The sequence below is a fragment of the Bradyrhizobium sp. SYSU BS000235 genome, from assembly GCF_049747295.1.
Taxonomy (GTDB): Bacteria; Pseudomonadota; Alphaproteobacteria; order Rhizobiales; family Xanthobacteraceae; genus Afipia.
In genome coordinates, this window is record NZ_JBMHJM010000001.1 from 3,633,217 (window position 1) to 3,690,887 (window position 57,671).

The 57,671-nt window shown below is 58.5% G+C and carries 52 protein-coding genes (2 of these 52 only partly in view); 28 read left to right on the forward strand and 24 right to left on the reverse strand.

Annotated elements, in window-relative coordinates:
* On the reverse strand, positions 1 to 554 hold the 5' portion of the coding sequence (locus ACP0KA_RS16940; RefSeq protein WP_424629898.1) for a GntR family transcriptional regulator. It extends 271 nt beyond the left edge of the window; only the first 554 of its 825 coding nucleotides appear in the window; its start codon is at positions 552 to 554; its stop codon lies beyond the left edge, outside the window.
* A 43-nt stretch (positions 555 to 597) separates the two neighbouring features.
* Here ACP0KA_RS16940 and ACP0KA_RS16945 point away from each other — a divergent pair, with 43 nt between their 5' ends.
* The 6 genes from ACP0KA_RS16945 (at position 598) to ACP0KA_RS16970 (ending at position 8,446) form a co-directional block, all read left to right on the forward strand.
* Positions 598 to 1,449 carry an alpha/beta fold hydrolase gene (locus ACP0KA_RS16945; RefSeq protein WP_424629899.1) on the forward strand — a complete coding sequence of 284 codons (852 nt, stop codon included), beginning with the start codon at positions 598 to 600 and terminating at the stop codon, positions 1,447 to 1,449.
* Positions 1,450 to 1,498: 49 nt separating this feature from the next.
* Entirely contained in the window at positions 1,499 to 2,275 is a 777-nt protein-coding gene (locus tag ACP0KA_RS16950) for an SDR family oxidoreductase (RefSeq protein WP_424629900.1), read from the forward strand.
* Positions 2,276 to 2,362: 87 nt separating this feature from the next.
* Positions 2,363 to 3,526, forward strand: a complete 1,164-nt coding sequence (locus tag ACP0KA_RS16955; protein WP_424629901.1) for an alpha-hydroxy acid oxidase — start codon at positions 2,363 to 2,365, stop codon at positions 3,524 to 3,526.
* A 9-nt stretch (positions 3,527 to 3,535) separates the two neighbouring features.
* Positions 3,536 to 4,507 carry a 2-hydroxyacid dehydrogenase gene (locus tag ACP0KA_RS16960; RefSeq protein WP_424629902.1) on the forward strand — a complete coding sequence of 324 codons (972 nt, stop codon included), beginning with the start codon at positions 3,536 to 3,538 and terminating at the stop codon, positions 4,505 to 4,507.
* An 86-nt stretch (positions 4,508 to 4,593) separates the two neighbouring features.
* On the forward strand, positions 4,594 to 5,796 hold the full coding sequence (locus ACP0KA_RS16965; protein WP_424629903.1) for an ABC transporter substrate-binding protein: 1,203 nt from the start codon (positions 4,594 to 4,596) through the stop codon (positions 5,794 to 5,796).
* 202 nt (positions 5,797 to 5,998) lie between these two features.
* The gene (locus ACP0KA_RS16970) at positions 5,999 to 8,446 is read left to right on the forward strand and encodes a bifunctional diguanylate cyclase/phosphodiesterase (protein ID WP_424629904.1); all 2,448 of its coding nucleotides are present in this window, start codon (positions 5,999 to 6,001) and stop codon (positions 8,444 to 8,446) included.
* Between the two features lie 26 nt (positions 8,447 to 8,472).
* On the opposite strand, the gene ACP0KA_RS16975 is transcribed toward ACP0KA_RS16970, so the two are convergent.
* The 6 genes from ACP0KA_RS16975 to ACP0KA_RS17000 all read right to left on the reverse strand — a co-directional run bounded on the left by ACP0KA_RS16975 (position 8,473) and on the right by ACP0KA_RS17000 (position 14,451).
* Positions 8,473 to 9,828, reverse strand: a complete 1,356-nt coding sequence (locus ACP0KA_RS16975; protein ID WP_424629905.1) for an NAD(P)H-dependent oxidoreductase — start codon at positions 9,826 to 9,828, stop codon at positions 8,473 to 8,475.
* Positions 9,829 to 9,915: 87 nt separating this feature from the next.
* Positions 9,916 to 10,620 (reverse strand): ABC transporter ATP-binding protein, encoded by a 705-nt coding sequence (locus ACP0KA_RS16980; protein WP_424631638.1) that lies wholly within the window; start codon positions 10,618 to 10,620, stop codon positions 9,916 to 9,918.
* Between the two features lie 8 nt (positions 10,621 to 10,628).
* A complete protein-coding gene (locus tag ACP0KA_RS16985; RefSeq protein ID WP_424629906.1) occupies positions 10,629 to 11,366 on the reverse strand; it encodes an ABC transporter ATP-binding protein in 738 nt (245 codons plus the stop codon).
* On the reverse strand, positions 11,363 to 12,334 hold the full coding sequence (locus tag ACP0KA_RS16990; RefSeq protein WP_424629907.1) for a branched-chain amino acid ABC transporter permease: 972 nt from the start codon (positions 12,332 to 12,334) through the stop codon (positions 11,363 to 11,365). Before ACP0KA_RS16990 ends, ACP0KA_RS16985 begins: the two co-directional genes overlap by 4 nt.
* Positions 12,331 to 13,191, reverse strand: coding sequence for a branched-chain amino acid ABC transporter permease (locus tag ACP0KA_RS16995; protein ID WP_424629908.1), 861 nt, complete (start codon positions 13,189 to 13,191; stop codon positions 12,331 to 12,333). The genes ACP0KA_RS16990 and ACP0KA_RS16995 overlap by 4 nt, the downstream gene beginning before the upstream one ends.
* Before the next feature lie 18 nt (positions 13,192 to 13,209).
* Entirely contained in the window at positions 13,210 to 14,451 is a 1,242-nt protein-coding gene (locus ACP0KA_RS17000) for an ABC transporter substrate-binding protein (RefSeq protein ID WP_424629909.1), read from the reverse strand.
* 103 nt (positions 14,452 to 14,554) lie between these two features.
* Between ACP0KA_RS17000 and ACP0KA_RS17005 the strand changes: the two genes are divergently transcribed.
* From ACP0KA_RS17005 to ACP0KA_RS17020, 4 genes are read left to right on the forward strand one after another with little or no spacing between them, the layout of a single operon-like run.
* Positions 14,555 to 15,286 carry a GntR family transcriptional regulator gene (locus ACP0KA_RS17005; protein WP_424629910.1) on the forward strand — a complete coding sequence of 244 codons (732 nt, stop codon included), beginning with the start codon at positions 14,555 to 14,557 and terminating at the stop codon, positions 15,284 to 15,286.
* On the forward strand, positions 15,252 to 15,647 hold the full coding sequence (locus ACP0KA_RS17010) for a carboxymuconolactone decarboxylase family protein (protein ID WP_424629911.1): 396 nt from the start codon (positions 15,252 to 15,254) through the stop codon (positions 15,645 to 15,647). Before ACP0KA_RS17005 ends, ACP0KA_RS17010 begins: the two co-directional genes overlap by 35 nt.
* Complete coding sequence (locus tag ACP0KA_RS17015) at positions 15,640 to 16,539, forward strand: NAD(P)-dependent oxidoreductase (protein ID WP_424629912.1); 900 nt, start codon at positions 15,640 to 15,642, stop codon at positions 16,537 to 16,539. Before ACP0KA_RS17010 ends, ACP0KA_RS17015 begins: the two co-directional genes overlap by 8 nt.
* Positions 16,540 to 16,552: 13 nt before the next feature.
* Positions 16,553 to 17,782, forward strand: coding sequence for an alpha/beta fold hydrolase (locus tag ACP0KA_RS17020; RefSeq protein WP_424629913.1), 1,230 nt, complete (start codon positions 16,553 to 16,555; stop codon positions 17,780 to 17,782).
* 15 nt (positions 17,783 to 17,797) lie between these two features.
* Here ACP0KA_RS17020 and ACP0KA_RS17025 read toward each other — a convergent pair whose 3' ends face one another.
* Genes ACP0KA_RS17025 through ACP0KA_RS17040 form a run of 4 tightly spaced genes read right to left on the reverse strand, consistent with a single transcriptional unit; the run spans position 17,798 to position 21,495 of the window.
* Positions 17,798 to 18,208, reverse strand: coding sequence for a hypothetical protein (locus ACP0KA_RS17025; protein ID WP_424629914.1), 411 nt, complete (start codon positions 18,206 to 18,208; stop codon positions 17,798 to 17,800).
* 1 nt (position 18,209) lies between these two features.
* A complete protein-coding gene (locus tag ACP0KA_RS17030; RefSeq protein WP_424629915.1) occupies positions 18,210 to 19,421 on the reverse strand; it encodes a glycosyltransferase family 4 protein in 1,212 nt (403 codons plus the stop codon).
* An 8-nt stretch (positions 19,422 to 19,429) separates the two neighbouring features.
* Positions 19,430 to 20,704 carry a glycosyltransferase gene (locus ACP0KA_RS17035; protein ID WP_424629916.1) on the reverse strand — a complete coding sequence of 425 codons (1,275 nt, stop codon included), beginning with the start codon at positions 20,702 to 20,704 and terminating at the stop codon, positions 19,430 to 19,432.
* Complete coding sequence (locus ACP0KA_RS17040) at positions 20,701 to 21,495, reverse strand: WecB/TagA/CpsF family glycosyltransferase (protein ID WP_424629917.1); 795 nt, start codon at positions 21,493 to 21,495, stop codon at positions 20,701 to 20,703. The genes ACP0KA_RS17035 and ACP0KA_RS17040 overlap by 4 nt, the downstream gene beginning before the upstream one ends.
* Before the next feature lie 194 nt (positions 21,496 to 21,689).
* On the opposite strand from ACP0KA_RS17040, the gene ACP0KA_RS17045 reads away from it, so the two are divergent.
* Positions 21,690 to 22,790, forward strand: coding sequence for an endo-1,4-beta-xylanase (locus ACP0KA_RS17045; RefSeq protein ID WP_424629918.1), 1,101 nt, complete (start codon positions 21,690 to 21,692; stop codon positions 22,788 to 22,790).
* Here ACP0KA_RS17045 and ACP0KA_RS17050 read toward each other — a convergent pair.
* From ACP0KA_RS17050 to ACP0KA_RS17090, 9 genes are all read right to left on the reverse strand, one after another.
* Positions 22,787 to 24,223: a lipopolysaccharide biosynthesis protein gene (locus ACP0KA_RS17050; protein ID WP_424629919.1), complete on the reverse strand. Its 1,437-nt coding sequence runs from the start codon at positions 24,221 to 24,223 to the stop codon at positions 22,787 to 22,789. The two genes, ACP0KA_RS17045 and ACP0KA_RS17050, sit on opposite strands and share 4 nt — an antisense overlap.
* A 2-nt stretch (positions 24,224 to 24,225) precedes the next feature.
* Positions 24,226 to 25,287: an acyltransferase family protein gene (locus ACP0KA_RS17055; RefSeq protein WP_424629920.1), complete on the reverse strand. Its 1,062-nt coding sequence runs from the start codon at positions 25,285 to 25,287 to the stop codon at positions 24,226 to 24,228.
* A complete protein-coding gene (locus ACP0KA_RS17060) occupies positions 25,284 to 26,402 on the reverse strand; it encodes an acyltransferase family protein (protein WP_424629921.1) in 1,119 nt (372 codons plus the stop codon). Before ACP0KA_RS17060 ends, ACP0KA_RS17055 begins: the two co-directional genes overlap by 4 nt.
* Positions 26,403 to 26,481: 79 nt before the next feature.
* The gene (locus tag ACP0KA_RS17065) at positions 26,482 to 27,594 is read right to left on the reverse strand and encodes a glycosyltransferase (protein ID WP_424629922.1); all 1,113 of its coding nucleotides are present in this window, start codon (positions 27,592 to 27,594) and stop codon (positions 26,482 to 26,484) included.
* Between the two features lie 12 nt (positions 27,595 to 27,606).
* A complete protein-coding gene (locus ACP0KA_RS17070) occupies positions 27,607 to 29,025 on the reverse strand; it encodes a VpsF family polysaccharide biosynthesis protein (RefSeq protein WP_424629923.1) in 1,419 nt (472 codons plus the stop codon).
* Entirely contained in the window at positions 29,022 to 31,349 is a 2,328-nt protein-coding gene (locus ACP0KA_RS17075) for a Wzz/FepE/Etk N-terminal domain-containing protein (RefSeq protein WP_424629924.1), read from the reverse strand. Before ACP0KA_RS17075 ends, ACP0KA_RS17070 begins: the two co-directional genes overlap by 4 nt.
* Complete coding sequence (locus tag ACP0KA_RS17080; RefSeq protein ID WP_424629925.1) at positions 31,330 to 32,418, reverse strand: outer membrane beta-barrel protein; 1,089 nt, start codon at positions 32,416 to 32,418, stop codon at positions 31,330 to 31,332. Before ACP0KA_RS17080 ends, ACP0KA_RS17075 begins: the two co-directional genes overlap by 20 nt.
* 643 nt (positions 32,419 to 33,061) lie before the next feature.
* Positions 33,062 to 33,649: a polysaccharide biosynthesis/export family protein gene (locus ACP0KA_RS17085; RefSeq protein WP_424629926.1), complete on the reverse strand. Its 588-nt coding sequence runs from the start codon at positions 33,647 to 33,649 to the stop codon at positions 33,062 to 33,064.
* Positions 33,650 to 33,819: 170 nt separating this feature from the next.
* Entirely contained in the window at positions 33,820 to 34,554 is a 735-nt protein-coding gene (locus tag ACP0KA_RS17090; RefSeq protein ID WP_424629927.1) for a metallophosphoesterase, read from the reverse strand.
* An 836-nt stretch (positions 34,555 to 35,390) separates the two neighbouring features.
* On the opposite strand from ACP0KA_RS17090, the gene ACP0KA_RS17095 reads away from it, so the two are divergent.
* Together ACP0KA_RS17095 and ACP0KA_RS17100 are read left to right on the forward strand one after the other, a co-directional pair.
* Positions 35,391 to 36,143: a sugar transferase gene (locus ACP0KA_RS17095; protein ID WP_424629928.1), complete on the forward strand. Its 753-nt coding sequence runs from the start codon at positions 35,391 to 35,393 to the stop codon at positions 36,141 to 36,143.
* Between the two features lie 121 nt (positions 36,144 to 36,264).
* A complete protein-coding gene (locus ACP0KA_RS17100; protein ID WP_424629929.1) occupies positions 36,265 to 37,056 on the forward strand; it encodes an FkbM family methyltransferase in 792 nt (263 codons plus the stop codon).
* 63 nt (positions 37,057 to 37,119) lie between these two features.
* On the opposite strand, the gene ACP0KA_RS17105 is transcribed toward ACP0KA_RS17100, so the two are convergent.
* Positions 37,120 to 38,061 (reverse strand): acetamidase/formamidase family protein, encoded by a 942-nt coding sequence (locus ACP0KA_RS17105; RefSeq protein ID WP_424629930.1) that lies wholly within the window; start codon positions 38,059 to 38,061, stop codon positions 37,120 to 37,122.
* Positions 38,062 to 38,177: 116 nt separating this feature from the next.
* The gene (locus tag ACP0KA_RS17110; RefSeq protein ID WP_424629931.1) at positions 38,178 to 38,999 is read right to left on the reverse strand and encodes a tetratricopeptide repeat protein; all 822 of its coding nucleotides are present in this window, start codon (positions 38,997 to 38,999) and stop codon (positions 38,178 to 38,180) included.
* Positions 39,000 to 39,299: 300 nt separating this feature from the next.
* On the opposite strand from ACP0KA_RS17110, the gene ACP0KA_RS17115 reads away from it, so the two are divergent.
* The 8 genes from ACP0KA_RS17115 (at position 39,300) to ACP0KA_RS17150 (ending at position 48,527) form a co-directional block, all read left to right on the forward strand.
* Entirely contained in the window at positions 39,300 to 40,364 is a 1,065-nt protein-coding gene (locus ACP0KA_RS17115) for an ABC transporter substrate-binding protein (RefSeq protein WP_424629932.1), read from the forward strand.
* Positions 40,361 to 41,149, forward strand: coding sequence for an ABC transporter ATP-binding protein (locus tag ACP0KA_RS17120; RefSeq protein WP_424629933.1), 789 nt, complete (start codon positions 40,361 to 40,363; stop codon positions 41,147 to 41,149). The genes ACP0KA_RS17115 and ACP0KA_RS17120 overlap by 4 nt, the downstream gene beginning before the upstream one ends.
* Positions 41,139 to 41,957, forward strand: coding sequence for an ABC transporter permease (locus tag ACP0KA_RS17125; RefSeq protein WP_424629934.1), 819 nt, complete (start codon positions 41,139 to 41,141; stop codon positions 41,955 to 41,957). The genes ACP0KA_RS17120 and ACP0KA_RS17125 overlap by 11 nt, the downstream gene beginning before the upstream one ends.
* A gap of 27 nt (positions 41,958 to 41,984) precedes the next feature.
* A complete protein-coding gene (locus ACP0KA_RS17130) occupies positions 41,985 to 42,770 on the forward strand; it encodes an enoyl-CoA hydratase/isomerase family protein (RefSeq protein WP_424629935.1) in 786 nt (261 codons plus the stop codon).
* Entirely contained in the window at positions 42,770 to 44,884 is a 2,115-nt protein-coding gene (locus ACP0KA_RS17135; RefSeq protein WP_424629936.1) for an acetate--CoA ligase family protein, read from the forward strand. Before ACP0KA_RS17130 ends, ACP0KA_RS17135 begins: the two co-directional genes overlap by 1 nt.
* Positions 44,885 to 44,978: 94 nt before the next feature.
* A complete protein-coding gene (locus tag ACP0KA_RS17140; RefSeq protein ID WP_424629937.1) occupies positions 44,979 to 45,713 on the forward strand; it encodes a GntR family transcriptional regulator in 735 nt (244 codons plus the stop codon).
* 8 nt (positions 45,714 to 45,721) lie between these two features.
* Positions 45,722 to 47,419, forward strand: coding sequence for a thiamine pyrophosphate-requiring protein (locus tag ACP0KA_RS17145; RefSeq protein WP_424629938.1), 1,698 nt, complete (start codon positions 45,722 to 45,724; stop codon positions 47,417 to 47,419).
* Positions 47,420 to 47,453: 34 nt separating this feature from the next.
* Positions 47,454 to 48,527, forward strand: a complete 1,074-nt coding sequence (locus ACP0KA_RS17150) for an ABC transporter substrate-binding protein (protein WP_424629939.1) — start codon at positions 47,454 to 47,456, stop codon at positions 48,525 to 48,527.
* Between the two features lie 67 nt (positions 48,528 to 48,594).
* Here ACP0KA_RS17150 and ACP0KA_RS17155 read toward each other — a convergent pair whose 3' ends face one another.
* On the reverse strand, positions 48,595 to 49,545 hold the full coding sequence (locus ACP0KA_RS17155; protein WP_424629940.1) for a cation diffusion facilitator family transporter: 951 nt from the start codon (positions 49,543 to 49,545) through the stop codon (positions 48,595 to 48,597).
* Between the two features lie 239 nt (positions 49,546 to 49,784).
* Here ACP0KA_RS17155 and ACP0KA_RS17160 point away from each other — a divergent pair, with 239 nt between their 5' ends.
* The 7 genes from ACP0KA_RS17160 (at position 49,785) to ACP0KA_RS17190 (ending at position 56,975) form a co-directional block, all read left to right on the forward strand.
* Positions 49,785 to 51,833 (forward strand): methyl-accepting chemotaxis protein, encoded by a 2,049-nt coding sequence (locus ACP0KA_RS17160; RefSeq protein WP_424629941.1) that lies wholly within the window; start codon positions 49,785 to 49,787, stop codon positions 51,831 to 51,833.
* Between the two features lie 161 nt (positions 51,834 to 51,994).
* Positions 51,995 to 52,894 (forward strand): NAD(P)-dependent oxidoreductase, encoded by a 900-nt coding sequence (locus tag ACP0KA_RS17165; RefSeq protein WP_424629942.1) that lies wholly within the window; start codon positions 51,995 to 51,997, stop codon positions 52,892 to 52,894.
* 58 nt (positions 52,895 to 52,952) lie between these two features.
* A complete protein-coding gene (locus ACP0KA_RS17170) occupies positions 52,953 to 53,786 on the forward strand; it encodes a 3-keto-5-aminohexanoate cleavage protein (protein ID WP_424629943.1) in 834 nt (277 codons plus the stop codon).
* A 171-nt stretch (positions 53,787 to 53,957) separates the two neighbouring features.
* Positions 53,958 to 54,467, forward strand: a complete 510-nt coding sequence (locus ACP0KA_RS17175; RefSeq protein ID WP_424629944.1) for a VOC family protein — start codon at positions 53,958 to 53,960, stop codon at positions 54,465 to 54,467.
* An 86-nt stretch (positions 54,468 to 54,553) separates the two neighbouring features.
* Positions 54,554 to 55,711, forward strand: a complete 1,158-nt coding sequence (locus tag ACP0KA_RS17180; protein WP_424631639.1) for an acyl-CoA dehydrogenase family protein — start codon at positions 54,554 to 54,556, stop codon at positions 55,709 to 55,711.
* 7 nt (positions 55,712 to 55,718) lie between these two features.
* Entirely contained in the window at positions 55,719 to 56,258 is a 540-nt protein-coding gene (locus ACP0KA_RS17185; RefSeq protein WP_424629945.1) for a flavin reductase family protein, read from the forward strand.
* A 15-nt stretch (positions 56,259 to 56,273) separates the two neighbouring features.
* Positions 56,274 to 56,975 carry a TetR/AcrR family transcriptional regulator gene (locus tag ACP0KA_RS17190; protein ID WP_424629946.1) on the forward strand — a complete coding sequence of 234 codons (702 nt, stop codon included), beginning with the start codon at positions 56,274 to 56,276 and terminating at the stop codon, positions 56,973 to 56,975.
* Here ACP0KA_RS17190 and ACP0KA_RS17195 read toward each other — a convergent pair.
* Positions 56,943 to 57,671 carry the 3' portion of a Gfo/Idh/MocA family protein gene (locus ACP0KA_RS17195; protein WP_424629947.1) on the reverse strand. 261 nt of this gene lie beyond the right edge of the window, so only the last 729 of its 990 coding nucleotides appear in the window; its start codon lies beyond the right edge, outside the window — the gene reads right to left on this strand; it ends in the stop codon at positions 56,943 to 56,945. The two genes, ACP0KA_RS17190 and ACP0KA_RS17195, sit on opposite strands and share 33 nt — an antisense overlap.

A 57,671-nucleotide genomic window follows, 5' to 3' on the forward strand; every position in this document is an offset into this window, starting at 1 on the left:
TCGAATAACTCGACCACGTTGCCCTTGTCGCTGGCGCGTTCATGCTTGGTCTGGATAGCCGTCAGGCGCGCGATGAGATCTTTAGAGACCGGAAGGCGAATGCCGGCTGCAGCCCTGGTTTCGAGGATTCCGCGGACTTCATACAGATCCTCGACCTCCTTGCGCGTGTAGCTTCGCACGCGAACACCTTTGTTGGGCTGGCGGATCACCAGGCCATTGCGCTCCATCTCCTCGAAAGCCCGGCGGACCGCGTGCCGCGATGTCTTCGCCCGCTCCATGATCTCGTCTTCGATGAGATGCTCTCGGGGTTGAAGTCGTCCGAAAATGATGTCGCGCTGCAGCGTGTTGGCAATCTCAAGCCATGCGCCCGTCGAGCGGGCTGGTGTTCGCGCTGCTGATTTTGTTTCGGATGGCATCGATCTGAATTCGGGCGAATGCGTCGGTTGAGAAGATGATTTGAATCGGGAGCTCTGGCAATGCCGACCTGCTTGGCACGCAAACTGGGTATGACGCAACAGGCATGCCTGCAACAGTCGCGGCGCTGGCAAGGCCATAAAAGGAATGTCTATAGTGCCCTCAAAAAGGGGAGGGATCTGGATGGCATATGTCGAGGCGTCCGGCGCGAGACTTTATTACGAAGAGACGGGGCGTGGATATCCCATCATTTTCGTCCATGAATTCGGGTCGGACTGCCGGGAATGGGAAACGCAGGTCCGCTACTTTTCCCGGTCCTATCGGTGCATTGCCTATAATGCGCGAGGCTATCCGCCGAGCGACGTGCCTGACGATCTCAAGCAATACGGTTGGGAGTTTTCCGTTGATGACATCGCCGCGGTCATGAACGGCGCCGGCATTGAGCGCGCGCACATCGTCGGTCTGAGCATGGGCGGCTATGCGGCGCTTCAGTTCGGATTGCGGTATCCCGGAAAAGCGTCCGCAATCGTTGCTGCCGGCGCAGGCTCGGGATCGCCGCCCTCTCACCGTGAAGCCTGGCTGCGGGATACGCTCGTGACAGCGCGCGGCTTCCTCGAGCGCGGCATGGATGCCATGGCCGAGGAAATGGGCAACAGTCCGACGCGCATCCAGCTCAAATACAAGGACCCTCGCGGATGGCAGGATTTCGTCGATCACCTTCGCCAGCACTCCGCGCAAGGGATGTCGAACACCATGGCGCGGTATCAGACACTGCGCCCATCGCTTCATGATTTTCAGGAGCGATTCGCGAAAATGACGACGCCGGTGCTGCTGGCCGTCGGCGATGAAGATGCGCCGTGCATTGAAACAAATCTGATGCTGAAGGCGGCCATTCCGACGGCGGGTTTGTGGATGTGCCCGAACACCGGGCATGCCATCAATCTGGAAGAGCCCGCCGCATTTAATGCGGAATTGGAGCGCTTCTTCAGTGCAGTTGAGCGCGGAAGCTGGCGCGCGGGCTGGTCGCGGTCGTGATCAGTCGGACGATCGGAATATCATTCACAGGCCTTGGTCAGGAGTTGTCATGGATCTAAACCTTCGCGGTAAGCGTGCACTGATCACCGGCGCGTCTAAGGGCATTGGTGCGGCGGTCGCTGAAAGTCTTGCGGAAGAGGGGTGCAACCTTCGTCTGGCTGCGCGCAACAAGGATCAGCTTGAAAAGGTCGCGGAGAGACTGCGAGCAGCATACGGGGTCGAGGTCGATGTTCATCCCTCGGATCTGCGTAAGCCGGAGGATATCGAGGCACTTGCATCGGTTGCCTCAGACGTCGACATCCTGGTCAACAATGCGGGCGATATCCCCGGCGGATCGCTGGAGAAGATCTCGGAGGAGACCTGGCGCCATGGCTGGGAGCTCAAGGTGTTCGGCTATATCAATCTGACACGGCGCGTTTATCAGAAGATGAAGACGCGCGGCCATGGTGTGGTCGTCAACATCATTGGCGCGGCCGGTGAGAAATTCGACTTCAACTATATCGCGGGGACTGCCGGCAACGCAGCGTTGATGGCTTTCACCCGTGCGCTCGGAAGCCGCAGCCTCGATGACAATATCCGTGTTGTCGGCATCAATCCGGGTCCGGTCCAGACCGATCGTATCATCACGCTGATGAAAACCCAGGCGAAGAACGTGCTTGGTGACGAAAGCAAGTACAATGAGCTGCTGGCGCGTTTTCCGATGGGACGTGCCGCCAAGCCGCGTGAGATCGGCGACATGGCTGCATTTCTTGCGTCCGACCGTTCTGGCTATACAACCGGAGTTGTGCTCACCATTGACGGTGGCATCAGCGCGAAGCAGGGATAGGATTGGTTTCGTTCTTTGCCAACATTTGAGACGTGCGCGATCCTGCTGAGGCGGGAGCGTTCGATTGTTCGAATTGGAAGATAATTTATGGAATATTCGGAGCGTCAGCTTGAACGCGCTCAATCGATTTCGGATCTACGGTTGCTGGCGCGGCGGCGATTGCCGAAAGCCGTGTTTGATTTCATCGACGGCGGCGCCGCGGATGAACGGACCCTGCGCGGCAACGAAGCTGCATTCGATGACTGGTTCCTGGTGCCGCGCGTGGCCGTTAACGTCAGCAACCGCAGCCTTGAGCATCGTTTTCTAGGGGCGGCATCGGCCATGCCGATCATGCTGTCGCCGACCGGGCTCGCGGGATTTTTCCGGCGCAACGGCGAGGTATTGGCGGCACAGGCTGCTGCGCGCAGCGGCTTGCCGTTTTGCCTCTCGACCAATTCCATCGCTTCCATTGAAGAGGTGGCCCGGGCAGTTCCTGACGGCGATCGCTGGTTTCAGCTCTACTTCCTGCGCGATCGCGAGTGGATGGATGGACTGCTTCGGCGCGCAGCCGATGCGCACTACCGCGTGTTGTGCCTGACCGTCGATCTTCCACTGACCGGCAAGCGCGAACGGGATGTGCGAAACGGCTTCACATTGCCGCTTCGTCCCACGCTGACGTCCGTGTTCGATATGGCTTGCCGCCCGGGCTGGCTGCTCGATGCAATGAAGTCGCCGCCGAAATTTGGAAATTTCGAAATGGCGTCGTCGGGCAGCTTTACCAGCGTCGCGCAACATGTCGCCTCGCTGTTCGATCCGAGCGCAAACTGGGATGATGTTGCACGCATCCGCGAGCGATGGAAGGGGCCGCTGGTGATCAAAGGAATCCTTCATCCCGCGGACGCGGCGAAGGCCGTTGAGTTGGGCGCCGAGGCGGTGATGGTTTCCAATCACGGTGGCCGGCAACTGGATCATTCTCCTCCAGCCTTGACGGCGCTGCCGGAGATTGCTCAGGCTATCGCCGGCCGCGCGGAAATTATTCTCGACGGCGGCGTACGACGGGGAACTGATGTTCTTAAAGCAATTGCGCTCGGAGCGACCGCTTGCGCGAGCGGCCGATCTTTTTTGTGGGGGCTTTCTGCTGGCGGAGAAGCCGGCGTCAGGCGCGCTGTCGAGATATTCCGGCAGGAAATGGACAACGCCATGGCGTTGCTCGGAACGCCGAATATTGCCGGCATCACGCGGGATCATGTCCGCAGATGTTCGAGTTTTTGAGAGAGGTGCATGATGATGCGACGTGTTGCACTGGCCTGCCAATTGCCATCCGAAGTTCTGGAAAAATTTTCCGAGCAGTTCCACCTGGAGTTGATCGCGGGCGCGGGTCCGGGCCAGCGTCCAAGTCGCTCGGAAATTCTCACGGCGCTCGATGGATGTGACGCGCTGGTCATTGCGCCGCCCATCTTGGTCGATCAACCGCTTCTCGATGGGTGCCCTGAATCGGTGAAAGCGATCGGCACGTATTCCGTAGGCCACGATCACATCGATCTCGCGGCGTGCCGGGCCAAGGGAATGCCTGTTCTTTATACGCCGGATGTGCTGACGGACGCAGTTGCGGAAATCGCGATGCTGCTAATGCTTGGCGCAGCACGGCGTGTGACGGAATCCGAAGCGTTGGTGAGGTCGGGGCAGTGGGCGGGCTGGACCCCGACGCAACTGGTCGGACATGGTCTGACTGGAAAGGCTTTCGGCATTTACGGCATGGGACGTATCGGACGCGCGGTTGCGATGCTGGCTAAGGCGTTTGGCATGAATATCCACACGTTCGATCCGCGAAAGAAGGATAACCGCAACGCCGACATTGCCGTGGTGCATCAGGATCTTGATGGGTTTCTTTCGACCGTCGATGTCCTGCTTCTCGCATCGCCGCTGAACGACGAGACGCGCTATTTTCTCGACAAAGACAAGATCAATCTGATGAAGCGTTCGGCCATCGTGGTCAATGTCGGCAGAGGCGACCTGATCAAGGATGATGATCTCATTGATGCTTTGCGCAATCAAAGACTGTTCGCGGCGGGTCTAGACGTCTTCAGCAACGAGCCGAAGCTCGATGCGCGATACCTGGATTTGTCCAACGTGTTCATGTTGCCGCACATCGGGAGCTCGACCATCGAGACGCGTGTGATGATGGGACAGGCCTTGATCAGCGGTCTACAGGAGTTGTTCGCCGGACGCGAACCGGTGAACAGGCTGGCCTAGCAAACAAGAAAATGCCGCGGCGCAGACCGCTTGATGGGAAACGCGACACCGGGTTTCCGATGTCAAACGAGGACAGGATCATAACAATGAAGAAAAATATCAAGGCATCGCTGCTGATAATCGGACTTTTGATGGGATCAGCAGGGCTCGCCATCGCCGCGGAGCCGCTCAAGATCGGCGTCATGAACGATCAAACCGGCATCTTTTCGGATCTCGCTGGACCAGGCTCTGTCATCGCGGCGCAGATGGCCGTTGAAGATGCCGGCGGCGAGGTGCTTGGCCGCAAGATTGAAGTCCTCGTGGCGGATCACCAAAACAAGCCCGACATCGGCGCGACCATCGCGCGCCGCTGGTATGAGGCGGATCATGTGCAGGCAATCTTCGACATTCCCGTGTCGTCGGTCGGCTTGGCGGTTCAGAACGTCGCGCGCAACCTGAAGCGGATCGTGGCATTCTCGGGCTCGACCAGTTCGGAGCTGATCGGCAAGGCTTGTTCGCCGACCGGCTTCCAGTGGACGTTCAACACGGTGTCGGCCGCCAAGGGTACGGCGTCTGCTATCCTCAAGGATGGCGGTGATACCTGGTTCTTCGTCTCCACCGATTATGCGTTCGGTCATGCGCTCGAGCGCGACGCGTCGGCTGTGGTTGAGGAGCACAAGGGAAAAGTGCTGGGGACGGTTCGTCATCCTCTCGGAACCACGGACTTTGCCTCGTATCTTCTGGCAGCGCAGGCCTCGAAGGCCAAAGTGATTGCATTGGCGTCGTCGGGATCGGACCTGATCAACGTGATTAAGCAGGCCGATGAATTCGGAATTTCTGCCGGCGGCCAGAAGGTCGCAGCCCTTCAGACCTTCATCACCGATACGCACAGCCTTGGTCTGGAAAAAGCAAAAGGATTACTCCTGACGTCGGCGTTTTACTGGGATCTGAATGATGAAACGCGGGCCTGGTCTCGGCGTTTCGCCGAGCGCAACAAGGGGCGCATGCCGACCATGGTTCAGGCCGGCGTCTATAGCGCCGTCGCGCATTACATCAAATCTGTCGCCAAGGCCGGCACTGATGACGGCGTGACGGTTGCGAAGATGATGCATGAAATCCCGGTCAACGATTTCATGACGCACAACGCACGCGTCCGGAACGACGGCTGGGTGCTTCGCGATCTTTACCTGTTTCAGGTCAAGACGCCTGCGGAGTCCAAGGCGCCGTGGGACTACTATCGTCTAATCCGGGCTATTCCCGCAGTTGACGCGGCGCCGCCCGAGACCATGGATTGTAAGGGAGCGCAGTGATCAATCGTTGAAAACTGTTTAAGAAAGGCCTGCCATCGGAAAAGATGGCGGGCTTTTTTACTTTGAGATCAAGAATGAGCGAAATCTGCTCACTTGTAACTCAAGAGCGCTGCTTATTTTTCTTCGAAAATTTACTCTAATTATCAACCCCGGTTTAGGCCGTAACGCGTAATTTCGTTCGGCTTCTGGGCGTGGGGTTGTTATGGGACCATCAACAGGTATCGCGCAAATGTTCGCCGCACTAAATGCGACGAATGAGGCGATTCTTCGTACGACCTCGCAGGACGATCTCTATCAACGGGTCTGCGACGCCGCGGTCCACGAAGGACGATTTGTTCTCGCAGGCGCTCTTCTGGCGAACGGAGAAAATCTGCAGCTTGTTGCCGGGACGGGTGGTGATGAACTCATCGCGCTCCGCGACTGTGTGATTTCGACGCGAGAAGACACTGTCGAGGGGCGGGGCCTCGCGGGAATTGCATTCCGGACAGCACGATCGAGCGTCACAAGCGATTACCAGAACGATGAGCGGCTGAAGCCGTGGTTGGAAAAGGGGAAGTACCTCGATATCAAAGCCGCGGTCGCTGTTCCTATTCTGAAGAATGGCGCGAGTATCGGTGTCTTCCTTTTCTACCTCAGCGAAGTCAACACGCTGAACCATCAGATCGTCGCGCTCATGGAGCGCATGGTCGAGAATGTGTCCTTTGCGCTCGCTAATTTCGAACGGGAGCGGCAGCGCGAGCGTCTTGCACTGATGTTCGGCGCGCTGAGCGCGACCAATGAGGCGATCCTGCGCTCGCGGTCCGCGAAAGAGATGTTCAAGCAGGTTTGCGATGCGGTCGCGGGTCCGGGTAAGGCCCTCGGCGTCGGCATCTTCCTCAAGCAACCTGCTTCGTCGTGGCTCAAGCTGGAAGCGGGATCGGGGGGGCTTATCAAATTTGTTAGCCAGATGCGCGTTTCCTGTGACCCCGATATTCCGGAAGGACAGGGGCTGACAGGAACATCTTTCCGGACAGGAACTCCTTGCATCAAGGCCGATATCACCGCGGATCAGACCGTCGATCATTGGAAGTCATTGGCAATTGCCGCCGAAGTCAATGGTGCTGCTGTATTTCCATTGCGGAATGCGAGCACCGTCGTCGGCACGATTACCTTTTTCTTCCATCGCGACGCAGGTACGCTTGACGATGAGATGGTCGATCTTCTGCAGCGGATTGCGGCGAATATTTCTTTTGCACTTGAGAACTTCGACATCGCCGAGGAAAAGATGCGTGCCGAGCAGCGTATCAAATACCTCGCGTCTTTCGATACGCTGACCGGCCTTCCCAATCGCGTGACATTCAATGACAGCCTGAAGTCCGCCATTCAGATGGCGAAATCCCGGAACGAGAAGCTGGCAATCCTGTTCGTCGATCTCGACCGTTTCAAGCTGATAAACGATTCTCTGGGGCATGCCGCAGGCGACGCGCTTTTGATCGAGATTGCCGATCGTCTTTCGACGATCTCTCAGATCAACAACCGGATTGCGAGGCTCGGCGGCGACGAGTTCGTCATTACGCTGGAGGGAATTGCCGACAGGGAACATGCATTACTTGTCGCCCAATTGGTCCTCGGCTGCTTCCACCATCCATTTTACTTGAGCGGACAGGAATGCCGCGTCACCGCAAGCATCGGCATCGCCCTTTATCCTGAAGACAGCAGTGACGGTGAAGCGCTGATCCGCAATGCTGATATCGCAATGTACCGCGCCAAAGAAGCCGGGAAGAACTGCATCCAGTTCTTCGATCGGGCCATGGATGTCCGGTCCATCGAACACCTTGCGCTGGAATCATGCCTGAGCCATGCACTGGAGCGTCAGGAACTCAGCCTGCATTACCAGCCCAAGCGCAACGTGTTCACGCAAAAGATCACAGGCGTAGAAGCGCTGCTGCGATGGCATCATCCGACCCGCGGGCCGATTTCACCGGCCGAATTCATTCCGCTTGCGGAAGAGACCGGTCTGATCGTCCCGATCGGCATCTGGGTGCTCAGAAAGGCATGTGCGCAAAGCGTGGCATGGCAGCGCGAGGGGTTGCCGCCGATCCCGGTGGCCGTCAACCTGTCGCCTCGTCAATTCGCCGACGAAAATCTGCTGAAGGACATTGACGACGCGCTCGCGGACAGCGGGCTGGCATCCGAACATCTGCAGATTGAAATCACCGAAAGCATGGTGATGCATAACGTGGTCAAGGCCAGCGCGACACTGACCGAAATCCGCAAGCGCGGAATCACGATTGCCATCGACGATTTCGGCACCGGCTATTCGTCAATGTCGCTGATGAAGAAGTTTCCCATCGATACCATCAAGATCGATCGCTCGTTCGTCCGCGATATCCCGCAGGACGAGGAGGACAAGGCGATCACCAAGGCCATCATCGGCATGGGGAAGGCACTGGGTCTGAAGCTCGTGGCCGAGGGCGTGGAAACTGCCGCTCAGGAGAGATTCCTGATGGCCCATGGCTGCGACGAGATTCAAGGTTATCTCTTGAGCAAGCCGGTGCCGCCGGAAGCGCTCGTGGAGCTGTTCGCGGATTGGACCGCCGATGCGCCACCGCTGGAGCCGGATCTCGAGCCTTCCAAGACGCCTGCTTTCTTCAGAGCGTCAGCGCAATGATGGCGGAGCTTGTCGCTCCGGCATGATCAGGCCACCTTTGCCGACGCGCTGAACATCGATTCCATCTCCTTGCGAAGCTTGTAGGCATGCGTGGAGGTATCCATGGCAACGTCCGCCCAGCTCAGACTTTGTCCTTTCTTGACCGGCCGTGTGACTTTTACGTCGTGCGCGAGGCCGAGCGGCAAACCGCCAAGCTCGACGGATTTCGTCGCCGGCAACAGCTTGCCCCAGACGGTATAGCCGCCCTCGCCATCGAGATTATCGCCCGGAGCGAGATCGCGCTTGGCGGTTGCGACCACGTCAGCGTTCCAATGTTTCGCCACGCCGGTGGCTTCGCCGCGCAGTGCAACGCTCGCCACCGACATACCGACTTCAAGGCCGATCAGGTGCCAGCGCTTGTACAGGGTGAAGTAGCGGCCTGAGGAATCCGTATGAGCGTTGTATTCCTCGAAGCAATTCTTGATGTAGTCGGTCTCGGCCTCCACGGTCACCCACACACCCATGCGGATGTCGTAAGGGATTACACGCCCGTCCGCCTCAAGCGAGGAGATCACCTCCACCAGGCCCTTGCGTTCGAGCTTGCCGCCGTCGCTGATCGGCCGGGTGACGGATGGAATATCCGCAATGCTGGCGGGAGGATACAGCAAGCCATTCGACGGCACGCCGAGGCCGGTCGCATTGGCGACTGCCGTGCATTCGATCGACGGTTTCGAGCCATCGAGGAAGCTGTTGAACATTTTGGGATTGAGCCCGCCGCGTTTCGCTTGCTCGGGGGTGAGGCCATAATTGTCCCAGACGGTTTCCGGTGTCGAATCGCAGAAATGCGGGAGCCACTTGTGGCCGCGTCCGGCCGCCACCACGGGAAAACCGCAGGTGCGCGCCCAATCGACGAGATCGCAGATCAGCGCCGGCTGGTCGCCGAAGGCCTGGGAATAGATCACGCTGGCCTCGCTGGCCTTGCGCGCGAGCAGAGGGCCGCAGAACGCATCGGCTTCCACAGTCACGTTCACGACATGCTTGCCGTTGGCAAAGGCCTTCAGGCAGTGATCGACCGCCGCAACCGGGTAGCCGGTGCATTCCACAATCACATCGATGGCTGGATGCTGCACAAGAGCCTGCCAGTCATCCCCGATGTGGGTTGTGCGAGTCTTGAGGGCATCGTCGATCGAGTTCGCGGCAAACTGCGGCGCCGGCCATCCCACACGCGCGAGGTTCGTGCGTGCCCCGTCGGGAGACAGATCGGCGATGCCGGCAAGGTGCACGCCGGGCGTTCGCGGGATTTGCGCCAGATACATCGAGCCGAATTTTCCCGCACCGATGAGGCCGACAGTAATCGGCTTGCCCTGGCTCTCGCGCTGCTGGAGTTTCGCGTAAAGGCTCATCGGGCTTCCTTTCCTGTTATCTGTTCACCGGCTGCAGCGGCCTATCCGGTACAATAGTCTCGCAGACCGGAGAAGGAATCCCAACTGTCAAATTCCGAGATAGGCGCTCCGAACGCGATCATTTGTCTTCAGGTCCGCGCTGTCAGCGCTCAGCACGACGCGTCCGGACTCGAGCACATAGCCGCGGCTGGCCACGGAGAGGGCGAGCGCGGTGTTCTGCTCGACCAGCAGGATCGCGGTGCCGGCCTTGTTGATCGTGGCGAATGTCTCGTGGAGTTCATCGACGATCTTGGGCGCGAGCCCATGGCTCGGTTCGTCGAGCAGGAGCAGCTTGGGAGACATCATCAAGGCGCGGGACAGCACCAGCATTTGCTGTTCGCCGCCGGACAACGTTCCGGCGAACTGCGACAGGCGCTCCCGCAATCTTGGAAACATGATCAGCATCTGTTCACGGCGCTGCGCCAGATCCTGCGCGTGTCGTGTCGAGAATCCGCCCAGCATGAGGTTCTCCTCAACCGTCATGCCGGGAAATACGTGGCGACCCTCCGGCACATGGGCGATACCGAGGCCGGGAATCTCATGCGCACTCATTTGCCGCAAATGACGGCCATCAAACACGATGTCGCCGCTGGAATTGGGGACAAGGCCCGAAATCGACCTGAGCAGCGTGCTCTTTCCAGCGGTATTCGCGCCGATGACGCAGACAAATTCGCCGGGATTGACGTCGATATCGATGCCGTGAAGCACGTTGCCGGCATCATACCCTGCGGAGAAGTTCTTGATCTGGAGCAGAGGTGTCGTCATGGCGCCGCACTCTCGGCAAAGGATTTTCCAAGATAAGCGGCAACCACTTCGGGATGCCGGGCGACCTCGGCGGGAGCGCCTTCCGCAATGATTCTCCCGAAATTGAGGACGATGATGCGGTCGCACAGCGACATGATCGCGCGCATGTGGTGTTCGATGATCACGATCGTCAAACCCTCGCTTCGCAAGTTGCGCACGAGGTTCATGAAGTCGTCCATCTCGGCATGGTTGAGCGCCGCCATGGCTTCGTCGAGCAGGAGAATTTTCGGCTCGGTGCAAAGCGCGCGGGCAACTTCGACGCGCGCACGCTCCGGAAAGGACAGGTCCTTGGCGATCTTGTCCGCGATGGACAGCATGCCGACGCGTTCAAGGCAGGTTCTGGCGAGATCTCGTGCATGCGGAATGTCGTGCCGCATCAATCCGCCGATCAGCACGTTGTCGAGCACCGTCTCCTCGAGGAACAGGGCAACGTTCTGAAACGTCTTCACCATTCCGGCTGCCGCAATGCGATGCGGCTTGAGGCCAACGATGTTGCTGCCATCGAAAATAATCCGGCCGGAGGTGGGTTTGTGGAGTCCGACCAGATGGCTGAACAGCGTGGTCTTGCCGGCGCCGTTCGGGCCGATCACGCCGACGATCTCGCCCTGGTTGATCGACAGGGTGAGGTCCGACAGTGCGCGGAGACCGCCAAAGTTTTTCGTGAGGTCCTGCACCTGGAGGAGAGGGGCGGTCATGTCGCTTTCCTCCGCGACAATTTCGTCATGAAGGTCTTGCCGAGGGCGATGAGGCCGCGCGGCTCCAACAGGATGACGGCAATGAGCAGCAGGCCATAGACGATCTGCGAAACACCGGCGGCCTTGTTCGACAACAGCGAGTTGGTCAGCTCTTCAAACGGGATGATGAAGAAAGCGCCGACGATCGGGCCCGCCACCGTACCGACGCCTCCGATGATGGCGATCAGGGCCGCGCGAACTGAGATGGATGCAAGTCCGAAAGCGGTGTCCGGATCGAAAAAGAACTGGAATTGAGCATAAAGCGTGCCGAGGCTTGCGGTGAGTGCGCCGGACACGACCGCAGCGATGATTTTTGTCCCGGCGGTATCGATGCCGATGGTCTCGGCGGCGTCCGCGTTCTCGCGAATGGCGCGAAGCCGATAGCCGATCTTGCTGGAGCGGATGGCCATGAAAGTCAGGGTCACCACCACAAGCGCGCCCAGCATGATCCAGAAATAGGGCCGGGGGGTCTTGAACTGGAGCATCAAGAGCGAGTCTGGCCTGAACGGTACCGACAGGCCGACGGGGCCGCCGGTGACGCTGCTCCACGAGTTGCCGATCACGCGCATGACCTCGGCGAAGGCGAGGGTGGCCAGTGCGAAATAATGTCCGCGCAGCCGCATCGTAGGGAGCGCGATCAGCAGCGCCATCACGGCGCCGATGATCGCCGCCGCGATCAGGCCGATCCACGGCGAGATTCCGAAGTTGATGAGCAGCAGCGTTGATGTATAGGCCCCGGTCCCGAAAAACGCGGCATGGCCCAGCGAGATCTGCCGTGCCAGGCCGCCAACGATGTTCCAGGCCTGCGCCAGCGCGGCAAAGAGCAACGTGATGCACAGCACCCGGACAACGTAGCCCTTTGGCGCAAGGAAAAACGGAACGCAGGCCGCAGCGGCAACGATGGCAGCTCCGATGAGAAAGCGCTTCACCGCACGTCTCCCAGCAATCCCTGGGGCCGGACGACGAGCACCGCAATGAATACGACGAACAGGACGAGGTTCTGCAATTGGATCGGAAATGCGAGCGCTGATAGCGACTGGATCACGCCCACGGCAAGTCCACCGACCACGGCGCCGGCGACCGATCCCAATCCGCCGAGTACCACAACAGTGAACATGAGGATGACAAACTGTCCACCGACAGTCGGTGACGCAGTGAGATAGGGCAGGATCACGGCGCCGCCGAAGGCGGTCAGTCCGACGCCCAGTCCGAACGCCAGCATGTGCATGCGGTCCGCATTAATGCCCATCAGTGTCGATGCCATCGGGTCCTGGGCCGTGGCGCGCATCGCCCGGCCAAACCAGCTCAGCCGAAGAAACAGCCACAACGCCGTTCCGCAGACCGCCGACATCAGGAAAGCGAGGAGATACGGCACGTTGATGAAAATCGGACCGAGGCTGAGCGATAAGGTCTGATACGGCGTCGTGACGGAGCGAAAGTTCGATCCGAACATCCAGAGCGCCGCATTCTCCAGCACGATGAGCAGTCCGACCGTGAGAAAGATCTGGGAGATTTCCGGCGCCCGAAGGATGCGGCGGAACAGGAGCCGCTGAAGACCGCAGCCGAGACCAAACACAACGATAAAGGACAATGGTGCGGCCAGGAGCGGATCTAGGCCAAGCCAGGCCCACGCATAATAGGCAATGAACATCCCGAGCATCAGGAACTCTGCGTGCGCAAAGTTCACGATGCCCATGATGCCGAATACGAGGGTGAGACCGATGGAGATCATGGCGTAAACGCCGCCGATCATGATCCCATCGATCAAGGCCTGAATAAAAGCCATTGCAGTGCGCGCTTTGACTTAGAGCTTCCAGACGGGTTTCGATTTGGCGAACGAATCCGGCCAGACGGTCACAAGATCCTTGCCGCGCCACTGCACCATCACCGGAACGGAGAGCGTGTTCAGGCCCGTTTTGTCGAACTGAACGGCGCCGCCGGTCATGGCTTTGGTCCAGCCACCGGTGAACTTGGTGCCATGCAGGACCTTGCGCAGCGCATCGAGGTCCGTCGACTTGGTCATTTCAAGCGCCTGGGCCAGCACGTCTACTGCGGCTGCAAACTCCACGGCTTCATGCACCATGAAGTAGCCGAAACGCTTGCGGAAGCGCTCGGTGAACTCAGGCGCAAGATCGTAGGTCGCCGGAGAAATCGACAGGACGTTTTCCGCAGATGCGCCAAGGCCCTTTTCGAAATCTGGAATAATGTACCCCGCAGCGCCGCCGATGGTCGGAATCTCGAGTTTCTGCTGACGCATGCCGCGGACAATCTGAAGACTGTCATTCAGATACGAGACCGGGAATACGGCCTGCGCATTCGATGCGCGCAGTTTGTTGATCAGCGGCGTGACGTCGGTAATGCCGAGCGGATAGCCTTCGTCCATGACGATTTCGATGCCCGCCGCCTTGGCACCCGCGCGCAGACCGCCAGCCTGCGATGTGCCATAGGCCGTGTCTTCAAACATGATCGCGATGCGATCGAGCTTTTGGCCGGCCGCCTTGGCGATCTCGATACATCCATCGAGCTGGGCCTTGCCGAGGACGGAGCCTTTGGCCACGACCTGGAAGATGTTCTCGAAGCCGCGGCCGGTGAGCTGGTCGGAGAAGGACTGGGTGAACAGCGGAATGCCTGCGCGTTCCGTGACTTCCGACACCGCAAGCGTGAGCGCGGACGCAAAGCATCCGAAAGCGGCGACGATCTCGTTTTGCGACACAAGGCGTTGGGCCACGCTGGCGGCGGTGGTCGGCGTCGAGGTTGCGTCTGCGACGATCAGATTGAACTTCGCGCCGCCGAGCGCCTTGATGCCTCCTGCAGCATTGATCTCGTCGACAACGAGTTCAATGGCATTGCGTGAGTTGATGCCGAACTGCGCATTCGCGCCGGACAGCGGCAGGATGGCGCCGATATTGATGGCTTTTCCTTGCGCATGACCAACGCCGGAAAAACCTGATGCCATCGCAAGGCCTGCAGCGGAAGCGAGCAGGCTTCGGCGCGTGAGAGCCGTTTTGCCGCCAAATGCGGAATGCGCGGTCTTCTTCAAATCCATTTCAGTCCTCCCTTTTGATGTTTTGTTTTTTGTGACCTTTGACCGAACAGCTTTCGCAGTCAAGCAGATTGACAGATTGTCTAATAAAGACGAAGTTAGATGAATGAGCGAGATGGATCTCAATGTCAGCAGAGAAGCGGTCACGCTGCGCATGCGCGTGGAAGACAAGCTTCGTGGCGCGATTGCCAGCGGCATTTTCAAGCCGGGACAACGTCTTATCGAGCGTGAGTTGTGCGAGCTGACCGGGGTTGGACGCACGTCAATCCGCGAAGCGGTGCGGCAACTTGAGGCAGAGGGGCTGATCACATCCGTGCCGCACCGTGGTCCGGTGGTGGCGCGAATCTCAGTCGACGAAGCCCAACAACTCTATGCCGTGCGCGCGCTGCTCGAGGGAGCAGCCGGCCGCGCGTTTGCGGAACGGCGTCCGCCGGACATGCTCGCGCAGATGTTCGCGGCGGTGAGTGAACTCGAAAGCGCGGCCATATCCGGTGACCGGGATGCGCTGATCAAGGCTAAGACGCGTTTCTATGATGCGCTGATGCGGGGATGCGGAAACATCTACATCCAGCAGATGCTGACCAATTTGCACAATCGCGTCACCATGCTGCGCGCGACATCGATGACGCATCCCGGCCGGCTTCCGCAAAGTCTCAAAGAAATTCGCAACATCGCGGAGCTGATCCGCGCTGGAGATGCACAGGGCGCTGAGCGCGCATGCATCGAGCACATTCACGCCGCAGCCGCGATTGCGCTCGCGGTGCTCTCGGATACCGAACAAGAAACAAAAACGGAGACTATGCATGTCCGCAAAGCGACCCCGCTCGGAAAAATTTGAAAAAGGCTTGAAGACCCGCACGGCGGTGCTCGGCTCGGACTATGTCGAGAAATCGCTAGCGAGTGCCGATGATTTCAGCTGGTCGATGCAGCAGCTCAGCACGGAATATTGCTGGGACGAAATCTGGAATCGTCCAGGTCTCGACCGTCGCAGCCGCAGCATCCTCAATCTGGGAATGATCGCTGCGCTGAACCGGCCGCATGAGTTGAAGCTCCATATTCGCGGCGCGATTCAGAATGGCCTTACCAAGGACGAATTGAAGGAGATTTTTCTTCAGATCGCCTGTTACTGCGGTATTCCCGCTGGCATCGACAGTTTCCGGCTGGCGCGCGAAGCTTTCAAGGATATGGGCATTGACTAAGGTCATCACTCCTCCCGACGTCGTTGTTTTTCTCGGCCTTGGCCAGATGGGTCTGCCGATGGCGAAGCGTTGCCTCGCCGCAGGCTTCGAGGTCCGCGGTGCGGATCCGTCCGCATCGGCGCGTGAAGCTTTCGCGGCGGCGGGTGGCAAGGTCTTTGAGACGGGAAGAGAAGCTGCAAAAGGCGCCTCCCTTCTGATCACAATGCTGCCTGACAGCAAGGTGGTGCGTGACGCAGTGCTCGGTCCTCAAGGCGTGGCGGACGCTCTCGCCAAGGATGCGCTGATCATCGACATGAGTTCGTCCGTTCCGGTGGACACCCAGTCGCTGGGGAAGGAATTGGCCGGGCGCGGCATCGGTTTGATCGACGCGCCGGTCTCCGGTGGTGTTCGGCGCGCGATCGACGGCACGCTGTCGATCATGGCCGGTGGTGACGCCGAATTGGTGGAGCGCGCGGGGCCTGTGTTGCAGGCGATGGCCAAGTCGGTGTTCGCCACCGGACCGCTCGGTTCCGGTCACGCCATGAAGGCCCTCAACAACTATGTCTCGGCAGCGGGCCTCGTCGCTGCATGTGAGGCGCTGCTCGTGGGACGGCGGTTCGGCCTTCAGCCCGATACGATCATTGATGTTCTCAACGCATCGACCGGCAAGAACAACTCCACCGACGTCAAGATGAAGCAGTTCGTGATTTCCGAGAGCTTCGCTTCCGGCTTCTCGTTGGCCTTGATGGCCAAGGATCTCCGCATCGCTGCAGATCTGTCGAAATTCGTCGGACTGGATGCATCGAACGCCGAGACTGTCGCCAAAATCTGGGAGCAGGCGAAGGGGACGTTGGATAAGAGCGCTGACCACACCGCGATCTATCGCTACATCGCATCGGCAGTCGAAGATTGAGGTCGCCGCGGTGGTGAGCACGGTCGAACGTCTCAAGGCGAGATTGGCATCTGCTCTGGATGATGCGGAGTATGTACGTCTTGGTCCGAGCCTGTCGTTCAACGTTGCTTTCCAGGCGGGTGAAGCGAATGTGCGGCTGGTGTTCGAGAATGGACGCTTCTCATTCGTGGATCAGATCGGACATACGCAGATCCGCGTGAAGGCTGCGGCGGAGGCCTGGGACAAGGTTCTTCAAACTCCGCCGCCGCCGACGTTCCATTCGTTCACGGCTCTCGACCTCGTCAATCCGGAATTCAGCATCGACGCCGAGCCTCTGCTCCTTGCTCAGGCTCGCCCCGTGCTGGAAAGACTTGTCGAGCGGCTCATTGACGCGCAGCCCGCAACGCGTGCGTCGCCTCCGCGAAACTTGTCTCAGATCGAAGGGCGATGGCACGAGGTCACAATTCGCGGCGTTGCTCATGAGATCTATGCCGAGACAGCAGGCGAGGGCACGCCGATCCTGTTCCTGCACACGGCCGGAGCAGATTCACGGCAGTTCATCGCGCAACTGAGCGATACGGAACTCGCGGGACGCTTTCAGATGATCGCAGCAGATCTGCCGTTTCATGGGCGATCGATGCCGCCACGCACGTGGGACGGCGGTGACTACAAGCTTGATCTTGCCACCTACCGCGATTGGTGCGCTGCAATCCTCGAACAGGTCGTTGGCCGGCGGGCGATCGTGGTCGGGGGCTCGATGGGGGCCGCGATGACGATGGTGCTTGCAGCGGAGAGACCGGAGCTGCTGCTCGGTGTCGTTGCCGTCGAACCGCCGCTGTTGTCGAAGGGGCGACGTAATCCGTTCCAGCATCATGTCGCGGTCCACGGCGCCCTGCACAACGCAAGCTATGTGCGGGGCCTGATGAGCCCGCTCAGTCCGGAAAGCGATCGCCGCCGCTCAGCCTGGATCTACAGCCAGGGGGCTCCCGGTATCTATGGCGGCGACCTCGCCTTCTATTCCGACGAGTTTGATGGCGCTCTTACTGCAGGCAGGATCGACGCCGGCCAAACGCCGGTTGCACTGCTGTCCGGCGGTTACGACTATTCGGCAACCCCGAAGGATGGTCGCAAGCTCGCGGAGCTGATTCCGGGATCGTTCTTCAAGGAGATGCCGGGCTTGGGCCATTTTCCGATGTGCGAGAATCCCGATCTCTTCAGGCCTTATCTGCAGGACGCGCTCGATCACGTCACGACCAATAAGTAGCCGCGGTCGGAATCGTCAGGACAGATTGCCCTTGATCTTCTTGCAGGGCGTCGATGCTGTCGACGACATCTGGATGATGCGGGAGACTGTGGGCGTCGTGGCGAGGTCCTTGCGTGTCAGAAAGCGCAGCGTCCCGGTCGGATAAGCGTCGCAAAATGCGGAGAGCGTGGCTGCGGTCGCAGCTATGCCATCCTGCTTTGGAATCACCGCGATGCCGCCGTCCTTCAGGATATAGGCATCCTTGACGTTCGACATCGAGGTCGTGGCGAGGCACGTCTTGAACAGGCTTTGATAGGCCTGCGGCGGTAGGAGGAGATCTCCGCCGAGACTGCCAAGCAGGTAATCGCGACTCTTGCTGCAGCTCTCCGCGTGCGCCGAGGAGACGCCAAGCGTCACTAGAAAGATCGCGGCGGCGAGCGATTTCACGTCAGTGGCCTATCGGCATCACGGGCTGCGCGCGGCTCGCATTCAATGATTCGATCACCGCCGCAATACGATCCTCCGGACGGGACAGGCCGTAAGTCTCCGCGGCACAACGCTCCCACGACAGCGCACGGGCGTGTGAGGATGCCCCGGCAGCGAGGATCGAACGCGTATCACTGTCGTCAACCATTTCCACGATCGCCTGCGCAACGGCTTCAACATTCGGTTCGACAAGCAATCCCGTCTCGTCGGCGAGCACGGCATCGGGAACGCCTCCGATCGCAGTGGCGACGCTGGGCAGTCCGCCGGCGCCGGCTTCGAGATAGACGAGACCAAATCCTTCCACGCGGCCTGAGGGATCAGGCACGCCGGTCAGGCAGAAGAAATCGCTCGCGCCATAGATGTCGCGAATCTGTTCATTGGTGAGCGAGCCGAGAAGATGGATTTCGCAATCCGACTTCTCCACCATCTCGCGCATCTCCGCGACATAGTCCGACTCACCTTTCGGGCCGATCACCAGCCATGTGATGCGCTGACGCAACTCCCGGGGCAAACGCTCCAATGCCGCCAGTGTCAAATGATGCCCTTTGCGGCGGGTCAGGCGAGCGACGGTGACCATGACGATCTTGTCCTGATCGATGCCGTAAGCTTTGCGCACGTCTTTCCGCCTGCCGCGCGGTTTAAACCAGAACTCCGAAACGCCGAGCGGAATGGCATTGACGCGCTCTTCATCAATGGCAAAGCGTTCGCGGAACAGTTCGCGGGTAAATCTACTGTTGGCGGCGACTTCAGTTCTTGGACCGAACACACCCGCGGCGCGGATGGCCGCGCGTTTGAGCGGGGTCTGGGTCTCGTTGATCTCGGTGCCGTGTACCGTCATCAGGAGACGGGCCTGTGTCCGATGCCGCGCGAGCGCGAGGGGAATGAAGAACGGCCAATCCGCGGCGTGAATAATGTCAAAGTCTTCGATCCGGACCTTGCTGTGGGCCAGCAGGATTTTCGCGGGCAGATTTTTCATTGAATGCAGGCCACCGTGAAACCGAACAAGCCGGAACGGGAGCGCTCGATCTTCCGCGGTCGAATCCGCCGCATAGTCCGGCGCGATGACTGTGACGCGCGCCCCAAGCTGCGAGGCGGCAAACGCGATTTCGCGCGCATAAGTTCCGATCCCGCCGGTTGCGGGCGCGAATTCGCTGGTCAACATGAGGATATTCATTGGCAGCCTCAGTGAATGGGCGGGCTGACCATGCCGCGCATGTTCTGGATTTCCTGGTGATAGCGGTATACGCGCGCGAGCTGCGTCCCGGGCGTGAACGTTCTGATATTGCTGGCGATGCGGGAGGGGTCCATCTCGCCGGTCGCAATCGCATTTCGCGCGTCGATGAACCGATGGGCGAGCCGCTCGACCATGTCCATACGCGAGTCGCTGCGCTGAACAAGGAACCCGCTTTCGCCATCACGAACGGCTGACTCGAGTTGCGGAAGGTGCATCGCCACTACGGGGCGTCCGACGGCCAGGGTTTCCAGCACGAACCTCGGCATGCCCTCGAACTCAGATGTGAGAATGCCGGCATGTACTGAGGCAATTGTCGCGGCCATGCCGGCAGCGTCTTTGAAGCCGTGGCGAATGGTGATGTCTTCGATCTTGGCGAATTCCTCAAACCGGTGCGGGTCGCTGGTGCCGATATAGTTGAATTCGACGCCGCCCGGCATCAACTGCTTGAGGCGGTTGATCGTCTCGAACATCAGCGGCGGATCTTTGAATTCATCCAGCCGGCCTGCGAAGACAATCCGGAATGGCGACATGTCGACAGGCAATGGTTGCGGCTTGAAGATGTCCGTATTGACCCACGTCCACAGGGTATCGATCTTTTCCTTCTGTCGCGGATAGGTCTTCTGAAGACGTTCGGTGATGAATGGATTGACGCAAAGAAACTTCGCGCTTGCGGCCACCGCGAAGCGCTCGCCAGCGTTGTGAACGAACGCATATTTGCGCAGAAGGGAATCCATCTGAAGTTTCGGCGCGCCCTCACCATGAAGCATCTGGATGAAAGGCAGGCGCAGGATGACTGGCAGCCAGGAAAACTCTACACGCCGGAGGTCAATGGAACATCGCCGCTCGCGGATATGCTTGGAAATGGTGCCGAAGTGTCGCAACAGAGCGACAAAGAATTGCCCGGTCAAGGACGAGCGAATGGTGCGCGCCGCTTCGCGGGCCTGCTGATCGGTATAATGAAGGATCGGTAGGAAATCGAAGGTGCGCCCCCTGAATGTAAGCTTGTGAATTTCACCGAGCGCGAGGTCGCCAATGGAGTCCACTCCGATAAAGAGCAGATCCGTGTCAGTCGGATGAAACGTGATGAAGTCGCGAATATAGGTCTCAAGCCCGCCCACCTTCTGACCGCGAGGGTCGAACGGATGAAGCAAGCAGATTTGATATCTCTGCCGGCCAGGCGCCGCATTTCTTGCGCGCTGCGCGAGTGTCACTGTTGAAGTCATGCCACTTTCCTCATCCGTGCACTCACGATTTGGGGGATATTGCGGAATACCAGACTGGGAATTACCGCCATGCATCGCGCGTAACGTGGCCCCATGCGCCGCGGGTTACTCAGCATGCGCCATGCCCATTCAAGACCAACCTTCTGAGTGAACGATGGAGCGCGCGATTGCGTGTTCGCAACGAAATCGAGACCTGCTCCGATGCAGAGCAGGCCGGTTCCCGACAATTCATCGAGACAGCGAGCCGAGAATATCTCCTGGCGCGGAGCACCCAGTGCGACAAAGCAAAGTTTGGCGCCTGAAGCGCGTATTTTTGCAATTGCTTCGTCGGCTTCCTCCGAGTGCGGATCGAAGTTCGGACCAGGGGCGTGTGAGCCGACGATCTCAAGGCCCTCGTATCTCTTCGACAAGCGTCTCGCTGCGCGGTGAAGCGAGAGATCGCTCGATCCCAGCAGAAAGACCGGAACTCTTCGCTGCCCTGCCTGCTGGCAGATCGGCGCGACGAGGTCGGCGCCGGTTGTTCGCTGGATTCGCGTGCCGGCGAGCCGGCCGAGAATCACAATGGGGAAGCCGTCAGCGGTAACGAAGCGCGCGCGACGGTAAGCCGCACGAAAATCGGGGCGGCGCTGAAGTTGCACCACATGATCCAGATTCAGCGTGCAGACGGAGAAATTCTCGCCTCGTTCAGCGGCCGACACGATTGAAGATACGGCCTCTGACATCGAGTACATGTTGATGGTGATGCCATCAACGACGAGATCGTTAGTTGGTAGCGTGTGCGGATCCAGCACGTCCATCCCCATGGCGATTTGCTCGGAATTACGTCTGCACAAATTTCAATCGCGTCGCGATGAAATGACGTCGAACGATTTTGTGTTCGACGAGCATGGTCACGAAATCGCACTATTGCGTCGCAACGATGGCGTCATGCCTGCACAATGATGAAATAAGAAAAGTGCTTCAGTTTTCTCGATGGAGATCTGCCATGCATGTGATGCGGACACGACGACAGATGATGTCGATGATTGCAGGAGCAACCATCGCAACCCAGAGCAAAATTGCGCGCGCCGCTGCAACTGAAAGTCTCGGTGCAATTGCTGCATCAAATGGATTCGTCTTCGGAGCAGCAGCAGGCCCTGTCGTCTTCAACGATCTCGCGTATCGCGAGCTCTATCAAAAGCATACGCGAATCATCACGACTGATGTCGCCATGAAAATGGGCACTATTGCGCCTCAAGATGGGCCGAAGCGTTTCGAAAGCGCGGACCGTTTGTTGCAATTTTGTGCAAGCAATAAGATCCCCATGCGCGGACACTGCCTCATTTGGAATGAGTGGGTGCCTGCTTGGATCAAGAACAAGAGTAAGTCCGAACGGCAAGCCTTCTTCGACGGCTACATCGAAGATGTTGTGGGTCGTTACGTCGGAAAGCTCCAGTCATGGGATGTCGTCAATGAGCCGTTCTGGCCGGGACATAAGGCGCCCGGTGGCTATCGATTGGGGCCTTGGTACGACGCATTCGGAACCGACTATATCAAGCGCGCGTTCCAGCGCGCCGGTGCCGTGGACAAGACGACAAAATTTGTTCTCAACGAAGCGCAAACAGAACGCGATGATGATGTTGGTCGCGCTGTTCGCGAAGGTCTGCTGCGTCTCGTCGATGAGTTGAAACACGCAGGCGTTCGTCTTGATGTCGTCGGGCTACAAGGCCATCTGCAGCCGCGCTATCCGCATGATCCTGCGCGGTTCGCTGATTTCGTTCATGCACTCGCGGAACGCAAGGTCGACATCTACATCACCGAATTCGACGTCCGTGACGATACGTTCCCCGACGACATCAAGACGCGCGACGCCATGATTGCGGACACGGCTGAGAAATTTCTCACCAATGTCCTGCGTATTCCGGCTGTGAAGACCGTGATCGCGTGGGAGCTCGCCGACAACTATTCCTTCTACACCGACGCCGCGCGGAAGAAGAATCCACTCGCCGAGCGGCTTCCCCGGCCGTTGCCGTTCGATCAGGACATGAAGCCAAAGCCGCTCTGGTTCGCGATGGCGCGCGCATTCGAGAAGGCAAGGAAGGCTTAGCCCGTCTGCTGGGGGCGCGCGCTGAGCAGCCTTAAGATCGACGGTGCATAAAGAATAGCCAGAGTGATCATGTAGACACAGGCACCGCCCGCGATGTGGGTGGCCAGTGCGACGAAGTTGCTGGCTTCCGGCAGGGTCTGGAGCACCGCGCCCATGGCGACCGTTGCAATCGCGATGCGGACGAGGTGCGTGAGCGGCAGCGTCAATCCGAATTTCGTGAAGCCGATCGCGAAGCTTGCGATGGCAGCACAGGATGCAGCGGCAACCGTTGCGACCGCGCCGCCCACAATGCCCCAATACCAGATGCCCGCGAAGCTGAGTGCAATAGTGACGGCCGCATCGATGCTCGCAACCACGATCATCAGGCGGGTGCGGCTATGGAGCAGAAAGACCTGATCGCCGAAATGCGCGCGCAGATTGCGGATGGCACCGGCGAGAACTGACAGCGGCAAGACGGCGAGGGTGACCTGCTGGAACGGCCCGGCGATCAGCAGGTGGACGATGTCCGTTCGCAACATAAAGATTCCGACGATACTCGGCGCGAGAATGGCGATCAGCAGCGCGCTGTTCTCGGAGAGTTGCTGCATCGCGGCTTTGCTGCCGCTTTCTTCCATCTGCTTGACGGCAATGGGAAACGCGGCCGCTGTCACCAGCATGGCCGCCACGGCTGCGGCCCGCTGGCCGAGGCCGTAACCAACCGCGAACAGACCGGCAGCAGCGACACCGAGCATGTCGTTGACGATGAAGCGGGAGGCATTCAGGCCAACCCAGCCCAACGCCCCTCCAACAATGAGCGGGATGCCGTAGTGCAGGGCATGCCTGACGATTTCACGATCCATTGGCCACAGGCTGCGACCATAGCGGATCCTCGGCAACACAATCAGTGTTGCAAGAAGCTGTGCGACGGCATAGCCGGCAAGCGGCCACTCCGGGTCCTGTCCCAGCAGCTTGATCATCAGGAGGCCGATGAGGAAGCCGACGGCCGGACCGATCACCTGCTGGATCGAATAGACGGCGATCTGCTGCTGCACGCGGGCGCGTTCGCCAATATAGAGATTGAGAGAGCGGGTAATGACATAGGCGACCGTGGCAACGATAAGTCCGGTGTGGGCATCCGGGGCGATGACGAAAAAGAGTGTCGCGATAACAGCTGCACTCTGAAGCACGATGGACGTCAGCAGGATCGCATTTTCGGTCCGATGGAAGCGGTTTGCTTCCTCCCCATTCTGGAATCGGCCGAAGAAGCGCAGGGCGTATTGCGACCACCAGGCGAGGAAGCCGATCTGCAGAAGTTCGTGGGTTGCGGTGACCAATGTAATGATGCCGAGCGTGTGCTCGTTCACCACATGGGTCCACACGACCATGGCGATCAGCTGAAACAGCGGGCCTATGAGCTGCGCCGGCATATAGAGAAGTGTATGTCGCAGCAGCATGGTCAGGCTCCCAACCAATGCGATACGCGCGCGGATGCGACACGGCGGATAATCATCAAGGCGAAGATACTGATCACGGCAGTTGTGACATAGGTGATTGCAAAGTCGGTGACAGCGCCGGACTCGTGCAATGAAAAATGGTCTCTCAGGATCATGATCACGAAGATGTGCCAGAGGTAGATGAAGTAGCTGCCCGATCCGATGGACGCCAGAAATTGGCTTCGCGGGTGAAGACCAAGCAGCAGAATGGAGAGAAGCGCGGCATAGGCAAAGAATGCGGTTGAATCATAGTCGGCCGCATCGCCGATTCCGGCAACGCGGACCGCGGCATAGGTCACGTAAGCGATCAGCGTCGCAGTCGTGATCAGGAGCCGGCTATCTCTCAGCGCCAGTCCCGCGCTGGAGGTTCCAACAAGCGCGCCAAGTGCAACGAAGGAGAACCAGAACGGGATGTCGCGCAGGCGGACTTCCTGCACGAAGGACTCTGAGAACCCTCTGTGAAGGAGCAACGGATCGAGATAGCTGCCGACCACAAGGCCGGCCAAAATCGAGAGCGCCAGCAGAATGGCCAGGCGCTGCTGGGTCTGGTGAGAGTTTGCATCGGATATGCGGAAGACCAGCCAGAGGCAAATCGTGCAGCCGACATAGACGAAGACGTAATAGTAGACGAACACATAGGCGAGAACAAAACGGGCGACGGTTGTCGTGATGCGATGATCCATCGCCGGATTGTGCCAAGCCATATAGACATATGCCGCAACGAACGCGATCGCATACGGAATCACGGCTGTCTTGACCCGTCTTCCGAGCGCAACGCGCCCCGATAGGGCGGTAAGGTAGCCAGAGGCAAACAAGAAGATGGGAACGCAGGGGCGCAACGCCGCATCAACGATCTTTCCCCAGAACGGGTCGAGCGGCTGCGGCATCGAGTGGATCCCGATCACCATGAGAATTGCGATTCCGCGCATGGTGTCGATGCCGATATCGCGGCCGGCGACCCGGGTCTGCGCATGTGAATTCTGGATCCAATCCGCGGAGATTTGCGTCTGCGTCGCGGTTATCATCGCAATCTCTCCTGCTGGAGAGCCGCCGTGGCCGGAATATCACGCGTGACGTTGCGATCGAAAACGCCGTTGAAATATCGGCGCAGGGGCGTTTCGAAGTAGTGATAGGACAGGATGCTGGCGACAGCGAGGACCGATACTGCGACAGGAAGCAATGCTAGTTTTCCGCCCGGAAATGCATGCGCGTCCGCAAAGCGCGCGCCGAACGTCAGTACGACGGTCGCAATCGGGATATGCAACATGTAGCAGGAGTAAGTGTAGGCGGCGCCGCGATCAAGGCGGAGTCGGGTGAGGAGGCTGGAGCGTCGTGCACTGTCGTACTGAACCGCGAGAACGGCGATCGCATACACCGCAATCAAGCCTGCCATCTCAGGCAGCAACCAGCCAAACAGCATAAATCCGACAAGCGCAACAACGAGCAGACCTGGAACGGCCGGCCAGCGCGCGATTTCGTGGCGGTAGAGATAACATACAATCCCAAGGCTAAACCCCGGCAACGCGCGGAAGACGCCACCCTTATTGATCCACTCTGCCCAGGGGCCGGTACCCGTCGCGGAAGCGTAGATGGTGTTGGCAAGCATCAACAGAATGACAAGCGCGGCAACTAGCCGACGGCGCGGGGCAAGAAACAGCGCAACGATCGGGAATGCCAGATAACAGAACATTTCCGCGGACAAGGACCAACTGGGGAAATTGAACGTCAGCCGCTCTCCGTCCAGCGCATGAAGTAATAGAAGCTGAGCCGGGATGTCGTGCAGGGGATAGCGCGCGGGATTGTCGGACTTGGCTAGTCCAAGATACAGCGCGAGTGCGATCACGACATAGAACGCAAGCGTGGCCAGATGCAGCGGGTAGATCCGCGCGAGCCGGCGCCAGAGAAAGAGCATCACAGCGCCCGGCGTATCGACTTTGCCGAGATACTGGCTGGCGATCACGAAGCCTGACACCACGAAGAACAGGTCGACAAACAGATTGAGGTGCTGGGTATGCGCAACCATGAAGCGCCCGGGCGGATGGTCTTTGACGTAGTCGGCATAATGCAGAACCACGACGGCGCAGGCGGCGATGATCCGCAAGCTGTCGAGATTGTCCATCGTGTCCTTGTTGGTCTGCAAGAAACGTGTCCTTGGCTTCTATTTCGACTGAGGCGGTCAACAAGAATTGGTGGAGAGGCGAGGAGCGCATCAAAAGCGGTCAGGATGCACTCCGATCGCCAGAGCTTGCTTGTGAAGATTGGCTCGTTTGTGCAGATATCTGTGGCATCTGTGTGGGAGATCGGGCCAATCGTCCGATCAGATCGATGGCCGTTCTGCGGTCGGCCGCCGCGAGCGAGTTCCATCGTGAAAGATTGTGCTCACCGCGCTCGATATGCGACCTGCGCCAGTCGCTCGCACCGATGGCATGACAAATTTCGGCCGCAGCCCGGGCGGGATCGGTCGGATCGATGAAGATACCTGAATCACCAAGGACTTCGCGGAAGATGGAATCGTCCGGTGCCACAACCGGAAGGCCGGCATATTGTGCTTCGAGCAAAGGTAATCCGAGACCTTCTTCGTGCGACGTGCAGATAAAAACATCTGCGTCGCGAATGATTTGGTTGGCCCGTTCCGTGGATTGATAACCGTGAAGAACGACGCCGGGACACTGTTCGAGCGTTTGCCAGTCATCGCTCCAGCCGCGCCGGCCGATGATTTCGAGCGTCGTATCGATAAATCCCTGTTCGCGCAGAGCGGACACGATTCGCGCCGCGGCCACGAAGTTCTTGCGAGGTTCGACTGTGCCGAGCGTCACAAGGCGAAGAGAGGAACTCCTCGCCTTTCGTCCGGCGCGGTCGCCGGGCTCCAAATCGAAGACGTTGCGTACCGGAGGCCGATATAGCGTGATTTCGGCATCGGATCGGCAATAGTCGAGCAGTTTCCGCTTGGTATCGGCGGAGTTTACGAAGAAGCGCGGATAATTCTGCACGGCGAGCTTGAAGGGCGCTGCCATGTAGAGCTTTGCTCGAACATTCAGGTCCTGCCGCCGCGATAGCAGGAAAACGTCATGGATATAAGGCAGAACGCGTGATGCAAAGGGGCGCAAGAGCGGGCTCGGGGGAAAGCCGGGACATAACAAGACGGACGGTGATCCGGCCATACGCCACGGCAAGCCAAATGTCTGGGTTGTGATCATGCCGCCGGTGCCGGTCGCTTCCACAGGAACGATATCCAGCGGGGCAAGCGAGGCCGGTGAAAACAATTCGAGGGTGATGCGCTCAAGGCCGGTCACATGACGCCCCAGATGCGTATGATCAACATAGATAGGCATGAGTGTCCGGCCTCACGTCACAGGTGCAAACTTGATCGCGGAGCGAAGCTGCGTCGGTTTTGTAGTGAATGCCCGTTCTCTCGGCAGAAGCAGCGTGATCAGAATAATGAATTGTGCGAGCTGGATGTTTTTCGACGAGAAGCTCACCGAGCTCGCGGCGATCATCAGGATCAGCAGGATAATCGCCCAGATCGCTGGAACCGAACGTTTGATGATTTCGGTAAACAGGCCCAATAGTCCCAGGGTCAGCACCGTCGTGTGAATGATGCCGAACTGGGCGATCGACGAAATCCAGAAGTTTTCGATGCCGTAGTTGAGCCCGAGCTGCATCTGCAGCGCGTTCACCCGAGCCACGTTAGGTCCGAGCAAAAGCTCGTGCCAATCAAAGTGCGAGAGAAGATCGAAGGTTGCAAAGCGTGCCAATGCGCTGCCTTTGTCGGAAGAGAACCGCAGCAACATCTTGTCGAAGATACCAGCATCGAGGGCGGCAAATATGACGGCGCCGGCGGCGGCCAAGAGGCACATGGCGCCGATGACGGCGAGGAGCGGTGCCTGGCCGCCACGCAGCATCCGCAACAATTCCCGTGCGGCAAGCAAACCGATCACCGCCAGCACTGTCACCAGTGCAGTCCGGCCGCCGAATGCCATCAACGATCCCAGGCTGAACCCAATGAGCGGGACGCGTACAACGAGGGGAGGGCAAAGTGACGGACGCAGAACGAGTGCAAGAATATAGCCGGCGATCAGGCCGGACGCGGTCAGCGGGTGGCCGAGCAGGGCCGAGGAACGCCACTCTCCCACAACAACAATGTCGCCGAGGGTAAGTGGAATCAGCCGATGACCGGAAAAATACTCATAATAGCCGATGACGATATTGAGCAGGATCATGAGATGAAACGCCCAGACCAATGGCTTTTTTTGCTGCGGGGTCAGTTGCCACATGACGAGGCAGAGCAGGACCGGCAATAAGAACGTGTCAATGATCACTGTGAAGGGGCGCTTCAGGACCACCACCTGCACGAACAGGAAAGCCCAGCACAAAAGGTAGGCAATTAGCAGCTTCGATCGCGAAAACATGCGATCGAGCTCCCCGATCGGATTGCCATGTCGGATCAGCAACAGGAAAAACGCAAGTACGGTAAAGTACGTCGTCGGATGCAGCTTTTCGTAAAAGCCGCCGCCGTTGGTCAGATAGTGAATCTTCCAGTGGGCCAGCATGCCCGCTGAGAGCGTCAACGTCGAAATCACCGCGAGCAGCATCAATCCAACGATCAGCGTATTGATGGAGAGGCCGGTCCGCACAGATGTCCCGTGGATAGGCGGTGCCCGGCGATATGGCTTCAGCGCCGGATATTTCACGCGCGGCGGCAACGCGCGCGGATTACCGGGAAACGCGCGCGCGCGTCCCATAGCTGGCGGATAGTATCTCATTCCGCCGCCCCGGGATTCAGTGCCGCTGAGCCGTAAGGCTTGAGATACGCCGAACTGCGGTAATAGTCGTAGAAACGCAAGCGATTGAGATCGACGCGAGTCAGAACCGTTCCGAGGATGCGGTCGTACACCGGTCCCAGCAGATCGATAGTGTGCGAGACGACTTCTTCGGGCGTCTGGTCCCAGGAAAGTGCGAGCACGATCCGATCAGAAATCTCGGCAAGCGCGCGACCGTCGACCAATGGCACCAGAGGCGGCGAGTCGATGATGATCAACTCATACCGTTGGCGCAGATGATCCAGCGTATCGACGATCTGCTCCGAGAACATCAACTCGGTAATGATATCGACATTTCTGATGGCTGGTGACGGCAAAATCGAGAGGCCAGTGCTACGGTCAAGCAACAGCGCGCGCTCCACTGATACCTGCCCGGTGGCGACTTCAAGCAGCCCCGCATCGGCATGCGGACACAGCGCGCGGGTCAGCGCAGGATTGCGAAGGTCGCCGTCAATGAGAAGTGTCTTGATCCCCAAGGTGGCGAGCGACAGGGCGAGGTTCGCAGCTAGCGTCGTCTTTCCCTCACCATCGAGTGCCGAGGTGACAAGCACGACTTTGACCGGCTGCATTCTCAATGTGCGCTGCAGGGCCAAGCGGACGGAGCGGATCGCCTCAGCGAAGAAGGTGCCAGGCTCTTCGAGGGCATAGCGCATCAGGGGAGGTTGTAGGGCGGGAGGCAGAAGCTTCGTACTGCGCGGATCATAATGATCCAACTCGCGATGTCCGCGCTTGGCGCGCGCAGCGAGTTCGCGGGCTCCGATCAACGGCACGGCCGCGAGGGCAGGCACGCCGGAAATGGATTCCGCTTGCTCCAAGGTCTTAATGCGGCGATCGAGATAATCCATAAGGAAGGCGATCACACATCCGCCGCCGAGACCCAGCATCAGCGCAAGACCCAGGATCAGCATCGTCTTGGGAGACGACGGACGGATCGGAATGCCGGCGCGGGTCACGACCCGTGAATCCGGCATCTCCAGACTCTCTTGCGATGAAGTCTCCTTGTAGCGCGCGAGATAGGACTCGTAGAGGGTCCGATTGGCTTCGGCCTCGCGCTGCAATTCGTGCAAACGGACCTGTGCCTCACCGGACGTTGTCGAGACGCCCTGTAACTGATCCAGGCTCTGCTTCAATGAGGCTTCCCGTGACTTGGCAACATCGTAATCGTGCTGCGTGCTGCCGACGATACGCTTGATCTCTTCATTGATCAGGCGCTGAGTGTCCTGCAGCTGCGCCCGAACATTGGTCACCAGGGGATGACGCGGGCCGTATTTGCTGGTCAGGTCAGCTTCGTTCTTCGCAATATCGGCGTATTGCGTGCGAAGTTTGGTGATCATGTCCGAGGAAATCGCAGCCGTGATGCTGCCGGGGTCGCCGCCTGACTTCGCCAGTTGCTTGACCTGATCGTATTTCGCCCCTGCCTCGGCCGTCTGCACGCGCGCAGAGATGAGCTTGTTGTTGAGATCGGTGATCTGCTGATCGTTGACGGTCACGCCCTGGGCAACCGAGAGGTTGTTGTCGGCGCGGAACTTCTCCACCGCCTGTTCGGAGGCAACGACGCGCGACTTCAGTCCTTCGATCTGGCTGTTCAGCCAGCTCGCGGCGATCTTGGTGGCGTCGTATTTGGCGCGAACCTGCTCCTCGAAATAACTATCGGCGATGGCGTTGGCGATCTTGGCGGCCTTTTGAGGCTCTTCCGAGCTGATATTGATATCGACAAGGAAAGTTGTTCCCTGCCGCAGCACCTTCATGCGTTTCTGAAGGATTTCAATGGATCTCGCCATCGCGGCATCTTCGGCGCTTGCGCCGGACGATGGAGCGCTGCCGGCGAGCAGCAGTCTGATCGGATAGAGGATCGGATCGAGCAAGCTGGCGTGCGGAATGAACTCCGGATCGGCGGTCAATTTTAGTTTCTCGACGACACGCCGCAAAATCGCGACCGACTGTATGAGAAGCGCCTGGCTCTCGATGGTGGCATCGTCGGTGCCGAAGTTCGTCAGCACCTGCTGGTTGCTGTTGTCAACGACATTCGCGCGGCGCGGATCTACCAGCACCGTCGATGTTGCCGTATAGCGCGTGGTGGCAACCGTCACATAGGCGAGCGCAAGAGCAAGCAGCACCGCCGGCACCGCCGCAAGGACCCTCCAGCGCCGCCGCAGGATACGGACGAGCTCCCGTAGATCTACCGTGGGCTGTTGCCAGCCTCCGACAGTTGATCCGATAGGATTATCCGGGAGCTGATGATCGTAATCAGAATTGCGCTGTAACATTTATTCCGACCTGATGTTTGTCGTAGCTGAAGGTGGGAATATTGCTGTTGCGTTCTGAATATCTGTGGAAGAGCGAAATCGCTCCGTATCGATTGATAAGATACTTGATACGCGCATCGGTAGTTGTGACCTTGTCTATGCGCGGTTGTCCAAAAAAGCGGTCATTCTCATAACCGGCTGCGAGAGAAACAATAACATTGCGACGCAACTCGTAATCGGTGCCGACCTGCACTGCGTTCGCTAGCACACCCGTTGCACTCGTGTCTGACGTTTGGGTGACGAGTTGTTCTGCCTTCAAGTGCACGTCGACAAGCCGCGTCGGCCGCCAGGTCAGCATCGCGCGATAAGTCGGTCCCTGGATCGTTCCGATCGTGGGATCGATAAAGCGTTGGTTGACATAGCCGCCGCCGATTTCGCCGGTGATCAGATTGCTGAACCCGATCGTGAAGCCCGAAAGCGCCCGATACCCCTGTGAGTCGAGCGGCTGGCCGGGATTGCCGCGGACGTTGCGCTGATTCCCCTCGACGGAGGTAAACCAGCCGAGGTTCGACGAGAATGCGTAATCGACGCGGCCGTGGACCGCGTAAATCTGACCGTCACGGCTGTCCTGGTTGATGACAGCACCATTCTGCGCGCGGGTCGATCCGTAGTCGTAGGAATCGACGCTGGTGCCGAGCGAAGTGGTGAGGCGATTGAATTGTTTCCGGATGGTGACATCACCGGACAGCAGGTCATATGGCGTTGGTGCGATCGCATTCGCCGGCGAGCTGACCGTCCCAACGCCTTCGTTGAGGTGGGCAATCTGGAAATTCGTAAGAACGGCGAGATCGTGAGCGATATCAAACCAGGAGTTGCCCTTGATACTGGCATTGGTCTGATTCAGGCTCGAATTCTCTTTATATACGGTCGACTGTGCATCGAGCTTCAGATCGACGCCATGCCGCTCCCAAAGCGTATGTGCACGCAAGCTCGGCTCGAAGACGGCAGCGAAGTCGGACTGCGGGTTGGTGTTCGATGAGAAGACGTTGCTGTCGAAGAAGCCGCCGGAGATCAGAGACGGGTTGAACATCCACGATCCGGCGCGGACTCCCACTGGTTCGTATCCGGGCTGCTGTCGGCTTTTCACAGGCATATCCTCGGGTTGAACTGGTTCGCGTGTCGTCGGATCGGTCAGGTCGGGCATCGCGTTCGGTTCGAACACTTGCTGCGCGTTCCAGGGTGGTGCGACTCGATCAGTCGTGGATTGGATCACCTGTGCGTTTGCTGGTGACGCAAGGCCGAGCACAAGCGCCGTCGCCGGCCAGCTTGCGACCTTTAACTTTCGCAGCAGAGGAGAATCCGCAGCTGCTGCTGATGGTCGTTCTCGTGTCAAATCCAACATCACTAACGCGGTACGCTTCATTACTTGTCCCTTGCGGGAGACGCATATGTTGGATGGAAACAGCGAACGTCCGATACCTCTCCGTTGCCTCCAAAATCATCACTCTCGCCGATAGAGTCAGCAGCATCAGACTTCTTGCGAGTCAGTCGCTTCGCGCACCTTCATCGTGACTTGTGCATCAGATGTAGATTTGCGTTTAAGAACGCGCGGTGTTGCGATTTGTTTCCGCGTCGCAAAATATTACGCATTCCAAAGAGACGAGACTATGGCGGAACAAGCAAGATGAGATGTCACAGCTTCAGCTGTGTGTGAGAGGCATCGTGTTGCTGTATTAAAACCATCGCTCCGGGATTCGAATGTTGTCACCCGGAAAAACCAGAACCGGCGCGTCAAGCGCAAACGTCTCTTCAACAGTGCTTCCGGAACGACGGAGGAACACTTTATCTTCGTTAGCGCGGTAGGTGAATCCGCCGGCGCTTGCAATCGCATCAAGCACCGTCATGCCGACGCGATAAGGGTATTCGCCGCTCTTCTTGACCTCGCCAAGAATGTAGAATGGGCGATAGAGTGCAACTTCAACGTTTACGCGCGGATCCTTCACGATGCCTTTTGCAAGAGCACTTGTGATCGCTCGTTCGAGTTGCTGCGTCGTCAGGCCGGAGGCTTTAACTCTCCCTGCAAGCGGGATTGAGACATATCCGTTGCTATCGACTTCATACTCGCCGGTCACGTCGCCTTCGCCGTAAACCTTGACGCGAACTCTGTCCGTCGGTCCGAGGATATAAGTGCGCGCGGCGGAACCGACTGAAGTGCTTTTCGTTTGTGCGTTTGCACTTATAAGCGTGCCAGATACGCCGTTGAAGGCGACAATTGCACATACGGCGATCGCAGCAGATTTGCGATGAAGGAAATACGACATGAGTCTCACCCCGCGTGAGTAATAAGATCTTTGCATGAACCGAATGTCGCGGTCATGCCCCCAGTTTTCGGGCGGGATGATAGTCGGGCAAAGAAGGCAAAAGAATGTGAGGCGAGTTCCAGTGTGTCGTTAGTGTCGATTTCGCGCGTCGAAAAAGTGTCAAACCAACATTAAAGTATGATGATGCGATCACCTTCGATGGCGATGCACGTCAGAACTCCGGTTCTCCAAGCGCCTGTATCGATGTTGATTCTGTTCGTTAGAATTTCGACGTGCTCGATCGGCGTGTGACCGTGCACGACAACCTTGCCGTGATTCAGTGTCGAGTTGAGGAATTCATCACGAATCCAGAATAGATCCTCTGTCTGCTGATGCTCGATGGAAATCCCTGGCCTGATGCCGGCGTGCACAAATAGAAAGTCTCCGCATGTGAAACTGTTGCGAAGACATCGGAGAAACAACTCATGCGTGCGCGGAAAGGCGTGTAGCAGTGCCTGCTGCAAATCGTAGGGCGAGGTTTTGAATTGAGAGTAGCCGATGCCGTAAGATGCAAGAGTGTGTAACGCTCCTAATTGTATCCAGTGGTCGATAACGGCGGGTTCGTAGAAGAATGTTTCGAGAAATGTCTCGTGGTTGCCGCGCAGGCAGATGGCGTGTTGTCTCACCATGCGGACTGCAAGTTGATCGATTACGCCCTTTGAGTCGGGGCCACGGTCGATGTAATCGCCAAGATAGATCTCCTGCGCGTATTTGACCGGCCTGCGCCGAAGGTCGTCATCGATGCGTTCGGTGATTTCGGCCAACAAGTCTGCACGGCCATGAATATCGCCGATTGCATAGATGCGCGTATCCGGTGGCGCCGAGGCAGATACAAATTCCTGGAGGTGAGTGGGACGGGGGCGCATGGGCTCTGAGAGCTGAGTGGCGGTTCCACGACCGTGCGGGACGTCGCGGACCTAAACCGTCAGAGCATACCCGTGATTATTGCAGCGGGCAAAGACGCCGGTTTCAGTAAATCTTAGAAGAAAATCGCCCGGATTGCGATGATAATAGCAATCCATGCCGCCACATTCACAAGGATGAGTCCATTTCTGAGCCGACGATTTGGACCCTCGGCTCGCAGCGGTGATGGAAGGATGTTCGCGTCATCAGCGATCATCGATGGCTCCGCCGAAGGCTGACGTGACGAGAATGAGTCGTCGCGCGCCGTATTGTCGATCTTGTGTAGTCTGACAATCATTTGGTGGCTCGATAGAGCTGATGCACTAATGCTCGGAAAACGAGCTTACAAGTTGTGGTTTAGTTTTTAGTGAACAGCACCGCCAAAAATTTCATCGCCAGCTGGCGTATTTTCATCCACTCAACCATGCACCTCTTGAATTCGATAAGCGACTCTAAATTTCAGAGTTGCGACCGTTTGTGATCTTGCATGGCTGCAGTCACAAAAGCGCAGCGCATAATTGCAGCAATCAGTCTAAGCGCTTTTGATTTCGAAGCTATTCCGCGTTGCACAATCGTTGCATCACTGTCTCGCTATCTACATGCGCGAACTTTCCTTTTTCGCGCCCAAATTCGTACAAAACTTTAGGAAAAGTTTAGCGACGGAGTACGGATGGCGTCTTGATAGTGGTTTGAATCTCGCTGACGCGAGATAGCAGATTGCTCGCGTGAATGCTGATTGCTCCGAATGTGCGTTGGTTCCATCCGGCGGAATGCCGCAATTCAGCAGAGAGCAAAAGCTATGGCTTCAGTGACAGCGCGTTTTGTTCAGGACAACAACGCATCTTTGTGGAAGGGCTCGAGGTTCATTTCGGTCCGCCCTGTCGAGAATGCGGGAAGCAGCACTGTCTATCGCAATCGCCGCGCTGTCCGGGTTCCGCATGGCGAGCCGGCTTCGTCTATCGGCAAGCGCGTGTTCGACATCGCTGCCGCAGGCGGGGCGTTGCTATTTTTCGCACCGCTCTTCATCGCAATCGCTGTGGCGATCAAGACGACCTCGCGAGGGCCGGTGCTCTTCCGGCAGAAGCGATACGGATATCGCAACCAGACTTTCACAATCTATAAGTTCCGCTCGATGTACGCGTCTCTGGGTGACGCGTCAGGCGTCCAGCAGACGGTGCAAGGCGACGCGCGTATCACGCGTGTCGGTCGCATTCTTCGCAGCACGAGCCTCGATGAGATCCCCCAGCTTATCAATGTTGTGAAAGGCGATATGTCCCTCGTCGGGCCTCGCCCGCATGTTCCGGGAATGCTGGCCGCGAACATGATTTATGAAGATCTAGTGCCCTATTACTTCCAGCGCCATGCTGCCCGGCCGGGCATTACGGGGCTGGCACAAGTGAGTGGTTGCCGTGGCAGCACGGCGGAAGCTCGGCTGGCGGTTGCGCGCATCAACTACGATCTTGAGTATATCGAGAAGTGGTCGCTGCGGACGGACATTGCCATCATCATGAAAACCGTGCGGCGTGAATTTCTGTCCGGCAACGGGTCCTAGTTTCCAAGATCTGCCTTATCGTGCAGCGCGCTCCGTAGCGAACTTTGGAATGGAGCGAACCAGGCTGTCTTTTTCCTTCTGAAATTTCCCGAATTTTCGATCGTCATCAGGGAGGACAGCCATGAATGCTGTGCGACAAGCCAAGAACATGCTCAAAGAGGCGTTTCCGTCACTCTGGTTGCAGTGGCATCTCATGCATCGACCGAAAACGGCGGAAATCGAGCTGTCATTCCTGCACAAGATCATTGCGAAAGATGCGCTGACGATCGATGTCGGTGCCAATTGCGGACTCTATACCCGCGAATTGGCGCGTCTTTCAAAGAACGTCCATGCGTTCGAGCCGTCGCGGCAGATGGCGGATGTGCTGCGGCAGACATCAGCCGCGAATGTGGAGGTTCATGAGGTCGCCTTGTCCGATCACGAAGGACGGGCGGATCTTCTTATCCCGCAAGGAGAGCAGGGAGCCGTTCATGGGCTTGCGTCGCTTGAGCCACAAGTTGCGCAGGCGGCTGAATCATGCGTCGCTCTCAATGTCCCCATGGCGCGTCTTGATGCCGTGGTCCAGGAGGATGTCGCTTTTGTCAAAGTCGACGTCGAAGGGCACGAACTCAATGTTCTCAATGGCGCGGTTGATCTGATCGAGCGATGCCGCCCGGTGTTCCTGGTTGAAGCAGAAGACCGGCACCGGGAGGGGGCCACAAGATCTGTTTTCGAGTTCTTCGATGACCACGGCTACGATGGCTTCTTTATCGAGGACGGCGACATCATGGCTGTCGACGAGTTCGACGCCAGGATCTTCCAGGATCCAACGTCGCTCCTGCCCAATGGCGGGCGCAAAGCAGGCCGCGCCTATATCAACAATTTCTTTTTCTTCCCGGCAAATATGGATGGATTGGCGATTCTCAGCGCCTAATTCACTTCTTTTGTCGGCCAGTCGCGGACGTGCGCAAGGCACGTCCGCATGCGTGTATGTGCGTTAGCCGCCTGCGACCGACTTCGCGATCATGCAGTGAATGCCCTTCGAGCCATTCACAGTCTGTGTCACGCGAAGGTCGGCGGCAAGGCTGCACAACATATATGCATCCTCGCGAGAGAGCTTGGAGGTTTCCCCCAACAGCACGATCATGTCGCGGAGCGCCCGGATCGCGCATTGATCGAGGTCGGGGTCCATCGCCATCGTAATATAATGCGTCGGTGTTTCCGCCCGTGGATAGGTAAAACGCAAATCCTTGCGCACCTTGAATGCGAAGCGCCCCTGCAGGGCGGTCTCGATCGCGGTGACGCAGACTTCGCCGTCGCCCTGAACCGCATGACCGTCGCCGCAGGAGAACAGCGCGCCGGGAACGAAGACCGGAAGATAAAGCTTCGCGCCGGGGAGCAGCTCCTTGTTGTCGAGATTTCCACCCATGGCACGGGGAATGAGCGACGTGATCCGGCCCCAAGCTGGCGGAGGCGCGACTCCCATCACGCCGAAAAATGGCGAAAGCGGCAGATCGAGGCCCCACGGCATACGGCCGACCATGCGCTTTCGATCAAGCGGAATGTTGAGCAACCGCATTTCGTGGAAATCATCTGGCAGCGTGCCGCTGAGAGGACGGATCATATTCCATCCCCAGTCCGTGAGCAGCTTGATGTCGAGAATTTCAATCTCCAGCACGTCGCCGGGCTCGGCACCTTCCACTGCAATCGGGCCGGTCAGAATATGGCCGGGCAACATCCGCTCGTTCTTCTCGTGGATTTCATGCATTTCCGGCGGAATGAAAAACTTGGTTTTGTCCGGCAGCATGTCCGGTCCGCCACTCACTGTATCGACGGTAACTTCGTCGCCGCTTGCGATGGTAAGAATTGGTTTCAGTTTGGATTCGAAAAAGCCCCAGTGACAGTTTTCAGAACCGGCGCGAAGATGATGGTGAGCCACGATGAACTTCCGTTGGAATGAGGAACGCGAGTCTAGGAATCGGTTTTGTATAAGCTGGACGTCAGCCTTCTAGCATCGCGATACGGATTTGCCGAGGGATGTGAAGGCCGGCACCGTTAATCAGCCGGCGTGCCGGCACTTGCAAGTCTGGCCGCGCGTGCGTCCGCATAACGCGCCATCTCACGCAGACGCGGCTCGGGATGGTCCGACAGCACCTTTGTCATCTCGCGGCAGAGCTCGATGTGTGATTGATTGATGGCGAGGCGAAGCCAGGGTAGGGCATCGTCGAGCCTGCCCTGTTCAATGAGAATTTGTGCGTGGCTGTATTGTCCTCGGAAATCGCCGGCTTCGGCTGAGCGGCGAAACCATTGGACCGCCTCGGCCGGATCTCGTGTGCAGCCCCAGCCGTTTTCGTAGCAGCGTCCGACCATGTTGAGTGATTTGATGTGGCCTTGCTCGACGGCGCTCATAAAGAGGCGGAATGCCTCATCGGTATCACGCGCCACGCCTTTTCCTTCAAGCAACAGACATCCGAGATTGAACCGGGCCCAATCGGACGATTTCGCCGCGGACTCGCGGTAGTGCTCAGCGGCCTTTTCGAAATCGGGCGGCGTGCCCCATCCAAGCTCGTGGCATCGCCCCAGCATATTGATGGCGTCGGCACGCTTGCTGCGCGCGGCAATACCGAACCAGCGGAATGCTGCCTCGGGATCGCGCTCGGTGCCGATACCGTCCAGCAGCATTTGAGCCCAGTGAAGCTGTGCATCGAGATGGCCATAGGTGGCGGCCGCATAGATCCATCGCGCGGCTTCACGCGGCTCCTTGGAGAGAATCGCGTCCCATTCTTCCTTACTCAGGTTCTCGAGCTGGCTGAGATAAATCGTCTCATCAAAATTTTTTTTCTGACGCTTTCGCTTTGCAAAAAATTTTGAGGGCAAAGAAAGCAAGGATCGGATGACGCGCATAAGGTCCTTTATCTTGGCTCAGGCCAGTCACGCTGGCGATGCTTTAACACGTTGAGCGTGTGAGTGATTGTCGAAATCCAAGTTCGTACTTTTCAAATCAGACCACTTGGTCATTCCATGCTTCTTACGGTGTTCGTTGTCTCTCGTCGCTACTGCATTGCACGATATTTGATGCATTGCCTCTAAACTCACCGTTGGTTGCACAACCTTTCCGCGCACAGTTAACTAGGTAACTGGTAGACTAGTTATGCCGGATTTACTGGAGGGGTTGCTATGGCGATCTTCGGCCGACATCTGTGTCTGTTGCTGCTGTTTGTTCTGTTCAGTGTGCTGCCTGCGTCCGCGCAAACCAAAATTCGATACCTGCTGACCTCACCAACGCCGAATGTCGCGGAAGCCGCGCATTCTTCCGTGCCCGACAAGCTTGGTTACTGGAAAGACGCCGGGCTCGACGTCGAGGTTAAACCTTTCGCCGGTTCAACCGGCGCCACGCAGGTGGTGATCTCCGGCAGTGCCGAGTTCACCATGGCAAGTCCTGAGGCTTTGCTTGTTGGCCGCCAGGAAGGCGCAAACATCAAGGGCGTCTACAACCACACGCGGGAATCGATCTATACGATCGCCGTTCTCAAAGACAGCCCGATCAAGAAGCTCGAGGACCTCAAGGGCAAGACCATCGGCGTCGTCAGCCTTTCCAGCGGTGCGACGGCGGTCGCAAAAGCCATGCTGCGTGGTGTCGGCTTCGATCCGGAGAAGGATGTGAAGTGGTTGCCGATCGGCCTTGGTCCGCAATCGGCCAATGCCCTGAAGTCCAATCAGGTCGATGCAATCGCGATGTGGGACTGGGCTTACGCCGTTCTCGAAAACTCCGGTTTTCAGTTCAGGCAGTTTGAAACGCCGACCACGTCCAAGCTTCTGGCGCTCATGCTGATTACCAATGGTGATTTCCTGAAAGCCAACCCCGGGGCGGACATGAAGTTCGCGCAAGGCATCGCCAAGGGTGTGTTGTTCACGCTGACTAATCCCGAGGCCGCCGTGCGCATTCATTGGGAGAAGTATCCGGCGTCCAAGCCGACGAATATTCCCGAAGCGCAGGCATTGAAGGAGGCGGTGCACGTGCTGCAGGCGCGTCTTGCCAAGTATCGCCTTGAAGGCCGGGCTGATCCTCGCTTTGGCGCATTTACCGCCGACGAATGGAACCTGACGCAGAACTTCTTCTTCGATGTCGGTGTCATCAAGAAGAAATTGGATGTGGGTGATTACTACACCAACGACCTGATCGACCAGGTGAATAACTTCGACAAGGCGGCGATCATCAAGCAGGCAGAGTCCTACAAATGAGCGCGTCCGTGCGTCCGCTCATTGATGTCTGCGATGTTCAGAAGCAGTTCCGCTCCCGGTCCGGGACATTCCTGCAAGCGCTCTCGGATACGTCGCTGGCGGTTCAACCCAAGCAATTTGTCTGCATTGTTGGGCCATCCGGCTGCGGCAAGAGTACGTTGTTACGTATGATTGCCGGTTTGGAGACGGCATCAAGCGGAAAGATCCTGATTGACGGTGTTCCGGTGTCGAGTCCGCGCCGGGATATCGGGCTGGTGTTTCAAAGTCCGGTCATGCTGCCGTGGCGAACCATCCTCAAGAATGTTCTCGTGCCAGCCGAGGTGATGAAGAGCGATCGGGCGGCGTCCTTGCAGCGCGCGCACGACTTGCTCAAGCTGGTCGGCCTTGAAGGCTTCGGTGACCGCTATCCGGATGAGTTGTCAGGCGGCATGCGTCAGCGTGCGGCGATTGCCCGCGCACTGATGCATGATCCCGAGATTCTGTTGATGGATGAACCGTTCGGCGCGTTGGATGCTCTGACGCGAGAGGCCATGAATCTCGAGCTACTGCGCATCTGGCAGTCCAGCATGAAGACCGTGGTTCTTGTTACGCATTCGATCGAGGAAGCGTTGTTGCTTTCCGACAAGGTTGCGGTGTTCGCGCCGCGGCCGGGATTCGTCCGCGACTTGCTCGACGTGCCGATCGCGCGGCCGCGATCCGCAGCCACACGGTCCGATCCGACGTTCATCAGCCTTGCTGAAAGACTACGCGGCTACTTCGAGGCAGAGACGGCACATGCAGGTTGAGAAGGACAGCGAGAAAAACGCACGAATGGTAACGCTGTTTGCAAGGTACGCGCCCCCCTTTGTCGGCGGTGTCGTTCTTTTGCTGGCGTGGGAGTTCATTCCCGCGTTCTTCAACGTCTCGAAGCTGCTGTTGCCTCCGCCGTCGGCCATCGTCCGATCCCTCTGGGTGATCTACGACAGGGGGCTGCTCGTCGATAACTTCCTTATCACGCTGGCCGAGGCTCTGTTGGGCTTCGCCTTTGGATCGGTTACAGCGATTTTTTTCGCCTTCGTGGTGACGCGTTCGCTGATCCTCGAGCGCACGCTGATGCCGTATCTGGTGGGCCTTCAGGCGCTTCCGAAGGTCGCGCTGGCGCCGCTGATCGTGGTTTGGGTCGGGATCGGTATCGAATCGAAGATCCTGATCGCCGCGATCATTTCCTTCTTTCCCGTGCTCATCAATGCGATCGTCGGTTTTTCGACGGTCGAGGCGGAGAAGCTCGATTTGATGCGCTCGCTGGTCGCCTCCGGCTGGCAGAAATTCCGCATCGTGATTTTCCCGAACTCGCTGCCTTTCATTTTTGCCGGTTTGAACGTCGCGATCGTGCTCAGCATCACCGGTGCACTGGTCGGTGAATTCATCGGCGCCGATCGCGGGCTCGGCAATCTTCTGATGCAGCTCAACTACAACATGGATATCTCCGGCATGTTCGCGGTGCTCGTCGTGCTCGCGCTGCTCGGCATTATTCTCTACGCGCTCGTACGCTTTCTCCACGTTCGTTTCGTGTTCTGGGCCAAGCCGGACAATCTACGTTCCGGCTCCAACTAACCTGTTTCCAACTGGAAGGAGTCAACCTTGTCAGAGTCTCTCGTCCGTCTTGAAAAGCACGGTGCCATTTCTATCGTCACGCTTGACAATCCTCCGGTCAACGCAGCATCCACGAAGCTGATGAACGCGCTGCATGCGCGTCTCGACGAAGTCGAGCGGGACAAAGAAGCGCGTTGCGTGATCCTGACCGGGGCTGGCGAGAGAGCATTCTGCGCCGGCGGCGATCTGCGAGAAGAGAAGGATTTCGGCAGCCCGGAAGCCTCCAAAGCGTTCCGCGCGTTGGGGCGGAAAACGCTCAATCGCCTCGAACTGTTTCCGATTCCAATCGTTGCGGCGATCCATGGCTACTGCATCGGCGGCGGTACAGCGATTGGATGGGCCTGCGATATTCGTCTTGCGGCGGACAATACCGTGTTCCGCGCAGGCGATGCGTATATCGGAATGGTGCCGAGTTGGGGCATGGGCCTGACGCGTTTGCCGCGTTATGTCGGCCGTAACCGTGCGCTGGACATCTTGCTGCTGGGACAGGATTTCGATGCGAAGACCGCCCATGAATTCGGCCTGGTCACCCGCGTGGTGAAGAAAGAAGACCTCGCGAACGAAGCAATGAAAGTCGCCGAGCGTATCGCCACCGCCTCGCCAACGGCAATCAAGGCCACGCGCGATGCCATTGCCTTCAACTCGCGCGAGACCTGGAAGGACATGGTCGATTTCGAAATCGAGATCTGCGAGAAGGTCTTCGCTCATCCCGACGCGCATGAGGGACCAAAGGCATTCTCCGAAAAGCGTAAGCCAAAGTTCGGAGCCCTTTGATGGGTGTTCAAAGCCTGCTCAAGCCAAAATCAATTGCCATTGTCGGAGCCTCGGAGAAGGTCGGTCCGGGGTTCAACGCGGTCAAGGCGCTTGAATTCGTGGGCTATGACGGCGAAGTCCATCTCGTCAATCCACGCTCACCGGAGCTGTTCGGCCGCCGCACCTACGCGTCGCTCGACGACATCCCGGGAAGCGTTGACGCTGTTTTCGTTGCCGTAGGAGCCGAGGCGGTCGTCGACGTTGCCAGGCAGTCCGTCCGAAAGGGTGCGGGCGCCATGGCGATCTTGTCGAGCGGTTTCGGCGAGACAGAGGATGGCAAAGCGGCCCAGCAGGCTTTGGTGGACATCGCAGAAGCAAATGACATCGCCGTGTGCGGGCCGAATTGTCTTGGGCTTCTGAATTTCGTTGGACGCGCCGCGCTGTTCGGCACGTCCTTGCCTGATCATGTCGGTCGCGGCGGCGTCGCCGCGATCGTGCAGAGCGGGTCGGTCGGCATTGCGCTGCTCAATTCCGCCAGGGGCATCGGCTTCAGCTATCTGATCACCACGGGGAATGAGGCCGTTACGGCCGCGGCGGATTATATCGACGCGGTGATCGACGATCCGAATGTCACGACGATTCTGGTATTTGCCGAGCAGATCAAGAAGCCGGCGGCGTTCATGAGCGCGCTACGTCGGGCGCGCGATGTCGGCAAGCCGGTCATCGTCCTCAAGAGCGGCCGCTCGCAGTCGGGCAAGGCGGCGGTGATGGCACACACCGGTGCGATTGCCGGAAGTGATGAGGCCTGTGATGCTGCGCTGCTTGCTGCCGGCGCGATGCAGGTTCATTCGATCGATGAACTGATCGAGACGGCGCTGCTCGCGTCGAGTATTCGCGTACGCCCGATAGGTGCGCAGATCGGCGGATTGTCTCTCTCCGGGGGCGAGATTGCGCTGGTGCTCGATGCTGCCGAAGAGCTCGGCGTTGAATTTGCGCCGCTCGGTTCATCACAGCCGAAGGTGAAGGAATTGCTTCCGCCCTTTGCGCATCTCTCCAATCCGTTGGATCTGACTTGGGCAGGCCTATACGACCCAGCCGTCGCTAGGGATTGCGCACATGCGATCGCGTCGCAGTCGGACGTCGGGATGCTCGTCCTGATCCAGGATGCGCCCAGCCGGCTTGGCGTTCAGCAGGCAACTCGTTACTCGAAGCTGCTTGAAGCGGTTGCGAACGGCGCCGCAGCGGCCAACACGCCCGTCGTGGCGTTGTCGAATGTGTCGGACCAGCCGCATTCGGCGCTTCAGGAGGTCGCTGACAAGGTCGGGATTCCCTATCTGCGCGGGACGCGCGTCGCGCTGTCCGCGATCTCTCATTACCTGAAATGGTCGGCGCATTCGAAGCCGAATCTGGCTGCGGATTCAGCGAGCGCGGCGCGCCTGGCTAAATCCGGTCTCGACATGGTGCCGTCGCATCGTTTGGCCGCGGAGCACGAGGCGCGCGATGTGCTCAAGAGTTACGGCGTCGAAGGACCGCGGGAGACATTTGCAACCTCGGTGAATGACGCAGTTGTTGCCGCGGAGGAGATCGGTTTCCCGATTGTGCTGAAGGGGCTCGTCGAAAACATGGTGCACAAGTCCGATGCAGGACTTGTGAAGGTCGGCCTCACATCGGCTGACGCCGTGAGAAGCGCTGCCGAAGCGATGCTGGTATCTGCCGCCAAGGTGGAAGGCAAATTTCTTGGCTTCCTGGTTCAGCGCAAGGTCTCTTCGCTCGGCGAGATCTTCGTCGGCGCAAGGGTCGATGCGGATTTCGGTCCGTTGATCGTCGTTGGTGCAGGCGGCGTTCAAGTCGAACTCTACAAAGATGTCGCCATTCGGCTTGCGCCAATTGATGAAGATGCGGCGAGAGAAGCGATCGCCTCGACCAAGGTCGCCCAGCTTCTGGGCGGTTTTCGTGGGGCACCTGCTGGCGACATCCAGGCGGTGGCACGAACGGTGAGTGCACTGTCGCGATTTATGGCGGATTTTTCCGATCGCATTCATGAGATCGAAATCAATCCGCTTGCTGTGCTCGAAAATGGGAAGGGTTGTCTCGCGCTGGACTGCGTGCTGATTCCGAAAGGACACGCGCACTAGAGCTTCGGTTCTGATTGCATCAGAATCGAAGCTTTAGATTCTTGTTTTGACGCGTTTTTCTTCAAGCGAAAACGCTCTAGACCGGACTCGAAGAATGATAGGCAGCACTCTGAACAACGATCTCGGGAGAGCAGGACTGGCATATCGCGAGATCAAGCGTCGCATTACCGAGTTGGTTTACAATCCGGGCGACAAATTGTCTGAAGTCCGGATCGCCAACGAACTCGGGTTTGGCCGCTCGCCGGTGCGAACCGCATTCTCTCGCCTCCAGAGCGAAGGCTGGATCGAGATCTCGCCGCAAAGCGGTACCTTCGTTCGCGGTCTTTCAGACATCGAGATCACGGAAATTCTCGAAACTCGGCTTGTTCTGGAAGCCTATCTTGCGGGCCGTGCGGCGAAGAAGATCACGGATGCCGAGCTGGCGAATCTTCGCGCCGCCTTTGCGGCTTTTGGCGAAAGGGTCGCCAGCGACAAGCTGGACGACTACCTCGAGCTCGATCTGCAGTTTCATCTCGCGATCTATAAAGCGGCCGGCAATCAATTGATCACCGGTATTCTCACCAATCTGATCGACAAGATCTGTTGGATCAGGCGTGGCAGCGCCAATTCGCCGAACCGGATTCAGGATGCGTTTGGTGAAATTCTCGCAGTACTCAAGGCGCTCGAATCGCGCAACGAGAAGGCAGCTTCTGCTGCGATGCGGACACACATCCAGTCAACGCTCGATTTCAGAAGACGTGGCGAAACGTCGAACGACAACAAGCGTGCTTTGAGCGCGGGGCAAGAGTCTCCAACGACGCTGAAAGGGATCGCAAGGTCTCGAAAGTAAGGAGCATGATGACGACGCTTCCAAGTACAGCAGAAATTTTCCTTCGTTCGCTAGGTCGGCTCGGCGTCGAATATATCTTCGGGAACGCTGGTACCGATGCGGCGCCGATCATCGAAGCGTATGCACGGTGTGGGATGGACGGCGGCGAGAGTTTGCCGCTTCCTGTTCTGGCAACTCACGAAAATCTAGCGCTTACGATGGCTCACGGCTACGCGATGGTCTCAGGGAAGCTTCCTGCCGCCTTTGTCCATGTGAGCGTAGGTACTGCGAACGCTGTTTGCCCGATCATGAACGCAGCGCGGGAGAATGTTCCCATCCTCCTCAGCGCAGGGAGGACGCCGATATATGAGGACGATCGCGTCGGATCGCGGGACTCCTATATCCATTGGGGGCAGGAGATGTTCGATCAGGCATCCTTGCTGCGCGAGTTCGTCAAGTGGGATTACGAACTGCGTGGACCAGCCCAAGTCGAAACCGTTGTGCAGCGGGCCGTGAGCATCGCGATGTCCGAGCCGCGCGGACCGGTTTACCTCTCCCTGCCTCGCGAGGTTCTGGCAGAGCCGATGCCTGAGACGTACGACGCTGCCAAGGCTTCGCTGCTTACCCCAGCGCTTCCGTCACGCCCCTCCGCCGAAGGCGTGAGAGCTGCCGCGGAAATACTCTCCACTGCGCAAAAGCCACTGATCATTGCGGGGAATAGCGGCCGCGATCCAAGCGCGGTCTCTGAACTCGTGATGTTCACGGAACGCTTTCAAATTCCTGTCGTCCAGCATCGCCCCCGCTATATGCAGTTCCCGACGGGGCATTCGTTGCATCTCGGCTTCGAGCCAGCGGGCCTTGTGGAGCAAGCCGACGCGATTTTGGTGCTTGATTGCGATGTGCCATGGATCCCGAAGCTGTCGCCGCTGCGGCCAGACTGTCGAGTCATTCACGCAGGCCCGGATCCGCTGTTTGGAGCAATTCCGATCCGTGGTTTTCAGTGCGACCTTGCACTGACTTCCAATATCGCTGCGCTTCTGGTCGACCTCACGTCAGAGATGGAAGGACGTACCGCTGACCTCTCGGCCCGGCGAGCATGGGTGCAGGGAGAACACAGGAAGCGGATCGAAAATCGCGCGGCCAAACTCGCAAGCGCGCGCGGAATGCACCCGATACACCCGGCCTGGGTCAGCCATTGTATCGAACAGATCAAAGGCGATGCGGTCGTCATCAACGAGTATACGCTGATGCTGGATCACTGCGGCTTTAGCAAACCAGGAAGCTATTTTGGATCGAGCTCCGCTTCAGGTCTCGGTTGGGGGATGGGGGCTGCACTGGGAGCCAAGCTCGCGAAACCCGACAGTCTGGTGATCGCCACGCTGGGCGATGGCGCCTATCTCTTCGCCAACCCCGTGGCCGGGCACTATGCCGCGCATCAACACAAGCTGCCGGTGCTCTTCGTCATCTTCAACAACGGCATGTGGGATGCGGTTCGCCAAGCCACTCTTAAGGTCTACCCGGATGGTGTGGCCTCCACAGCCAACAGCCACGTCCTGACCGAGCTCGACGGCCTGCCCGCATTCGAGCAGGTCTGCATCGCGGCAGGAGGATATGGTGAGCGCGTCGAGCATGCCGCGGATCTGCCCGCTGCGCTCGAACGGGCGCTGAATGCGGTGCGAAATGAGAAGCGTCAGGCCTTACTGAACATCATCTGTCAACCTCGCTGAAACTGGACGCCAAGCTGGAAGAGAGGGAGCTTAAATGAAACTGTCGCGTCGCCATTTTCTTGTGTCAGGTGCAGCGCTGCCTTTCGCGGTCCAATCAAAACCTGCGCGGGCAGCAACGACCAAGATTCGCTATCTTCTGACCTCGCCGGTGCCGGACGTGGCATCGGCCGTTCATGCGTCGATTCCGAAAGTCCTTGGATACTGGAACGCGTCGGGAATCGATGTGGAGGTTGCGCCGTTCAGTGGATCGAGCGGGGCGACCCAGGTCGTGCTTTCCGGTCGCGCAGACTTTACTATGGCGAGCCCCGAGCCGCTGTTGGCCGCCAAACAGGAGGGGGGAGAGCTCCTCGCTGTCTACAATCATACGCGGGAGGCCATCTATGACGTCGCCGTAGAGGAATCTTCGCCAATCCAAAAGCTTGAAGACCTTAAGGGCAAAACGATTGGTGTCACGAACCTCAGCAGTGGTGCATATCCATTCTCGAAAGCGATGCTATCGACAGTTGGTATTGATCCCGACAAAGACGTGAAATGGCTTCCCGTCGGATTGGGGCCGCAAACCGCCAATTTTTTGCAATCCAAGCAGGTCGATGCGCTCGCCTTGTGGGATTATGCTTACGCCATTCTTGAAAATCTCGGATTCAAGTTTCGTCATTTCACGACACCCGAAATGTCGTCGCTGCTCTCCTTTATGTTGATTGGGAATGAGGGCTTCGTAGCCAAAAATCCGGAAGCGACCATGAGGATGGCGCAAGGCATAGCGAAGGCCGTGATCTTCACGCGGACGAACCCGGAAGCCGCTGTACGGCTGCACTGGAAGGTGTTTCCAGCAACAAAGCCGACGAACGTTCCCGAAGACGTGGCCCTCAAGCACGCTGTGCATGTCTCGAATTCGCGGCTCGACAAGTATCGCATCGAAGGCCGAAAGACGCCGAAATGGGGCTTCTTTGAAAAGGAGGATTGGGAGAATACGCAGAATTTTTATGAGAAAAACGGCCTCATCAAAAAGAAGATCGACGTGAGTCTCTATTACACCAATCGCTTCGTTGAGCAGATCGCCGATTTCGATCCCAATGAAATTATTGCCAGCGCAAAATCTTTCAAGTGACCTTCATGGATGGACCAACTGAATGTCTTGAAAGCCCGGACGAGCATGATCGAATACTTTAGCTCGCCTACACGATGTGCTCCGGCGCCAACGCGCATTCCGACGACGGATCGATTTCAACCTGAATCGTCGTGTGGTGAATCCCGAAATTGTCCTTGAGCTGCTGGGAAATTTCGAACAGGAATGCATCGCCCGGCTGGCCGCTCGGCATGACCAGATGACACGTCAACGCAATCTCTGTCGTGCTCATCGGCCAGATGTGAAGATCGTGAACCTGAACGACGCCGGCGCGTTTTCCGAGAAAGTCTCTAACGGCAGCCGGATCGATGGCCGCAGGCACGGCGCTCAGCGACATCGCCATGCTCTCGCGCAACAGGCCCCATGTGCCCCAGACGATGACCGCAACGATCACGAGGCTTGTCACAGGGTCGAGCCAGAGCCAGCCGGTCGCCATGATGGCGAGGCCCGCGACAACAACCCCTGCTGACACGGCCGCGTCGGCGGCCATATGCAGATAAGCTCCGCGGATGTTGAGGTCATCCTTGCGGCCAGACGCGAACAGCCAGGCGGTGATGCCATTGACCACGATGCCTGTTGTTGCAACTGCGATGACTGTGAGTTCGGCCACAGGCTCCGGATTGAAAAGGCGCAAGATAGCTTCCCAGGCAATTGCGCCGACGGCCAGCAGCAGAAAGACGGCATTGAAAAGAGCAGCGAGGATGGAAGAGCCGCGCAGTCCATAAGTATAACGCGGGGAGGGCGGCCGTTTCGACAGGATCACGGCGATCCACGCCACCACCAGCCCAAGCACGTCGGACAAGTTATGGCCGGCATCGGCGATCAAGGCCATCGAATTGCTGGCGTAGCCGAAGATCGCTTCGGCCACGACAAAGGCGGTATTCAAGCCGATTCCAACCGCGAAGGCCGTACCGAAATCGGCAGGCGCATGGACGTGGCCGCCCGGGCCATGAGCATGGCCCGCGTGGCTGTGTCCGGCGTGGTCATGCGAATGCGTCATAGTGTCTCTGGGGGCGGCTTTTTAAGTAACGTTGCCAATGAGGATATGCCCCGCCGGTAAGCTGAATACTATCACGCCCGGTCAAAGCGCTGCCTTTGTCAGCGCTCTTCATGACTATCCAGGGTTTAGTCATGAAAGAGTAGCAATTTACGCGACGTTATCCATTTCCCGGTATGGAGTTGCCCAAGGCCGGAGCATCCCGGTCGTTTTTGTATGGGCGGTTGCTTAGGGGGATTGCAATGGGCTGGTTCAAGGGCGCTGAGGCACCGAAGCAGACGAAAGCGGGCTTCCTTTCAAACCTGAGATTCCGGGCAAAAATCATGCTCGGCTTTGCCATCGTGCTCGGCATTTCCGCCATCAACATGGGCGTGGCTTATTTCGGCTTCGAGCGCGTCTCAGCCGGCATACAATCTTACCAGAATATCGTTTCGGAGACGGACGGCGCCCGCGATATCGATCGCGAACTGACGTCCTACCAGCTTCTTGCAAGATACTTTGCCGTCACCGGCGCTGAGACGGATGAGAAAGCGGCCCGCGCTGCGGAAGCACAGCTCGGCAAGGCGATCGAACGCGCGGCAAAGGTTGCCAGCAGCGAAAACCGCGAAAAGATCCAGAGGCTGTCCGAAAAGTTCAACGAGTTCGCCAAGCTCTTCGCAAACGTCGTTCAGCTCAAGAGCGAGAATGCGGCACTGGCGTCGAACCAGTTGCTGCGGGTCGGAAACACTTTGCGTTACAAGTTTGACGACCTCGGGGATACGGCGGTCCTCGCCGGCCTCGATGTGCTGCAATCGACCGTGAAAGAGCTTGCGACACAGTCGGCAGCCATCACGGCGGCCGTCAGCAATTTCGTGGCCAGACCCGACAAGGCTGTTGCCAGCAGTGCGACCGCTCGGATGCAGATGCTCAAAAACAGCATCACGTCCCTGAATGTGGGGGATGAGAAGCTCGCTCCAAAGGTCAAGGAGATTACCGACCAGCTCGGTGCCTATCAGGCCAATTTCGGCAAGTTCGTTCAGAACTCGACAACGGTCGAGCAGCTCACGGCGAAGATGAACGATGCAGCCGGGGCCATCACTCAGGAAGCGCAGACCGTCAAGGAAGGGTTGCTTGCCCGGCAGACCACGCTCGCAAGTGAATCAGCGTCAGCTGCGCACAAGACCGGAAGCTTCGTGACGTATCTCGGTCTTGGCGGGCTCGTTCTCGGTGCCATTCTTGCGATGACATTAGGAACCGGTATCTCGCGTCCGATGGTCGGCATGTGCGCTGCGATGCGCGAGCTGGCAGGCGGCAATTTCGACGTGGTACTGCCGGGACTCGGCCGCAAGGATGAGATCGGGGAAATGGCCAGCGCCGTGGAAGAATTCAAGACGCGCGCGATCGAGCGGGCAGAGCGTGATGCCGCGGAGCGTGAAGCGCAAAACAAGGCGGCGAGCGATGTCCGCGGCGCGGAGCTCCGTCGCTTTGCCGACGATTTCGAACAGGCCGTCGGCGGCATCGTGTCGAGCGTGTCGTCATCGGCCGGCCAGCTCGAAGCGTCCGCCACGACGATGACGCGGACAGTCGAAGCCGCGCAGGAGCTGTCGGGCCGAGTGGCCGGCGCCTCCGAGGAAGCCTCGGCTAACGTTCAGTCGGTTGCGGCAGCAACGGAGGAGTTGTCGGCGTCGGTTCATGAGATCGGACGTCAGGTCAAGGAATCCAGCCGCATCGCCGCAGATGCTGTGAGCCAGGCCGAGCAAACCGATGCGCGCATCATGAAGTTGTCGCATGCCGCCCAGCAGATCGGCGACGTGGTCAAGCTGATCACCGCCATCGCTGAGCAGACCAATCTGCTGGCCTTGAACGCAACCATCGAAGCTGCCAGAGCCGGTGAAGCCGGGCGCGGGTTCGCCGTCGTGGCGTCGGAGGTCAAATCGCTTGCGAGCCAGACCGCGAAAGCAACCGACGAGATTTCGTCTCACATCGCCGGGATGCAGGACGCGACACAGGAGTCGGTCGCGGCGATCAAGGAGATCGGACAGACGATCGGCCAGATTTCGAAGATCGCGGGCAATATCGCAGCGTCCATCGAGCAGCAAAGCTCGGCCACGCACGAGATCTCCAAGAATGTGCAAAGCGCCGCCGCCGGCACCCACGAGATTGCCGAAAGCATTTCTGAGGTCAATCGCGGCACCAGCGAAACCGGCATGGCGTCGGGCGAGGTGCTGAATTCGGCCCAGACATTGGCCGTCGAGAGCACGCGGCTTCGTCAGGAGTTGGATCGTTTCATGGCGAACATCCGCGCCGCCTGATGACGCGTGGCTTGCCCAGCTTGACCGGCGTTCTGCCGGTGGATGCAGCAAAATAAATGTGCTTATACCTGAAACGTCGCCGGCCTCCGGCGGCGTTTCGGGCGTTTGCGGTTTGGCTCCCAGCCTCTGACTGGCGTCCCTCACCAAGAGAGTGAAATCACATGGATAAGGTCGTCGGTGTCGTTGGCATTGGGATTATGGGCACCGCCATGGCGCGCAATTTGCGTCAAGCGGGTTTCACGGTTGTAGGATACGACCCTGTTCCCGCCGCGTGCGCGCGGTTGCAGGACATGGGTGGGCAAGTGGCTGCCTCCCCACGCGCGGTGGCGGAAGCCGCGCCCATTATTCTGATGTCGCTCCCCAATGCGGGGGCCCTGACGGACACCATCAGTGGTGCTGACGGCATCGCCGGTGCGGCCGGGACCGGCCAGATCGTCATCGAATGTTCGACGCTTCCGATGGATATCAAGCGCGCCGCGTTTGACGCGATGGCGAATGGCGGCAAGATCCTGCTCGATTGCCCGATCAGCGGCACCGGCGCGCAGGCCGTCAACAAGGATCTCGTTATTCTCGGCAGTGGCGACAAGGCAGCCTTCGACCGCTGCGCCGATGTCTTTACCGGCATGTCACGTGTTCAGCACTACCTCGGGCCGTTCGGCAATGGCAGCGTGATGAAGTACATCGCCAATCATCTGGTCACGATCAATAATGTCGCCGCGGCCGAAGCGATGATGCTGGGCATGAAGGCCGGGATTGATCCAGGCGTCGTCTACAACACGCTCGCCGACAGCGCGGGGACGTCGCGCATGTTCCAGATGCGTGGGCCTTTGATGCGCGATGAAAATTACGACACGCCGACAGCGACGATCCGGATGCAGCTCAAGGACATTTCCATCATCGATGCGTTTGCAGCCGATCTTGGTTGCGCCTTGCCGGTCTACGCCGCGGCATCGCAGATCTATCACGCCGGTAAAGCCCTGGGGCGCAAGGAGCAGGACACCGCTGCTGTCTGCGCCGTGCTCGAGACCATGCACGGGTTTGAGCGCAAGAAGCCCGCGTAACGCGCGGGCATTCTTGATCGATCCATCCTGACTTTTTATCTTACGGAGACAAGCCAACATGGCTGATCTGGCGATCATGGTGGCGCCGAACGGCGCCCGCAAAGGCCACGCCGACCATCCCAACCTTCCAATCACGATCGAAGCCACCGTGAAGGATGCGCTCGAATGCCAGGCCGCCGGCGCGCAAGCCATTCACCTGCATGTACGTGACGATCAGGGCAAGCATACACTCGATGCATCGCTTTACCTCGCGGCGACGGATGCTGTGCGGAAAGCGGCGGGGCCGGATTTTCCCATTCAAATTACGACTGAGGCCGTAGGTATGTTCAAGCCGCACGAGCAGATCGCTGTGGTGAGGGCCGTGAAGCCGGAAGCCGTCAGCATCGCCACGAAGGAATTGATTCCGGATGCGGGCGAAGAGGCTGCAGCTGCAGAGCTCTATCGCTGGGCCTATAACAACAAAATCGCCGTGCAGCACATTGTCTATGCTCCAAAGGAATTCGATCACCTGCTTGATCTGATCAAGCGCGGCATCGTTCCGGGAGAGCGTCATTCGGTCATCTTTCCGCTCGGTCGCTATGCGAACGATCAGGAAAGCGATCCGGCAGAACTGGTGCCGTTCGTGTCCAGGGTTCAGGACAATGGCGGCGCCGCGCGGTTCGACTGGTGGGTGTGCGCCTTCGGTGCCTCGGAAACGGCGTCACTGGTTGCGACCGCCGCGCTCGGCGGGCATTGCCGCATCGGGTTTGAGAACAGCTTTATCAACTCTGACGGCAGCCGTGCGGCAAGCAATTCTGAGCGCATCAAGGACCTGCGGGCAGGGCTCCATGGCATCCGCCGTCCACGTTCCGCACGGGCTGACATCATGCGGGCGCTCGGCAAGCCCGAGTAGGGTGAATCAAGCCTTTCTGAACATGCACGAAAATTGAGCTGACGGCCGGCGACGTGCTGCACGAAGTTTGTGCGGTGCATCGTCGGCCATTTTGCTTGCATTCCGGCCCGGATCGAATTATTTATCGGGTGATAAAATAAGTAATGCCCGCTAACGTCTGGGAGTGCAGGTATGAAAGTCCTCGGCTTCAACCATCTGTCCATTGGTGCCAAAGATCTCGAAGAGTCGGCGCGCTTTTATCAGGCCGTGCTGGGCATGGAGCTGATTCCGACCTACAATTTCGGCTTCAAAACCAAGTATCTTCGCTGCGGTAATTTGCAGCTTCATCTGTTCGAGCTTGAAGACAGTATTCCCCTGTATCAGCATTTCGCGGTCGACGTAGACGATTTTCACGCGGTGTACGAGAAGGCAAAGGCCCTCGGGGTGCTTGATGCCAAGGCTTTCCGCAATCCGGTGAACGAACTGCCGGATGGTTGTGTGCAAATGTATCTGCGTGATCCCGCGGGTAACCTGGTCGAGGTCGATTGGCCCGATGTGACTACGCTGGACCGGTCGCGGATTCCGGAGATGAAGCTGTTGTCGGAGTTCGCGACACAGGACGATGAGGGGCTGAAGGCGTCCTTGTATCTTGATCGTCCGCATATGAAGCCCGACCTTACCAAAAAGTCCGCAGCGAGCTAAGGCCCAGGGAGAGACTGATGTCAGGGACCATCCACAAGCTCGATGCTGATCGGCGCGCGAGCGGTCAAGATGCCGCTTACACCGAAATGCTTGAGCGCGCTCACGCCCTCGTTCCGAAGCTGCGCGAACGGGCGTCCGTCACCGAAGAGATGCGGCGGCTGCCGCCCGAAACCGAGCGCGAGCTTCATGAGGCGGGTCTGTTTCGCATTCTTCAGCCGAAGCGCGTTGGCGGATCGGAACTCGATTACGTGGCACTGGTGGATTTCGCGGACGTCATCGCGCTGGCCGATGCGTCGGTGGCCTGGAACCTCGTCAACCTTGCGAGCCATCACTGGATGCTCGGCATGTTCGACAAGCGGGCGCAGGACTTGATCTGGAATGAAGACGTCAATGCGCTGATCGCATCGTCCTTCATCTTCCCGGCAGGCCGCGCCAGGAAGGTCGCGGGCGGCTACACCTTGTCGGGCCGCTGGCCGTTCTCGTCGGGTGTGAACTCCAGCACGTGGAATATGCTCGCCGGCATTGTGTCTTCCGATGACGACGCCGATGGCGTCGAGTATCGCATCTTTCTGCTCAAGCAGGACGATTACCGGATCATCGACACCTGGAATTCAACGGGCCTGAAAGGCACAGGGTCAAACGACGTCGAAGCCAAGGATGTGTTCGTGCCTGATCACATGACTCTGGCGGTGCGTGATGTCGCCGGCGGTCCGACGCCGGGAAGCACTGTCAATCCCGGTGCGCTCTATTCATTGCCGGTGTTCGCGCTGTTCGCCTTCGTTCTGTCCGGCGCGGGACTCGGCAACGCCCAGGCTTGCCTGGATGACTATGTCGATATCGCGAAGCACCGCGCTTCGACCTACAACCGCGCCAAGCTCGGCGACCTGCAGACGACGCAGATCAAGATCGCGGAAGCTTCCGCAAAGATCGATGCAGCTCGGATGATCATGCGCCGCACCTGCATCGACGCCATGGCGGATGCACGCCGAGGCATCATCCCCAAGCTGCCTGAGAAGACCCGCTATCGGCGCGACGGCGCCTTCAGTGTCAATCTCTGCACGGAAGCGGTCTCCTTGCTGTTCGCGGCCAGCGGCGCGCGTGGGCTTTACACAACCGGCGTGCTCCAGCGTCAATTCCGTGACGCGCATGCCATCAACGCGCACATCGCCTTCAGCTTCGATGCTGCAGGCACCAATTACGGCCGCGTGGCGCTCGATCTTCCGTCCGAAAACCTGACATTGTGAGGAGCGGATGGCAGTTAAACCGCAACATCCGACCGAGCACGGGAACGAACTGGCGAGCGACAGCTCGTCGATCGATCCGCGGGATTTCCGCAATGCGCTCGGGTCTTATGCGACCGGCGTGACGGTGATTACGGCTGCGGCGGAGGATGGCACGCTGGCGGGGCTGACTTGCAATTCCTTCGCCTCAGTGTCGCTCAACCCGCCGTTAGTGCTGTGGAGTCTTGTGACCTATTCGCCCAGCATGAGCATCTTCCAGAATGCGAGTCATTTTGCGATCAATGTCCTTGGCGCGTCTCAGCAGGCGCTGGCCAAGCAGTTCGCGACCCCGTCCGATGACAAGTTCGCCGGGGTGAATTGGCGGCCGGGGCTGGGGAATGCGCCGGTGCTGGCCCATGCGGTTGCCACATTTGAATGCCGCAGCGCCGACCGGTATTACGGGGGTGACCACGTAATTTTTCTTGGTGCCGTCGAAAGCTATGCTTACAACCGTACCGAACCGCTGCTCTTCGCGCAGGGGAGATTCGGTCGCTTCGTTCCCGAGGCATAACTCCAACGGGTCTTCATGAAAAAGAAACCATCGTCGACAGTTGCGCGGGTCAAACAGAAACGACTGTCGCCGGAAGACCGGCGTCAGGAGTTCGTGCGCAAAGCGACGGAGTTCTTTTCGGAAGAGGGCTTTAACGGCGGCACCCGCGAACTGGCCCGCCGGCTGGGCGTGACGCAACCGCTCCTCTATCGCTACTTCCCGAGCAAGGAAGAGCTGATCAAGGAAGTGTACAACAAGGTCTACCTTGAGCCGCTCGAGAACGGCTGGGAAAAGCTTCTCACCGACCGGTCTCGCCCTGTCAGGGATCGGCTTTTACAATTCTACGAGAACTACACCGACGTGATTTTCAGCCGGAAGTGGCTGCGGATCTATCTGTTCTCAGGTTTGAAGGGCCTGGACATCAACCGTTGGTATGTCGGCGTGGTGCGGGACAAGATTCTCAGCCGCATCATCAAGGAATGCCGGCACGAAGCGGGGCTTCCAGCCCAGAGCAAGCCTTCCGCAGCCGAGCTGGAAATGGCGTGGGTTTTCCACGGCGGTATCTTCTATTACGGCGTGCGCCGATTCATCTACGAGATGCCCGCGCTGCAGGACAAGCATGAGGTTATCGCCAACGCGGTCGATGGCTATCTGGCCTCGTTTCCGCGCATGAACGGAAACGGGACCAAACGCTCTGTTGCGAAATCAAATCGCCTCAATGCGGCCGCTGACCGCTGATTTCTGAATAGCCTCGAACGTCCGAACATTCGCAAGCATCTGCTCATAAGGTACGGGATATTGCCCTTTGCCTTGGGCTGCACGACTGAAAGCTTCCAGATTGTCGCGTACCGCCGGATGCGGCTGATAGTACGCCGTCTCCGGAGCCTGGTCGCGGCGAACGCGTGTCACATCCCATCCGGTCGGATTTTCGGGATGGGTCCGGTCGCGGATTTCCATCCAGCCCTTCGAGCCCAATAGCGCCAGCCGCCCCATGAACGGCGTCGCCAGCACGGCGTTCAGCGTGGCGGTGGCGCCGCTCTGGAAGCCGATGGTGATCGAGAGCGTGTCGCCGTTGGCGAAGTGGCTGCCGAGGGTGGCGAGCCGTGCCCAGACGTGGGTGGGCGTGCCTAGCATCGAGATCGACAAATCGACGAGGTGAATGCCGGTGGCGGACAGGGGGCCGGCTGGATTCACATCCTTCGACAACCGCCAGTTATCAGCCGGCAGGTTGAGGAATTTGTCCTGGCTGAAGTTTCCTTCCAGCACGAGTGCGTTACCGAACTCACCGTCCGCGAGTCGCTTCTGCATCTCTATGACGGCTGGCTCGAAGCGACGTTCATGGCCGATGCCGAGCTGCACCTTCGCCTGCCGAACGGCAGCGATGGCACGTTCAGCGTCGGCCGCCGTAGTGCATAGCGGCTTTTCGCAGAACAC

Coding starts and splice junctions, on each gene's coding strand:
- ACP0KA_RS17140 (WP_424629937.1), top strand. CDS start 44,979: ATGATAGGCAGCACTCTGAACAACGATCTCGGGAGAGCAGGACTGGCA.
- ACP0KA_RS17150 (WP_424629939.1), top strand. CDS start 47,454: ATGAAACTGTCGCGTCGCCATTTTCTTGTGTCAGGTGCAGCGCTGCCT.
- ACP0KA_RS17055 (WP_424629920.1), bottom strand. CDS start 25,287: ATGATAACCGCGACGCAGACGCAAATCTCCGCGGATTGGATCCAGAAT.
- ACP0KA_RS17120 (WP_424629933.1), top strand. CDS start 40,361: ATGAGCGCGTCCGTGCGTCCGCTCATTGATGTCTGCGATGTTCAGAAG.
- ACP0KA_RS17035 (WP_424629916.1), bottom strand. CDS start 20,704: ATGACTTCAACAGTGACACTCGCGCAGCGCGCAAGAAATGCGGCGCCT.
- ACP0KA_RS17180 (WP_424631639.1), top strand. CDS start 54,554: ATGCTTGAGCGCGCTCACGCCCTCGTTCCGAAGCTGCGCGAACGGGCG.
- ACP0KA_RS17050 (WP_424629919.1), bottom strand. CDS start 24,223: ATGCTGCTGCGACATACACTTCTCTATATGCCGGCGCAGCTCATAGGC.
- ACP0KA_RS16960 (WP_424629902.1), top strand. CDS start 3,536: ATGATGATGCGACGTGTTGCACTGGCCTGCCAATTGCCATCCGAAGTT.
- ACP0KA_RS17100 (WP_424629929.1), top strand. CDS start 36,265: ATGAATGCTGTGCGACAAGCCAAGAACATGCTCAAAGAGGCGTTTCCG.
- ACP0KA_RS17185 (WP_424629945.1), top strand. CDS start 55,719: ATGGCAGTTAAACCGCAACATCCGACCGAGCACGGGAACGAACTGGCG.
- ACP0KA_RS16965 (WP_424629903.1), top strand. CDS start 4,594: ATGAAGAAAAATATCAAGGCATCGCTGCTGATAATCGGACTTTTGATG.
- ACP0KA_RS16985 (WP_424629906.1), bottom strand. CDS start 11,366: ATGACCGCCCCTCTCCTCCAGGTGCAGGACCTCACGAAAAACTTTGGC.
- ACP0KA_RS17125 (WP_424629934.1), top strand. CDS start 41,139: ATGCAGGTTGAGAAGGACAGCGAGAAAAACGCACGAATGGTAACGCTG.
- ACP0KA_RS17000 (WP_424629909.1), bottom strand. CDS start 14,451: ATGGATTTGAAGAAGACCGCGCATTCCGCATTTGGCGGCAAAACGGCT.
- ACP0KA_RS17070 (WP_424629923.1), bottom strand. CDS start 29,025: ATGAGATACTATCCGCCAGCTATGGGACGCGCGCGCGCGTTTCCCGGT.
- ACP0KA_RS17170 (WP_424629943.1), top strand. CDS start 52,953: ATGGCTGATCTGGCGATCATGGTGGCGCCGAACGGCGCCCGCAAAGGC.
- ACP0KA_RS17175 (WP_424629944.1), top strand. CDS start 53,958: ATGAAAGTCCTCGGCTTCAACCATCTGTCCATTGGTGCCAAAGATCTC.
- ACP0KA_RS17080 (WP_424629925.1), bottom strand. CDS start 32,418: ATGTTCAACCCGTCTCTGATCTCCGGCGGCTTCTTCGACAGCAACGTC.
- ACP0KA_RS17085 (WP_424629926.1), bottom strand. CDS start 33,649: ATGTCGTATTTCCTTCATCGCAAATCTGCTGCGATCGCCGTATGTGCA.
- ACP0KA_RS17005 (WP_424629910.1), top strand. CDS start 14,555: ATGAGCGAGATGGATCTCAATGTCAGCAGAGAAGCGGTCACGCTGCGC.
- ACP0KA_RS16945 (WP_424629899.1), top strand. CDS start 598: ATGGCATATGTCGAGGCGTCCGGCGCGAGACTTTATTACGAAGAGACG.
- ACP0KA_RS17065 (WP_424629922.1), bottom strand. CDS start 27,594: ATGCCTATCTATGTTGATCATACGCATCTGGGGCGTCATGTGACCGGC.
- ACP0KA_RS17115 (WP_424629932.1), top strand. CDS start 39,300: ATGGCGATCTTCGGCCGACATCTGTGTCTGTTGCTGCTGTTTGTTCTG.
- ACP0KA_RS17160 (WP_424629941.1), top strand. CDS start 49,785: ATGGGCTGGTTCAAGGGCGCTGAGGCACCGAAGCAGACGAAAGCGGGC.
- ACP0KA_RS17145 (WP_424629938.1), top strand. CDS start 45,722: ATGACGACGCTTCCAAGTACAGCAGAAATTTTCCTTCGTTCGCTAGGT.
- ACP0KA_RS17165 (WP_424629942.1), top strand. CDS start 51,995: ATGGATAAGGTCGTCGGTGTCGTTGGCATTGGGATTATGGGCACCGCC.
- ACP0KA_RS17190 (WP_424629946.1), top strand. CDS start 56,274: ATGAAAAAGAAACCATCGTCGACAGTTGCGCGGGTCAAACAGAAACGA.
- ACP0KA_RS16970 (WP_424629904.1), top strand. CDS start 5,999: ATGGGACCATCAACAGGTATCGCGCAAATGTTCGCCGCACTAAATGCG.
- ACP0KA_RS16950 (WP_424629900.1), top strand. CDS start 1,499: ATGGATCTAAACCTTCGCGGTAAGCGTGCACTGATCACCGGCGCGTCT.
- ACP0KA_RS16955 (WP_424629901.1), top strand. CDS start 2,363: ATGGAATATTCGGAGCGTCAGCTTGAACGCGCTCAATCGATTTCGGAT.
- ACP0KA_RS17155 (WP_424629940.1), bottom strand. CDS start 49,545: ATGACGCATTCGCATGACCACGCCGGACACAGCCACGCGGGCCATGCT.
- ACP0KA_RS17075 (WP_424629924.1), bottom strand. CDS start 31,349: ATGTTACAGCGCAATTCTGATTACGATCATCAGCTCCCGGATAATCCT.
- ACP0KA_RS16975 (WP_424629905.1), bottom strand. CDS start 9,828: ATGAGCCTTTACGCGAAACTCCAGCAGCGCGAGAGCCAGGGCAAGCCG.
- ACP0KA_RS17135 (WP_424629936.1), top strand. CDS start 42,770: ATGGGTGTTCAAAGCCTGCTCAAGCCAAAATCAATTGCCATTGTCGGA.
- ACP0KA_RS17030 (WP_424629915.1), bottom strand. CDS start 19,421: ATGAATATCCTCATGTTGACCAGCGAATTCGCGCCCGCAACCGGCGGG.
- ACP0KA_RS16995 (WP_424629908.1), bottom strand. CDS start 13,191: ATGGCTTTTATTCAGGCCTTGATCGATGGGATCATGATCGGCGGCGTT.
- ACP0KA_RS17095 (WP_424629928.1), top strand. CDS start 35,391: ATGGCTTCAGTGACAGCGCGTTTTGTTCAGGACAACAACGCATCTTTG.
- ACP0KA_RS17045 (WP_424629918.1), top strand. CDS start 21,690: ATGCATGTGATGCGGACACGACGACAGATGATGTCGATGATTGCAGGA.
- ACP0KA_RS17010 (WP_424629911.1), top strand. CDS start 15,252: ATGTCCGCAAAGCGACCCCGCTCGGAAAAATTTGAAAAAGGCTTGAAG.
- ACP0KA_RS17090 (WP_424629927.1), bottom strand. CDS start 34,554: ATGCGCCCCCGTCCCACTCACCTCCAGGAATTTGTATCTGCCTCGGCG.